This is a genomic window from Pandoraea sp. ISTKB (assembly GCF_001721285.1).
Taxonomy (GTDB): domain Bacteria; phylum Pseudomonadota; class Gammaproteobacteria; order Burkholderiales; family Burkholderiaceae; genus Pandoraea; species Pandoraea capi.
This window is the reverse complement of sequence record NZ_MAOS01000021.1, coordinates 1-57671: the sequence shown is the minus strand read 5'-3', so window position 1 is coordinate 57671 and position 57671 is coordinate 1. Positions and strand designations below refer to the sequence as shown.

Annotated in this window: 46 protein-coding genes, 3 tRNA genes and 3 rRNA genes (1 of these 52 running past the window's edge); 17 read left to right on the top strand and 35 right to left on the bottom strand. The window is 61.6% G+C overall.

The features are described 5' to 3' along the window. Both ffh and A9762_RS05135 read left to right on the top strand, forming a co-directional pair. Positions 1–558 carry the 3' end of a signal recognition particle protein gene (ffh, locus tag A9762_RS05140; RefSeq protein WP_069340961.1) on the top strand. 807 nt of this gene lie to the left of the window's left edge, so 558 of the gene's 1365 nt are visible here — the last part of the coding sequence; the start codon falls outside the window, past its left edge; it ends in the stop codon at positions 556–558. Between the two features lie 59 nt (positions 559–617). After that, on the top strand, positions 618–1166 hold the full coding sequence (locus A9762_RS05135) for a hypoxanthine-guanine phosphoribosyltransferase (RefSeq protein WP_069340960.1): 549 nt from the start codon (positions 618–620) through the stop codon (positions 1164–1166). Positions 1167–1352: 186 nt separating this feature from the next. Here A9762_RS05135 and A9762_RS05130 read toward each other — a convergent pair whose 3' ends face one another. Further along, entirely contained in the window at positions 1353–3092 is a 1740-nt protein-coding gene (locus A9762_RS05130; protein WP_069340959.1) for a proline--tRNA ligase, read from the bottom strand. Between the two features lie 238 nt (positions 3093–3330). On the opposite strand from A9762_RS05130, the gene A9762_RS05125 reads away from it, so the two are divergent. After that, on the top strand, positions 3331–4020 hold the full coding sequence (locus tag A9762_RS05125; protein WP_083253645.1) for an RNA pyrophosphohydrolase: 690 nt from the start codon (positions 3331–3333) through the stop codon (positions 4018–4020). Positions 4021–4105: 85 nt separating this feature from the next. Further along, positions 4106–4681, top strand: a complete 576-nt coding sequence (locus A9762_RS05120) for a CNP1-like family protein (protein WP_083253644.1) — start codon at positions 4106–4108, stop codon at positions 4679–4681. Positions 4682–4822: 141 nt separating this feature from the next. Here the strand turns inward: A9762_RS05120 and proB are convergent, their stop codons facing one another. The 4 genes from proB to rplU all read right to left on the bottom strand — a co-directional run bounded on the left by proB (position 4823) and on the right by rplU (position 8012). Next, positions 4823–5956 carry a glutamate 5-kinase gene (gene proB, locus A9762_RS05115; RefSeq protein ID WP_069340958.1) on the bottom strand — a complete coding sequence of 378 codons (1134 nt, stop codon included), beginning with the start codon at positions 5954–5956 and terminating at the stop codon, positions 4823–4825. A 173-nt stretch (positions 5957–6129) separates the two neighbouring features. Then, entirely contained in the window at positions 6130–7260 is a 1131-nt protein-coding gene (cgtA, locus tag A9762_RS05110; RefSeq protein WP_069340957.1) for an Obg family GTPase CgtA, read from the bottom strand. A gap of 151 nt (positions 7261–7411) precedes the next feature. Beyond that, entirely contained in the window at positions 7412–7672 is a 261-nt protein-coding gene (gene rpmA, locus A9762_RS05105; protein WP_010803931.1) for a 50S ribosomal protein L27, read from the bottom strand. A gap of 28 nt (positions 7673–7700) precedes the next feature. Beyond that, positions 7701–8012, bottom strand: coding sequence for a 50S ribosomal protein L21 (gene rplU / locus A9762_RS05100; protein WP_010803930.1), 312 nt, complete (start codon positions 8010–8012; stop codon positions 7701–7703). Positions 8013–8339: 327 nt separating this feature from the next. Here rplU and A9762_RS05095 point away from each other — a divergent pair, with 327 nt between their 5' ends. Continuing rightward, the gene (locus A9762_RS05095) at positions 8340–9269 is read left to right on the top strand and encodes a polyprenyl synthetase family protein (RefSeq protein ID WP_240493455.1); all 930 of its coding nucleotides are present in this window, start codon (positions 8340–8342) and stop codon (positions 9267–9269) included. A 19-nt stretch (positions 9270–9288) separates the two neighbouring features. Further along, positions 9289–9365: transfer RNA gene (locus tag A9762_RS05090), tRNA-Pro, on the top strand. A gap of 179 nt (positions 9366–9544) precedes the next feature. Here the strand turns inward: A9762_RS05090 and A9762_RS29150 are convergent. Next, positions 9545–9727, bottom strand: coding sequence for a hypothetical protein (locus A9762_RS29150; RefSeq protein ID WP_240493451.1), 183 nt, complete (start codon positions 9725–9727; stop codon positions 9545–9547). Here A9762_RS29150 and A9762_RS05085 point away from each other — a divergent pair. From A9762_RS05085 to yacG, 7 genes are all read left to right on the top strand, one after another. After that, entirely contained in the window at positions 9714–10919 is a 1206-nt protein-coding gene (locus A9762_RS05085; RefSeq protein ID WP_069340955.1) for an HlyC/CorC family transporter, read from the top strand. The genes A9762_RS29150 and A9762_RS05085 overlap by 14 nt on opposite strands. A gap of 141 nt (positions 10920–11060) precedes the next feature. Beyond that, positions 11061–12293, top strand: a complete 1233-nt coding sequence (locus A9762_RS05080; RefSeq protein WP_083253642.1) for a GspE/PulE family protein — start codon at positions 11061–11063, stop codon at positions 12291–12293. Between the two features lie 195 nt (positions 12294–12488). Continuing rightward, on the top strand, positions 12489–13715 hold the full coding sequence (locus tag A9762_RS05075) for a type II secretion system F family protein (RefSeq protein WP_069340954.1): 1227 nt from the start codon (positions 12489–12491) through the stop codon (positions 13713–13715). Continuing rightward, the gene (locus tag A9762_RS05070) at positions 13712–14581 is read left to right on the top strand and encodes an A24 family peptidase (protein ID WP_069340953.1); all 870 of its coding nucleotides are present in this window, start codon (positions 13712–13714) and stop codon (positions 14579–14581) included. The genes A9762_RS05075 and A9762_RS05070 overlap by 4 nt, the downstream gene beginning before the upstream one ends. Further along, positions 14578–15192: a dephospho-CoA kinase gene (gene coaE / locus A9762_RS05065; RefSeq protein ID WP_069340952.1), complete on the top strand. Its 615-nt coding sequence runs from the start codon at positions 14578–14580 to the stop codon at positions 15190–15192. The genes A9762_RS05070 and coaE overlap by 4 nt, the downstream gene beginning before the upstream one ends. An 86-nt stretch (positions 15193–15278) precedes the next feature. Then, a complete protein-coding gene (zapD, locus tag A9762_RS05060; RefSeq protein ID WP_069340951.1) occupies positions 15279–16034 on the top strand; it encodes a cell division protein ZapD in 756 nt (251 codons plus the stop codon). 4 nt (positions 16035–16038) lie between these two features. Continuing rightward, complete coding sequence (gene yacG / locus A9762_RS05055) at positions 16039–16233, top strand: DNA gyrase inhibitor YacG (RefSeq protein WP_069340950.1); 195 nt, start codon at positions 16039–16041, stop codon at positions 16231–16233. A 212-nt stretch (positions 16234–16445) separates the two neighbouring features. Here yacG and A9762_RS05050 read toward each other — a convergent pair whose 3' ends face one another. The 4 genes from A9762_RS05050 to secA form a co-directional block, all read right to left on the bottom strand. Continuing rightward, positions 16446–16880 carry an NUDIX domain-containing protein gene (locus A9762_RS05050; protein ID WP_069340949.1) on the bottom strand — a complete coding sequence of 145 codons (435 nt, stop codon included), beginning with the start codon at positions 16878–16880 and terminating at the stop codon, positions 16446–16448. Between the two features lie 87 nt (positions 16881–16967). Beyond that, entirely contained in the window at positions 16968–17852 is an 885-nt protein-coding gene (locus tag A9762_RS05045) for an ATP-binding protein (RefSeq protein WP_069340948.1), read from the bottom strand. Positions 17853–18099: 247 nt separating this feature from the next. Further along, a complete protein-coding gene (gene argJ, locus A9762_RS05040; protein ID WP_069340947.1) occupies positions 18100–19329 on the bottom strand; it encodes a bifunctional glutamate N-acetyltransferase/amino-acid acetyltransferase ArgJ in 1230 nt (409 codons plus the stop codon). A 204-nt stretch (positions 19330–19533) separates the two neighbouring features. Next, on the bottom strand, positions 19534–22344 hold the full coding sequence (gene secA / locus A9762_RS05035; RefSeq protein ID WP_069340946.1) for a preprotein translocase subunit SecA: 2811 nt from the start codon (positions 22342–22344) through the stop codon (positions 19534–19536). A 304-nt stretch (positions 22345–22648) separates the two neighbouring features. On the opposite strand from secA, the gene A9762_RS05030 reads away from it, so the two are divergent. After that, positions 22649–23116: a DciA family protein gene (locus A9762_RS05030; protein ID WP_170836184.1), complete on the top strand. Its 468-nt coding sequence runs from the start codon at positions 22649–22651 to the stop codon at positions 23114–23116. Positions 23117–23346: 230 nt separating this feature from the next. On the opposite strand, the gene lpxC is transcribed toward A9762_RS05030, so the two are convergent. The 17 genes from lpxC to coq7 all read right to left on the bottom strand — a co-directional run bounded on the left by lpxC (position 23347) and on the right by coq7 (position 43539). Beyond that, positions 23347–24261, bottom strand: coding sequence for a UDP-3-O-acyl-N-acetylglucosamine deacetylase (gene lpxC / locus A9762_RS05025; protein ID WP_069340944.1), 915 nt, complete (start codon positions 24259–24261; stop codon positions 23347–23349). A gap of 557 nt (positions 24262–24818) precedes the next feature. Then, complete coding sequence (gene ftsZ, locus A9762_RS05020) at positions 24819–26009, bottom strand: cell division protein FtsZ (protein ID WP_069340943.1); 1191 nt, start codon at positions 26007–26009, stop codon at positions 24819–24821. 128 nt (positions 26010–26137) lie between these two features. Beyond that, positions 26138–27370, bottom strand: coding sequence for a cell division protein FtsA (gene ftsA, locus A9762_RS05015; RefSeq protein ID WP_010806905.1), 1233 nt, complete (start codon positions 27368–27370; stop codon positions 26138–26140). Between the two features lie 22 nt (positions 27371–27392). Then, positions 27393–28226 carry a cell division protein FtsQ/DivIB gene (locus tag A9762_RS05010; protein WP_069340942.1) on the bottom strand — a complete coding sequence of 278 codons (834 nt, stop codon included), beginning with the start codon at positions 28224–28226 and terminating at the stop codon, positions 27393–27395. A 60-nt stretch (positions 28227–28286) separates the two neighbouring features. Continuing rightward, complete coding sequence (locus tag A9762_RS05005) at positions 28287–29270, bottom strand: D-alanine--D-alanine ligase (RefSeq protein WP_083253641.1); 984 nt, start codon at positions 29268–29270, stop codon at positions 28287–28289. A 1-nt stretch (position 29271) separates the two neighbouring features. Then, the gene (gene murC / locus A9762_RS05000; RefSeq protein ID WP_069340941.1) at positions 29272–30681 is read right to left on the bottom strand and encodes a UDP-N-acetylmuramate--L-alanine ligase; all 1410 of its coding nucleotides are present in this window, start codon (positions 30679–30681) and stop codon (positions 29272–29274) included. A gap of 1 nt (position 30682) precedes the next feature. Beyond that, positions 30683–31786 carry an undecaprenyldiphospho-muramoylpentapeptide beta-N-acetylglucosaminyltransferase gene (gene murG / locus A9762_RS04995; protein WP_083253640.1) on the bottom strand — a complete coding sequence of 368 codons (1104 nt, stop codon included), beginning with the start codon at positions 31784–31786 and terminating at the stop codon, positions 30683–30685. Next, complete coding sequence (gene ftsW, locus A9762_RS04990; RefSeq protein WP_069340940.1) at positions 31783–33051, bottom strand: putative lipid II flippase FtsW; 1269 nt, start codon at positions 33049–33051, stop codon at positions 31783–31785. Before ftsW ends, murG begins: the two co-directional genes overlap by 4 nt. Next, positions 33048–34574, bottom strand: a complete 1527-nt coding sequence (gene murD / locus A9762_RS04985; RefSeq protein ID WP_069340939.1) for a UDP-N-acetylmuramoyl-L-alanine--D-glutamate ligase — start codon at positions 34572–34574, stop codon at positions 33048–33050. The genes ftsW and murD overlap by 4 nt, the downstream gene beginning before the upstream one ends. A gap of 202 nt (positions 34575–34776) precedes the next feature. Further along, positions 34777–35946: a phospho-N-acetylmuramoyl-pentapeptide-transferase gene (gene mraY / locus A9762_RS04980; RefSeq protein WP_069340938.1), complete on the bottom strand. Its 1170-nt coding sequence runs from the start codon at positions 35944–35946 to the stop codon at positions 34777–34779. A 15-nt stretch (positions 35947–35961) separates the two neighbouring features. After that, positions 35962–37389: a UDP-N-acetylmuramoyl-tripeptide--D-alanyl-D-alanine ligase gene (gene murF / locus A9762_RS04975; RefSeq protein WP_240493449.1), complete on the bottom strand. Its 1428-nt coding sequence runs from the start codon at positions 37387–37389 to the stop codon at positions 35962–35964. After that, positions 37386–38924, bottom strand: a complete 1539-nt coding sequence (locus A9762_RS04970; RefSeq protein WP_069341023.1) for a UDP-N-acetylmuramoyl-L-alanyl-D-glutamate--2,6-diaminopimelate ligase — start codon at positions 38922–38924, stop codon at positions 37386–37388. The genes murF and A9762_RS04970 overlap by 4 nt, the downstream gene beginning before the upstream one ends. A 32-nt stretch (positions 38925–38956) precedes the next feature. Further along, positions 38957–40732: a penicillin-binding protein 2 gene (locus A9762_RS04965; protein ID WP_069340937.1), complete on the bottom strand. Its 1776-nt coding sequence runs from the start codon at positions 40730–40732 to the stop codon at positions 38957–38959. Continuing rightward, positions 40729–41073 (bottom strand): cell division protein FtsL, encoded by a 345-nt coding sequence (gene ftsL / locus A9762_RS04960; protein ID WP_044457168.1) that lies wholly within the window; start codon positions 41071–41073, stop codon positions 40729–40731. Before ftsL ends, A9762_RS04965 begins: the two co-directional genes overlap by 4 nt. Further along, positions 41070–42023 (bottom strand): 16S rRNA (cytosine(1402)-N(4))-methyltransferase RsmH, encoded by a 954-nt coding sequence (gene rsmH, locus A9762_RS04955; protein WP_069340936.1) that lies wholly within the window; start codon positions 42021–42023, stop codon positions 41070–41072. Before rsmH ends, ftsL begins: the two co-directional genes overlap by 4 nt. A 22-nt stretch (positions 42024–42045) precedes the next feature. Next, positions 42046–42474: a division/cell wall cluster transcriptional repressor MraZ gene (gene mraZ, locus A9762_RS04950; protein WP_010806918.1), complete on the bottom strand. Its 429-nt coding sequence runs from the start codon at positions 42472–42474 to the stop codon at positions 42046–42048. A gap of 417 nt (positions 42475–42891) precedes the next feature. After that, complete coding sequence (coq7, locus tag A9762_RS04945; RefSeq protein ID WP_069340935.1) at positions 42892–43539, bottom strand: 2-polyprenyl-3-methyl-6-methoxy-1,4-benzoquinone monooxygenase; 648 nt, start codon at positions 43537–43539, stop codon at positions 42892–42894. A 318-nt stretch (positions 43540–43857) separates the two neighbouring features. Between coq7 and A9762_RS04940 the strand changes: the two genes are divergently transcribed. Both A9762_RS04940 and A9762_RS04935 read left to right on the top strand, forming a co-directional pair. Then, positions 43858–45009, top strand: a complete 1152-nt coding sequence (locus tag A9762_RS04940) for a porin (protein ID WP_069340934.1) — start codon at positions 43858–43860, stop codon at positions 45007–45009. Positions 45010–45385: 376 nt separating this feature from the next. After that, on the top strand, positions 45386–45865 hold the full coding sequence (locus A9762_RS04935; protein WP_069340933.1) for a MarR family winged helix-turn-helix transcriptional regulator: 480 nt from the start codon (positions 45386–45388) through the stop codon (positions 45863–45865). Between the two features lie 319 nt (positions 45866–46184). Here A9762_RS04935 and A9762_RS04930 read toward each other — a convergent pair whose 3' ends face one another. Together A9762_RS04930 and A9762_RS04925 are read right to left on the bottom strand one after the other, a co-directional pair. Beyond that, positions 46185–47318 (bottom strand): aminopeptidase, encoded by a 1134-nt coding sequence (locus tag A9762_RS04930; RefSeq protein WP_083253639.1) that lies wholly within the window; start codon positions 47316–47318, stop codon positions 46185–46187. Between the two features lie 37 nt (positions 47319–47355). After that, entirely contained in the window at positions 47356–49431 is a 2076-nt protein-coding gene (locus A9762_RS04925) for a molybdopterin-dependent oxidoreductase (protein ID WP_069340932.1), read from the bottom strand. Between the two features lie 213 nt (positions 49432–49644). On the opposite strand from A9762_RS04925, the gene A9762_RS04920 reads away from it, so the two are divergent. Continuing rightward, positions 49645–50841: a M20 aminoacylase family protein gene (locus A9762_RS04920; RefSeq protein WP_069340931.1), complete on the top strand. Its 1197-nt coding sequence runs from the start codon at positions 49645–49647 to the stop codon at positions 50839–50841. A gap of 85 nt (positions 50842–50926) precedes the next feature. Here the strand turns inward: A9762_RS04920 and A9762_RS04915 are convergent, their stop codons facing one another. The 6 genes from A9762_RS04915 to A9762_RS04890 all read right to left on the bottom strand — a co-directional run bounded on the left by A9762_RS04915 (position 50927) and on the right by A9762_RS04890 (position 57528). Then, a complete protein-coding gene (locus A9762_RS04915) occupies positions 50927–51712 on the bottom strand; it encodes a DUF3047 domain-containing protein (protein WP_170836183.1) in 786 nt (261 codons plus the stop codon). A 606-nt stretch (positions 51713–52318) separates the two neighbouring features. Next, positions 52319–52431 (bottom strand): 5S ribosomal RNA (gene rrf / locus A9762_RS04910). 125 nt (positions 52432–52556) lie between these two features. Beyond that, positions 52557–55434 (bottom strand): 23S ribosomal RNA (locus A9762_RS04905). 292 nt (positions 55435–55726) lie between these two features. Continuing rightward, positions 55727–55802 (bottom strand) — tRNA-Ala (locus tag A9762_RS04900). A 52-nt stretch (positions 55803–55854) separates the two neighbouring features. Then, positions 55855–55931: transfer RNA gene (locus A9762_RS04895), tRNA-Ile, on the bottom strand. A gap of 64 nt (positions 55932–55995) precedes the next feature. After that, positions 55996–57528 (bottom strand): 16S ribosomal RNA (locus tag A9762_RS04890). The 16S, 23S and 5S rRNA genes sit together here with 2 tRNA genes alongside, the layout of an rRNA operon. Positions 57529–57671: the final 143 nt, after the last annotated feature.

Here is a 57671-nt window from a genome sequence, read left to right as displayed (position 1 = left end):
GGCAAGCCGATCAAGTTCGTGGGTGTCGGCGAAAAGCTCGACGGCCTCGAAGTCTTCCACCCGGATCGCATGGCGAACCGGATTCTCGGCATGGGCGACATTCTCGCGCTCGTCGAGGAAGCGCAGCGCGGTGTCGACGTTCAGGCCGCACAGAAGCTCGCCGACAAGGTCAAGAAAGGCGGCGACTTCGATCTGAACGACTTCAAGGCGCAGATCGGCCAGATGAAGAAGATGGGCGGCCTGTCGTCGCTCATGGACAAGCTGCCGGCGCAGTTCCAGGCCGCCGCCAGCCAGACGAACATGGATCAGGCCGAGAAGCAGGTGCGTCGCATGGAAGGCATCATCAACTCGATGACGCCCGCCGAGCGCGCCAAGCCCGAGCTGATCAAGGCGAGCCGCAAACGCCGCATTGCCGCCGGTGCGGGCGTTCAGGTGCAGGAAGTCAACCGCATGCTCAATCAGTACGACCAGATGCGCACCATGATGAAGAAACTCAAAGGCGGTGGCATGATGAAGATGATGCGCAGCATGAAGGGCATGATGCCCGGCATGCGCTGATATACTCCGGGCCGCATTTAGCGAATCCCCCGCACCACCGTTCCACAGGGTCGCCCCATATGAACCGCGAAGAAGCCCTCGAAGTATTCCGTAATTCCGAAGAAATCGTCTCCGCCGACGAGGTCAACCGCTCCGTCGACACGATGGCAAAGGCCATCAAGGAAGCCATTGGCGACGAATTCCCGATGGTGCTGTCGGTCATGGGCGGCGCAGCCGTCTTTACCGGCATGCTCCTGCCGCGACTCGACTTCCCGCTCGAATTCGACTACATCCACCTCTCCCGCTACAACAACACCACCACCGGCGGTGCCATGCAGTGGCGCGTCGCACCGCGTGATTCGGTGCGTGACCGCGTGGTGCTCGTGCTCGACGACATTCTGGACGAAGGCGCCACCATGGCCGCGATTCGCGACCGGATTCTGGAGATGGGCGCGTCGAAGTTCTACAGCGCCGTGCTGTGCGAGAAGATCCTGACGAAGGAAAAGCCGTCGCATCCGGATTTCTGCGGCTTCACCGTGCCGGATCGCTACGTCTTCGGCTGCGGCATGGACGCCAAGGGTTACTGGCGCAACCTGCCTGCCATCCGCGCGCTGACGACGGCTCGCTGATCGCGGCGCGACATCCCGGCAAGCGTTTCGGGATGTCGGTATTGGCGCCGGGGGGCAATCTCCCGCGCCCAAAGAAAAAGGGACCTCATCGAGGTCCCTTTTCTTTGATTACCCGGCGGCCGTCACATGCACGGTGTCGCCGTTCCGTGCACCGCCGGCCGGATCGACCGACAGCGCACGTCCTACTCAGATCGCCTTGGCGGCGCGCACCTTGCCGGTGACAACTTCTGCCACGGTCTCGGCGTCGAGCAACTGTGCTTCCGTGTCGCGACGACCCTGATACTCGATCTTGCCTTCCTTCAGGCCACGGTCGCCGATCACCACACGATGCGGCACGCCGATCAGTTCCCAGTCGGCGAACATCACGCCCGGACGCTCGCCACGATCGTCGAGAATCACGTCGATACCGGCGGCCACCAGATCTTCATACAGCTTGTCGGCGGCGGCACGCACGGCGTCGCTGCGGTCGTAGCCCATCGGGCACAGCACCACTTCGAACGGGGCAATCGCTTCCGGCCAGATGATGCCGCGATCGTCGAAGTTCTGCTCGATGGCCGCGCCGAGAATGCGCGTGATGCCAATGCCGTAGCAGCCCATTTCCATCGGCGCCGGTTTGCCCGTTTCGTCGAGGAACGTGGCGTTCATGGCGTCCGAGTACTTCGTGCCCAGCTGGAACACGTGGCCGACTTCGATACCGCGGCACAGCGCGATCTCGCCCTTGCCGTCCGGCGACGCGTCACCCGGCACGATGTCGCGCAGGTCGAAGACGATTTCCGGTTCCGGCAGATCGCGGCCCCAGTTCACCCCGGTGATGTGGAAGTCCGTCTCGTTCGCGCCCACGACGAAGTCGCTCATCTTCGCGACGGTGCGGTCGACCACGAGCTTCACCGGCTTCTTCGTGCCGATCGGGCCGAGGTAGCCCGGCGGCGTGCCGAACCATTCGACGATCTCGGCTTCGCTGGCAAAACGCATCTCAGCCAGACCCGGCACTTTGCTTGCCTTGATCTCGTTCAGATCGTGATCGCCGCGCAGCAACAGCAGCCAGACGGTCGTGCCGGCCTTCTCGTCGTCCGTCGCGAGGACGATCGACTTGACGGTGCGCGTCAGCGGAATCGAGAGCAGTTCCGCGACGGCTTCGCACTTGGCCTTGCCCGGCGTGGCGGTCTTGGTCATGGCCTCGGCAGGCGCGGCACGCTCGCCTTGCGGGGCGAGCGCTTCGGCCATTTCGACGTTGGCCGCATAGTCCGACGTCGGGCAATAAGCGATGGCGTCTTCACCGGTCTCGGCGATCACGTGGAACTCGTGCGAGCCCGAGCCACCGATGGAACCGTTATCGGCCACGACTGCGCGGAACTCCAGACCCAGGCGCGTGAAGATGCGCACATAGGCGTCGAACATCTTCTGATAGGACACTTCCAGACCCGCGCGATCCTTGTCGAACGAGTAGGCATCCTTCATGATGAATTCGCGGCCACGCATCACGCCGAAACGCGGACGGATCTCGTCGCGGAACTTCGTCTGCACCTGATAGAAGTTCACCGGCAACTGACGATAGCTCTTGATCTCGCGGCGTGCGATGTCCGTCACCACTTCCTCGTGGGTCGGTCCGACGACGAATTCACGGTCGTGACGATCCTTCAGACGCAGCAGCTCCGGGCCGTACTTCACCCAGCGGCCCGACTCCTGCCACAGTTCGGCCGGTTGCACGGCCGGCATGAGCAACTCCAGCGCACCCGCGCGGTTCATTTCTTCACGGACGATGGCTTCGACCTTGCGGATCGAGCGCAGGCCGATCGGCAGGTAATCGTAGATACCGCCGGCGACGCGGCGAATCATGCCGGCACGCATCATCAGCTTGTGGCTGACGATTTCGGCGTCGGCGGGGGCTTCCTTGAGGGTGCCGATGAAGAAACGAGAGGCTTTCATGCAGATTTCCGGGAAAAATTAGGGTCAACGGCGCACGCGGCGGTTCGGTCGGCTGCGCCAAAGCAGGGCCGGGGCGCGTAACGAGATGGTACCGAGACGGTAGCGTGACGTCTTCGCAGCCCCTGAGACTCCCGCCGGCCGTACGCGCCGCCCCGGTTACCCGAGCCGCCGCCGGCCGCCGCGCCGGTGATTATCTGTTTATAATCGAAGCAATTTTAAAGGATTCAAGGGTGGTTGTATGCTGGACCGTGAAGGCTTTCGCCCGAACGTCGGCATCATCCTCTTAAACGCACGCAATGAAGTGTTCTGGGGCAAGCGGCTGGGCGAGCACTCCTGGCAGTTCCCGCAAGGCGGCATCAAGTACGGCGAAACGCCCGAACAGGCCATGTTCCGAGAATTGCACGAGGAAACCGGGCTAAAGCCAGAACACGTCAAAATCATCGGTCGCACACGCGACTGGCTGCGTTATGAGGTGCCGGACAAGTTCATCAAACGCGAAGTGCGCGGACATTACCGGGGCCAGAAGCAGATCTGGTTCCTGCTGCGCATGGTCGGGCGCGACTGCGATATCTGCTTGCGTGCAACCGATCATCCGGAGTTCGACGCCTGGCGCTGGAACGAATACTGGGTGCCGCTCGACGCGGTGATCGAGTTCAAGCGCGAGGTCTATCAGCTCGCGCTGAACGAGCTCTCGCGATATCTGCGACGCACCGCCGCACGCGCTCAGCAGGACCGGCGCCGGTTTCCGCGGGCCGGGGCACGTGTCGGCGAAATGCCGCCGGGCGCCACGGATGCGTTGCATGAGCAGGAAGGCGGCTTCGGCAGCGGTGACTGCGGCGACGCGTCTGCGACAGCGGGCACTGCGGACACGGCAGATACCGCGGATGCGGCAGACAATGCCGACCGTCAACACCGCCGGGAGCACTGAACCGGACGGCCGCCGGCCTGTCACAACACCGGACGCGGGCATGATGCCCGCGCCCGCTTTTTTTTGATTCCTCGACCCCATTCCCATGCGTCCTTCCTTTGCCCGCCGCGCCCCGCGCCTGGTCACGCTCGTTTCCCTGGCCGCCCTCGCGCTGATCGCCGCTTGCAGCAGCATGTCGCAGCCCGTTCAGGACTTTGACGAATACATGGCGCAACAAGAGGCCGCCAAGGGCAAGTGGAAGGAGGCGGAATACAAGCTCCCGACCGAAGCGCCGAAGGATGCCGACCTGATCAGCTTCTCCACGCTGCCCAACGCCACCCTCGATTACGCCATCGACGCGAAGTCCGTCGAAGTCACCCGCGACGACGGCGTGGTCCGCTACGTCGCCGTCATCCGCAGCAAGGAAGGGGCGCGCAACGTCTCGTACGAAGGCATCCACTGCGCATCGTTCGAATCGCGCCTGTACGCCACCGGCCGCCCTGACGGCACCTGGGCGCCGGCACGTAACAGCGAATGGCGTCCGATCCGCCCGTATGGCGCAACGGCCTATCAGGGCATTCTGTTCCGCGATTTCCTCTGCCAGGACAAGACACCGTACGGCACCGCCAAGGACATCGTGCAGAACCTGCGCTATCCGACGACGCCCGCCGCCTATCGTTGATGCCTTGCAGAGCAAGCGGCGTCCGCGTGATAACGCTGATGCCGCTGCGGCCTTCGCGATGAAAAAAACGCCGGTCACGAATCTCGTGCCGGCGTTTCTTGTTTCTGGCCGTCCCGCCTCACCAAGGAGGCTGTATCGGTCTCAGCGCAGAATCAGGTTGTCGCGATGGATCAGCTCCGGCTCGTTCGCAAACCCCAGCACCTGTTCGATGTCGCTGCTTGGGTGGCGGCGAATGAGACGCGTCTCGGACGCGCTGTAATTCGACAGACCGCGCGCGACCTCGTGACCCGCTTCGTCGACACAGGCGATGACCTCGCCACGCGCGAAGGTGCCTTCCACATCGATGACGCCGATCGGCAGCAGGCTCTTGCCCTCTTCCATCAACTTCTTGCACGCGCCCGCGTCGATCACGACACGACCGCGCACTTGCAGATGATCGGCCATCCACTGCTTACGGGCCGTCAGCACCGCGGTGCGCGCTACCAACTGCGTACCGATGGCTTCGCCGCCGGCCAGACGCACGAGCACGTCGGCTTCCCGCCCCGACGCGATTACGGTATGCGCACCGCTCGTCGCCGCGCGCTTGGCCGCGAGAATCTTGGTGAGCATGCCGCCCCGGCCGATGTTGGTGCCGGCGCCGCCAGCCATGGCTTCGAGACGCTCGTCTCCCGCTTCGGCCTCGTGAACGAACTCGGCGTCAGGATGCTTGCGCGGATCGGCCGTGTAGAGTCCCGACTGATCGGTGAGAATGACCAGCGCATCGCCATCGATCAGGTTCGTGACGAGCGCGCCGAGCGTGTCGTTGTCGCCGAACTTGATTTCGTCGGTCACGACCGTGTCGTTCTCGTTGATGATCGGCACCACGCCCAGACGCAGCAGCGTGAGCAACGTCGTGCGGGCATTCAGATAGCGTTCGCGATCGGCCAGATCGGCGTGCGTGAGCAGAATCTGCGCCGTACGTACGCCGTGCTCGGCGAAACGGGTTTCGTACACCTGCGCAAGTCCCATCTGCCCCACGGCAGCGGCGGCTTGCAGTTCGTCGATGGCCTTCGGACGACGTGCCCACCCCAGACGCTGCATCCCCTCGGCAATCGCGCCCGAACTCACGAGCACGACCTGCTTTGGCGGTCGTCCGTCGCCCCCGTGCCGCAACGCGGCAATCTGCTGCGCCCAACGCGCAATGGCGACATCATCCAGCCCGCGACCGTCGTTGGTCACGAGACTGGAGCCCACTTTCACCACGAGCCGCTTGGCATCGGCGATGACCGAACGCATGGACCTGAACTCTCCGGAGGTATTGGGAAGACGGGGCTGCTGCGGGCGAGGAAGACATGGATGGCGCGGGGCGCCGGTCGTCGCTCAGTTGGCCGCTGCGGCCGGATCGCTGGCGCCTGCGCGATGGACGTTGCCCATGGCGCGACGGTGCCAGCGTTTGAGTGATACGGAGTTTACGCCTTTGGCGCGTCGTCCGTTGGGGTTTGTGGTGCTTCGACGGCAGCGGGGGCCGCACTACCGGCGCGGAAACGCGGGTCGGCAGCCGCGTCTTCAATCGCCTCTTCGACGGCGCCACGTTGCTGATACAAGTACTCCTGCACTTCCAGGCACAGCTTCTCGCAGCCTTCGCCGGTCAATGCGGAGATTTCGAACGTCGGACCCTCCCAGCCATAGCGCTTCTTGAAGTCCGCCACACGCTCGGCACGTTCTTCTTCCGGCAGCATGTCGACCTTGTTGAGCACCAGCCAGCGCGGCTTCTGGAACAACGTTTCGTCGTATTTCTGTAGCTCGAGAACGATGGCCTTGGCATCCGCCACCGGATCAACGCCCTCATCGAACGGCGCGATATCCACGATGTGCAGCAACAGGCCAGTACGCTGCAAGTGACGCAGGAACTGGTGACCGAGGCCCGCCCCTTCGGCAGCGCCTTCAATCAGGCCCGGAATGTCAGCGATCACGAAGCTACGGCCCGGCGCGGTACGCACGACACCCAGATTGGGGTGTAGCGTCGTGAACGGATAATCCGCAATCTTCGGACGCGCGTTCGACACCGAAGAGATGAACGTCGATTTGCCCGCATTGGGCATGCCGAGCAGGCCGACGTCCGCGAGCACTTTCAGCTCGAGCTGGAGCATACGGCGCTCACCGGGCTTGCCCGGCGTAGTCTGACGGGGCGCGCGGTTCGTGCTCGACTTGAAATGGATGTTACCCAGACCGCCCGCACCCCCTTGCGCAAGGACAACTTCCTGACCGTGCTCGGTCAGATCGGCGATGGTTTCGCCGGTGTCCATATCGGAGATGATGGTGCCGACCGGCATACGCAGGACGATATCGTCGCCGCCCTTGCCGTAGCAATCCGAACCGCGACCGCGCTCACCGTCCTTCGCCAGATGCTTTTTCGAATAGCGGTAGTCGATCAGGGTATTGATGTTGCGATCCGCCACGGCGAGCACGCTGCCGCCGCGACCACCGTCGCCGCCGTCCGGTCCGCCGAACGGCACGAATTTCTCACGGCGCATCGATGCCGAGCCGTTGCCGCCGTCCCCGGCGATCACCTCGATTCGTGCTGCGTCAATGAATTTCATGTGGGTCCGCCCCGCTTAACGACCGTCCGCAGACGATCCAGAATACTGTTCACTGCCCCACGCCGGGCGCGACCGATGCGCTGCACACTGGCGGGACAAACAAAAAAGGCTCCGCATGAGAGCGGAGCCTTTTGGTGGCAAAAGGCTTAGCTTACGCTGCCGGCACCACGCTAACCACTTGCTTCTTCGCTGCGCCCTTGACGGCGAACTGCACGTGGCCGTCGGCCAGTGCAAACAGCGTGTGGTCCTTACCGATGCCGACGTTTTCGCCAGCATGCATACGAGTACCGCGTTGGCGAACGATGATGCCGCCAGCCAGGATTGCCTGACCGCCGTACACCTTCACGCCGAGGCGCTTCGACTCGGAATCGCGGCCGTTACGGGACGATCCGCCTGCTTTTTTGTGTGCCATGACTTAACTCCTTACCTAGCTCGATCGATTAGCCGTTGATGCTGTCGATGCGCAGCTCGGTGTAGTTTTGGCGATGGCCTTGACGCTTTTGGTAGTGCTTGCGACGGCGCATCTTGAAAATCTTCACCTTGGGGTGACGACCCTGGGCGATAACGGTAGCCTTGACGGAAGCCCCACTGACCAACGGCGCACCGAACTTAATCGATTCGCCCTCGCCAACGGCGAGAACCTGGTCGATGGTGATTTCAGCGCCAATGTCAGCCGGTATCTGTTCTACTTTGAGCTTTTCGCCAGCAGCAACCTTATATTGCTTACCGCCGGTTTTTATGACCGCGTACATTGTTGAACCTCACTCATAAACAAGAGAATTTCCGTGCAGACCGAGGGTCCCGAAAGGACACGACTTACCGGCCGATCGCACCGCTGCGGGCCGTCATACCGAAGTATTTTCGGACCCGGCGCAACGAATGCGCGCACGAAAACGGGGAATTATACAGACTTTCTCCTTTTGCGTCAAAGACTTCCGTGACGCCAGTCATTCCGCGGCTCTGGTGCCCGAAAGTGGCCGCACCCACTATATAATTTGGGGCGAATTTTTCCTCACCCGAGCCTTGTCTTGACTGCTTCGACTTCTTCCCAGAACGTACTGGCCGCCATCGCCGACGACATGCGTGCCGTCGACCAGCTTATCCGCCACCGGCTGGCCTCCGAGGTGGTCCTGATCAATCAGATCTCGGAGTACATCATCAATTCGGGCGGCAAACGGCTGCGCCCGGCATTGCTGCTGCTGGTGTCCGGCGCGCTTGGCGTGAGCTCGCCCGCGCGCTTCGAGCTGGCCGCAGTCATCGAATTCATCCACACCTCCACGCTGCTGCACGACGATGTGGTCGACGAATCCGATCTACGTCGCGGCAAGCAGACGGCCAATGCGCTGTTCGGTAACGCGGCGTCGGTCCTGGTCGGCGACTTTCTGTATTCGCGCTCCTTCGAAATGATGGTGAGCGTGGACAACATGCGCGTGATGCAGATTCTGGCGCGCGCCACCAACGTGATCGCCGAAGGCGAGGTGCTGCAACTGCTGAACATGCACGATCCCGATGTGGACGAGGCACGTTACCTGCAAGTGATCAAATACAAGACGGCCACGCTGTTCGAAGCGGCGACGCAACTCGCCGCCGTGCTCGCGAATGCGGATGCACAGACCGAAGCTGCCGTTCGTGAATATGGTGGACGTCTGGGCACGGCCTTCCAGTTGATGGACGACTGGCTGGACTACGCCGGCGACACCGATGCCATGGGCAAGAACGCCGGCGACGATCTGCGCGAAGGCAAACCGACGCTGCCGCTGATTCACGTGCTCCAGCACGGCACCGAAGCCGAACGCGCTCTCGTGCGCGAAGCGATCGAGAATGGCGGCACCGACAAGTTCGAACCGATCCTCGCCGCGATCACGCGCACAGGCGCACTCGACTACACGCTGGCGCGCGCAAAAGAAGAGGCAGATGCAGCGGCTCAAATAATTTCTGCACTTCCCTCTTCCCATTACAAAAATAGCCTGCTAGAATTATGTTCTTACTCGATAGCGCGACGCACTTAGCGAAGTAGCAGTATCGAAGCGGGGTGTAGCTTAGCCTGGTAGAGCGCTACGTTCGGGACGTAGAGGCCGGAGGTTCGAATCCTCTCACCCCGACCAGGATTTACTTTGCTCATAGCAAAGCAAAAAACCGACGGACGTGTCCGTCGGTTTTTTTATTTCTGCCGCTATTTCCGCCGTAAGATTCCCTCGCCTCTCACTCAACGCTTGGGACTCCGGCCCATTCCCGTCATCCTGCACCATCCGACACGATGCGCTGAGGTCGATCACGCATCGAGTCAGGCATCGAAACGGGCCCCAACATCCCCTCTGCTATAGTGGCGACTCATTGCCACCGCCGCGCTTCGCGCACCGAAAAGCTTGGACGCCTTGCCCTTATGGGCGCAGATTTGCGCCGTCGCCTTCCTGATCATCTGCTCGGGATTCTTTTCCATCTCGGAGACGAGCATGATGGCGCTCAACCGCCATCGCCTGAAGCATCTGGTGCGCATGAACGTCTCCGGCGCCCGATCGACGCAAGGCCTGCTCTCCCGCACCGAAGATCTGCTCTCGACGATTCTCGTCGGCAATAACGTCATCAATACCGTCGTGCCGGTGCTCACCACGTCGATCGCGGTGCGTTACTTCGGCAACGACGCCGTCACGCTCTCCATCGCCACCGCGATGATTGCGCTGCTCATCATCATCTTCGCGGAGATCGGCCCGAAGATCGTCGGCGCAACGTATCCGGAACGCATCGCCCTGTCGGTCAGCACGCCGCTCAAACCCATCGTCGTCGCGGCGACGCCGCTCGTGTGGGTACTCAATACATTCGTGCGCGGGATGCTGCGCGTGCTGCGCATCGATACGCGTCGCGCGGCGGGTGAAGCCCGCCTGACGACGGAAGAGTTGCGCACCATCGTGCTCGAAGCCGGCAACTACATGCCGACCAAGCCGCGTAGTGTGCTGCTCAATCTGCTCGATCTCGAGAACATCGCCGTCGACGACGTGATGGTGCCACGCGCGCGCATCGAAGCACTCGACATCTCGGCGCCGCTCGACACCATCCTCATGCAACTCGAGACCTGCTATCACAACAAGTTGCCGGTGTATGACGGCGACATCGATCGCATCATCGGCATCTTGCCGGTGCGTCGTACGTTGTCCGCGCTGCGTCATCCGGACGATCTTTCCGTCGATACGTTGCGTGCGCTGCTCGTCGATCCGTACTTCATTCCGAGCGACACGCCCGCGCTGCGTCAGTTGCAGTACTTCCAGGAGAATCAGCGCCGCGTGGGGCTGGTCGTCAACGAGTACGGCGAAGTCGAAGGGCTGGTGACGACCGAGGACATCATCGAAGAACTCATCGGCGAGTTCACGACGAGCGTACCGGGCACCGGTGGCAGCCGCTCGGGCTGGACGTCCGACGGCGAGTGTCTGGTTGGCGGCGGCGTCGGTCTGCGCGACCTGAACCGCCGGCTCGGGTTGCATCTGCCGACCGACGGACCGAAGACACTCAATGGCCTCATTCTCGAAGTGCTGCGCGAGATTCCGGAAGCGGCCGTCAGCCTCGAGATCGAAGGCCTGCGTATGGAGATCGTGCAGATCGACAACCAGGCGATCAAAACGGTTCGGTTGTTCAAACCGGGGCCGCGCGCCGCCCATCACGACTGACGATTTGCGATCGCAGTGAATCGATGGCACCGCGCTCGATCACTGCGCGTCACACACCGCCATTTTTCGGGTTATTCCGATTGAGCGATGCCGGGGTTATGACGAGACTAAAGCTTCACGCAGCTCTCGCAGAACCCCGTCATGTCGCAATCCACCGCTCCACTCCCTGCCCCATCCGTTGATGGCACGTCATCGACAACGGCGCCTCCCTTCGTCTCAACAACGTCATCTTCCGGCGCGCCTCGTGCGTCTCCCAAGGGCGAGACGCCGCTGCAATGCCTTGAGCAAATTCTGAACGACGCGATTCGCGCAGGTGCGTCCGATGTCCATTTCGAACCGATGGCGCAACGCTTTCGCGTTCGGCTGCGCATCGACGGCTACCTGCAAGAACACTGCGAGGTGCCGCTCGCGTGGCGCGACATGTTGGTGTCGCGACTGAAAGTCCTCGCGAATCTGGACATCGCACAAAAGCGATTGCCGCAAGATGGACGCATGGTGTGGCGCGAAGCGGGAGAGCCGGTGGAGTGTCGCGTGAGTGCGCTGCCCACGCTCTACGGAGAAAAGCTCGTGGTGCGACTGCTTGACGGCGCCAAGGTACCGCTGGCGCTGGAAGGCCTCGGTTATACGCCGAAGCAGTATCTCGCACTGACGCAGGCCATCTCGCGGCCGCACGGCATGATTCTGCTGACGGGGCCGACCGGCAGTGGCAAGACCGTCTCGCTGTACAGTTGCCTGCGACGGCTCAACGACGCATCACGCAATATCGTGACCATCGAAGACCCGGTGGAAATCCGTCTGCCGGGCATCACGCAGGTCAATCTGAACGAACGCGCCGGACTCGACTTCGCGACCGCACTGCGCGCCTTTCTCCGCCAGGATCCGGACGTCCTCGTCGTCGGTGAAATTCGCGACGCGCTAACGGCCCAGATTGCCGTACAGGCCGCACAGACCGGGCATCTGGTTTTCGCAACCGTGCATGCGAACGACGCGCCGAGCACACTCGCACGGCTCTTCGACCTTGGCGTTGCACCGTTCAATCTCTCGTCGACGCTCCTGCTCATCAGTGCACAGCGCCTGCTCCGGCGACGATGCCCTGCCGGATGTGAACCTCGCGCAGCGGCAAGCGACATCGAGCGCGACGGCCGATCGTGCATGCGCTGTCACGGCAGCGGCTTCGCCGGGCGCATCGGCGCCTTCCAGGTGATGCCGATCAGTGCGACGCAAGCCATCAACATCGCTCAGGCGCGCAGCCCTCACGAACTGGCGGCACAGGCGCAAAGCGAGGGGATCATGACGCTGCGCGAAGCCGGGCTATGGCATGCGCAAACAGGCACCGTCAGCGAGGAGGATGTCGATGCGACGACTCCCGCCTGATGCTGCGTCACCGAATGTTTCTGCCGATGCGTTCCGGTTCGTGCGTGAACAGTTCACGCGAATGCACCCCGATGACGATCTCCGGCGAGAGGTATCGCTCCCTGCGTCACCGGATGACGTTCGTCCAAAGTGGTCGACGCGTCGCCCTTCCCAGCGTCGAACGGTCTCCTCAAGCCATCAAATCGAGCGTGCCGAATGTCTCAATTGATGCAGCCACGTCGCTGGCACTGGCAGGGACGAGACGCCGACGGGCGCGCACAACGCGGCGATGTCGTCGCACACGGCGAAGCGGCTGCCCGACTCGCGCTTCGGCAGCAGTACCCGCAGGTGACGATCACGCACCTGGGACCGGGACGCCGTCACGCGCCGGCGGCACGCACCCGGTCGTCCGACGCTACGGACTTCGTGCGGCGTCTGGCGACGCTGCTGGGTGCGGGCGTCCCGCTGACCGCTGCGCTCGACGTGCTGGCACGCGGCGCACACACGCGAGGCCTCAAGCGGCTGGCGTCCGGCATCGCACAGGACGTCGCGTTGGGCCACCCGTTGGCGCAGGCGATGGCGCGCGCCAGCCGACGCTTCAGCGGCGTCGATTGTCAGTTGATCGCCGCGGGCGAACTGAGCGGGCAGCTTGGCCCAACGTTGATGCGTCTGAGTGCCCATTACGATCACGCACAAAGCGTGCGGGACAAGCTGCAACGCGCACTCGCCTACCCGCTCACGGTACTGGTCGTGGCGGTGGCCGTCGTGATCGCGTTGCTGCAATGGGTGATCCCGGAATTCGAGCGCCTGTTCGCCAGTGCCGCCGGCGGGGGCGTGCCGCTGCCACCACTGACTCGCGCGCTGATCGATCTTTCACGCGCGTCGCTGACGAGCGGCCCGTGGATTCTGGCCTGCGCTGGCGCAGCGGGTCTGGCCATCGCTGCCATGCTTCGGAGAAGCCTGCGTATGCGACGCCAGCGAGACCGTCTGATATTGCGGTTGCCGGGGGTGGGCAACATCGTCCGGATGATGAGCGCCGCCCGATGGGCGAGAACACTGGGCACGCTGCTTGACGCCGGTGTCGCGTTGCCGGATGCCATGGATGCCGCGGCAAGCGCCTGCGGCAGCCTCGTCATGCAGGAAGCCGCACATGCGGTGCACCGTAAGGTCACCCGGGGAGCGCGTCTGGCAACGTCGCTCGAAGCCGACGGACACTGGCCGCTGGCCGTGGCACAACTGGCCGTCATCGGGGAGGAATCGGGTACACTCGGGCGCATGCTCAACCAGGCCGCCGGCCTGCTCGACGAGGAAGCTTCGCAGGCGCTGGTCAGTACCTGCGCGACACTCGAACCCATGATGATTACGTTTCTCGGCCTGCTGATCGGCGGTATGGTCCTCGCGATGTATCTGCCGATGTTCCAACTCGGATACGGTGTCGCATGAACGCGCTCGATGGCTACGCTGAATTCCTTCTCGTCGATTGGCTCGCGCAACTGGCCCCTCACTGGCGTCTCGCGCTGTTCGCCATCACCGGCATGCTTGCCGGGTTAGTGCTCGACGTCGTCGTGCGACGCGTGCCGGCGGCGATCGAACGCGCGTGGCTCGAAGAGCTTCAGGCCGCCGAGGCGTCGGAGTCCCTATCACCGGCAGCACCGGCACCTCACGCCACACTCCAGACGACACCGATTGCGCTCTCGCCCGCCGCCACCCTGTCGGGCATCAGTGCGACCGACCTGCCCATATTGCCCGCGGACGCGCCGCCACGTCGCTGGCAACTCGCGTTGCTCACCGGCGCACTCAGCGTCGCCATCTCATGGCGGTTCGGTCCGACATGGCAAAGCCTGGGTGCGCTCGGTCTTGTCTGGACGCTCATCGCGCTCGCGTACATCGATCACGACACGCAACTGCTGCCCGACATCCTGACGCTGCCGCTGCTGTGGGCCGGCCTGCTCTGCAACCTCGGCCATTGGTTCGCGGCGTTACCGGCCGCCGTCATCGGTGCGGCAGCCGGGTACATGAGCCTGTGGGCGATGTATTGGGTCTATTGGTGGATACGTCGTCGCGAAGGCATGGGTTTCGGCGACTTCAAGCTTTATGCGGCGTTGGGCGCCTGGTTCGGCTGGACGGCGCTGCCTCAGATTCTGCTCGTCGCGTGCGTCCTTGCCATCGTGGTTGCCGGCAGTGCGTGGCTGATGGGACGCCTGCGCAGCGATCAGATGTTTCCTTTCGGCGCGTTTCTCGCCGCCGCTGGTATCGTCACGCTCTTCGGCGGCGACGGCCTGATGTTCTGGATCGGAGGAACTCCATGACTTACGCCATCGGCCTGACCGGCGGCATCGGTAGCGGCAAGACGACCGTCGCCAATCTGTTTGCCACGCACGGCATCGCCATCATCGACACCGATGCCATTGCGCACAGCATCACTGCACCGGGGGGCGCGGCCATGCCCGCTATCCGGCGCGAGTTTGGCGACGCCTTCGTGGCGCCGGACGGCTCGCTCGACCGGGCACGGATGCGCGAAGCCGTCTTCACGGACGACGCCGCGAAAGCGCGTTTGGAGGCAATTACCCATCCGCTGATCCGCACGGAATGCGAGCGCGCTGCGGCCGAAGCCCAGGGGCCCTATCTGATTTTCGTAGTACCGCTGCTGGTCGAATCCGGCACCTGGCGCGAGCGTGTGCAGCGGATATTGGTCGTCGACTGCACGCAGGAGACGCAGATCGCGCGTGTCATGTCCCGAAACCGGTTCACGCGTGAGCAGGTGCAGGCGATCATGGCGCGTCAGGCATCACGCGCCCAGCGGCTTGCCGTGGCGGACGACGTGATCGACAACGACGTGCAGCACGCCCCGCTCGCGCCACAAGTCGACCGTTTGCACGCCACCTATCTCCAGCTGGCGACGCGCACGGGAGGCGAATGAGCGCCCGCTCGCGTTGCCACCCGACAGATTCCCGCATTAGAATGTCGCCATTACGCTGAAAAGCGCCAACTTTTGGGCCAACGCGCTTGATCCTGTACGAATATCCGCTCAACGAACGCATTCGCACGCTGCTTCGGCTAGAAGAGCTGTTCGGGCGCTTTGCCTTTTTCGTGGGACAGGATCAGCCGCTCGATCACCATGCGGCCCTGATCACGATGTTCGAGATTGCCGACATCGCGGGTCGCACCGATCTGAAGAACGAGCTGGTCAAGGAACTCGACCGCCAACGTCAGACGCTCCAGACCTATCGCGGCAATCCCGATATCGCCTCCGACGCGCTCGAACAATTCATCGGCGAAGTCGAGCTGGCCATCGCGAACCTCAATCAGATTCCCGGCAAACCCGGCCAGCACCTGAACGACAACGAATGGCTCGCGAGCATTCGCAGCCGCTCGGTGATCCCCGGGGGGACCTGCCGTTTCGATCTGCCGTCGTATTACGCCTGGCGTCATAACGACGCCGAGCAGCGTCGTCACGATATCGATAAGTGGATCGGCCCGCTATTCCCGATTCGCGACGCCATCGCGATCGTGCTCGGACTGGCACGCGAGTCCGGCCATGCCAGCAAGGCGATGGCACAACAGGGCAGCTACCAGCAGATGCTCACCGGGCGCGTGTATCAACTGATGCAGGTGCGTGTCGCGGCAGACCTCCGCGTGATTCCGGAAGCGAGCGCCAACAAGTACATGCTGTGGGTACGCTTCACGACGCAGGACGGTGATCTGAAGCCGCGTCCGGTCGACAGCGACGTACCGTTCCTGCTCACCCTCTGCAATCTGTAAGACCATGACGAGCGTCGTCAACTGTCCGACCTGCGGCAAGAAAGTTGCCTGGGAGCCGAAGTCCAAATTCCGTCCGTTCTGCTCGGAGCGCTGCAAGCAAATCGACATGGGCGCGTGGGCCGCAGAGAAGTACACGATCCCGGCCGAGTCGCCGGAAGATCCGTCTCAGGAATCGCCGCTCGATCCGACGCAACGCTGATCGACGCATCGAAGTCCCGGAATACCAAAGTACCGATCGAACGCTTTACGCGATGACGGGCTGACAGACGGCGACGGCGCCGATCAATCCGTCGTCAGTGACATCAAGCTCGGATCCAGTCGAGCCGGAAAAACAAAAATGCCGCTTCGGTAGACATCGAAGCGGCATTTTTCATGCGCTCGCCAAACGGCAGCGCTTGCGGTGCGCGCTCGTCAGGGGCGCGCGGCCAACTCCTCAGCAAGCCACGTCAACGGGGGCAGCGCCGCCGGCAGCAACGGCTCGACGCTCACCGGCGGGTGCTCCCACGCCAGCGCCTGACCTTCCTTGCCATGCGGCTCGCCCTGCCATGCCGTCACCTTGCAGAAATGCAGACGGACGTAGGCGTGCGGATAGTCGTGCTCCAGCACACGCCACGGTGCGCAGCGCTCGACCGTCACGCCCAGCTCCTCGTGCAGCTCGCGCGCCAGCGCCGCCGCCACCGACTCACCGGCCTCCAGCTTCCCGCCCGGAAACTCCCAGTAACCGGCATACGGCTTGCCCGCAGGGCGCTGGCCGAGCAGCACCGCGCCGTCCGGGCGCACCATCACACCCACGGCCACTTCCGTGACGGGACGCCCATCCGGCGCCATTCGATTCGAGTCTGTCATATCACTACACACCTACGGAATTTCCCACTCGAACGGATAGCACCCGGGCCGCAACATCACACCCCGAACGCCACACCGTCCCTATCGTTACGACGCCTGCGACGACGCCCCACGCTGCTTGCCGGCCCAGTCGCGAGCAAACTGGAACGCGACCCGGCCCGAGCGCGAACCCCGCTCCAACGCCCAGATCAGCGCTTCCTGACGCGCACTTTCCGTCTGGTCCGCCGGCACGCCGAAGTGCTGCAACCAGTGGCTGACGATCGTCAGGTAATCGTCCTGCTTGAACGGATAGAAACTCACCCACAGCCCGAAGCGCTCGGACAGGGAGATCTTCTCTTCGATCACTTCGCCCGGATGAATCTCACCGTCTTCGGTGTGGCGATAGCTCTCGTTGTCCTTCATGTACTCGGGCAACAGGTGACGACGGTTGGACGTCGCATAGATCAGCACGTTGTCCGACTGCGCGGCCACCGAACCGTCAAGCGCGACCTTCAGCGCCTTGTAACCCGACTCGCCGTCCTCGAACGACAGATCGTCGCAGAACACGACGAAGCGCTCCGGGCGCTGCGAGATCAGATCGACGATGTCGCCCAGATCGGTCAGATCGTCCTTGTCGACTTCGATGAGACGCAGCCCTTCCGACGCGTACTGATTCAGGCACGCCTTGATCAGCGACGACTTGCCGGTACCGCGCGCGCCGGTGAGCAGCACGTTGTTGGCCGGCTCGCCACGCACGAACTGACGCGTGTTCTGCTCGATCAGCGCCTTCTGACGCTCGATGTTCTGAAGATCGCCCAGCGTGATGTTGGAGACGTGCGCGACCGGTTGCAGGAAACCGCGCCCCTGCTTCTTGCGCCAGCGGAACGCCGTCGCGACGCTCCAGTCGATCTCGGGGGTAGCCGGGGGCAGCATCGCCTCCAGCCGGGCCAGCACGCCTTCAGCGCGCGTCAGGAACTGTTCCAGTTTGTCCATTGCTTCGAAATCCCCGCGCCGCTATCGGGCGCTCGTGTCGATGCTTCGAGGTGTTGTCGTTTCCCTTCGCTGTGCGCCCCGGTGCTTTTGCCACCAGCTGGCGATGCGCCCGATATCGATATACCTGTGCCATCGGGCACCCACGTCTACCGGCGCAGGGTGGATGCCGGTCAGACATCCGTCGCTGCGCCGACGGCCCTTCGCATCCGGTGGGATGCTCACACGATCCGGGCCGTCGCGTCGGGTCTCAGGAACGGTAATCCGCGTTGATGCTCACGTAGTCGTGCGAGAGATCGCACGTCCACAGCGTTGCTGCCGCGTCGCCGCGACCCAGCACCACGCGTACCGTAATTTCGCTTTGCTTCATCACGCGCTGACCGTCTTCCTCACGATAGTCGGCATTGCGGCCGCCAGCGCGGGCGACCAGCACGTCGTCCAGATAGAGGTCGATCTTGCTGACGTCGAGATCGTTCACGCCCGCATAGCCGATGGCGGCCAGAATGCGGCCCAGATTCGGATCGGACGCGAAAAACGCCGTCTTCACCAGCGGTGAATGGCCGATGGCGTACGCGATCTGGCGGCACTCGGCCACGTCACGGCCACCTTCGACCGTCACGGTGATGAACTTGGTCGCGCCTTCGCCATCGCGCACGATCAGCTGCGCCAACTCCTGCGAGATCGACAGCAACGCATCGCGGAAAGCGGCGAACGCCGGAGTGTCGGTGCTCGCGATTTCCGGCAGTTCCGTCTGGCCCGTGGCGGCCACGATGAACGAGTCGTTGGTCGACGTATCGCCATCGATGGTGATGGCATTGAACGAGCGATCCGCAACGTACTTCACCAGTGCGTCGAGCACCGGCTGCGCCACGCGGGCATTGGTGCCGACGAAGCCGAGCATGGTCGCCATGTTCGGCTTGATCATGCCCGCACCCTTGCTGATGCCGGTGAGCACGATCGTCTGACCATCGATCACGATCTGACGCGAGGCCGCCTTCGGCAGCGTGTCGGTCGTCATGATCGACTGCGCGGCTTCGAACCAATGGGCGGGCGCCAGATTGCCAATGGCCTGCGGCAGACCGGCGACCAGGCGATCGACCGGCAGCGGTTCGAGAATCACGCCCGTCGAGAACGGCAGGATCTGGTTGGACGAGACGGACAGCAGCTTGGCCAGCGCGTCGCACGTCGCGCGCGTGGCGAGCATGCCGGGTTCGCCGGTGCCGGCGTTGGCGTTACCCGTGTTGACGACGAGTGCGCGAATGCCGGCCTTGGCCGCCAGATGCTCCTTGCACACCGTGACCGGCGCGGCGCAGAAGCGGTTCGTCGTGAACACGCCCGACACCGTGCTGCCGGCGGCCAGTCGCATGACCAGCACATCCTTGCGGTTCGGTTTGCGGATATTGGCTTCGGCCCAGCCCAGTTCCACGCCCGGAACGGCGTGCAGTTGGGAGGCTTCGATCGAGGGGAAATTGACGGCCATGAGGGTTCGCCCGCGAGAGGTAAGGGTTGCAGCTCCCGCCCTGGCGATGTCGGCACGACAGCCCGCCGGGGCGGCGGTTGATCGGTGCGGCCGGTTCGACGGGATTGCGAAATGTCGTGAAACGCTGCAAAACGCTTCGAAAACCGGCGCTATAAACGACGCGGCGCCGATCATAAGTCGGCGCCGCATCGATCACTTCACATCTTAAGACAGTTTGCCGTGGCAGTGCTTGAATTTCTTGCCACTGCCGCATGGGCACGGGTCGTTACGTCCGACCTTCGGCAGGAAGTCGCCGCCTGCGGCCGCCCCTGCGGCACCGGCAGTTGCCCCAGCCTGCGCGAGCGCCGCGACCACCGGGCGACCGGCGTCCTCGTCGACCTCACCTTCGCCGCCCACGGTTTCCAGCTCATCGTGCTTGAACTCGATGTTGACCAGACCACCGGCGTTGTCGTCGAGCGATTCCGTCGCCTGCTCCAGCTCTTCCTGCGACTGGATACGCACGTTCATGATGACGCGCGTGACTTCCAGCTTGATGGTCTCGAGCAACTGCGCGAACAGTTCGAACGCTTCGCGCTTGTACTCCTGCTTCGGATTCTTCTGGGCGTAGCCGCGCAGATGAATACCCTGACGCAGGTGATCCAGCGCCGCCAGATGCTCGCGCCAGTTCGAATCCACGCTTTGCAGCATGACCGAGCGCTCGAAACCGGAGAACGACTCGCGTCCGACCAGTTCGACCTTCGCGTTGTACGACGCTTCGGCCGCGTCCATCACTTCCTTGAGGATGTCCTCGTCGTCGATCTCTTCCGAGCCTTCGATGCGCGATTGCAGCGGCAGGTCGAGCTGCCACTCTTCGCGCAGCGTCGTCTCCAGCCCCTTCAGATCCCACTGCTCTTCCACCGTACCGGCCGGCACGTAGTTGCGCACGACATCTTCGAACACGCTTTGACGCATGCCCGCGATCGTTTCCGAAACGTCCTGGGCTTCGAGCAGTTCGTTACGTTGCTGATAGATCACCTTACGCTGATCGTTGGCAACGTCGTCGTACTCCAGCAGTTGCTTACGCACGTCGAAGTTACGGGCTTCGACCTTGCGCTGCGCCGACTCGATCGAGCGCGTGACGATACCGGCTTCGATGGCTTCGCCTTCCGGCATCTTCAGACGATCCATGATCGCGCGCACGCGGTCGCCCGCGAAAATGCGCAGCAGCGGATCTTCCAGCGACAGATAGAAGCGCGACGAACCCGGATCGCCCTGACGGCCCGAACGGCCGCGCAACTGGTTGTCGATACGACGCGACTCGTGGCGCTCGGTGCCGATGATGTGCAGACCGCCAGCGGTCTTCACCTGCTCGTGCAGCCCTTGCCATTCATCCTGCAATTGCTTGATGCGGGCTTCCTTGTCGGCCTCGGCCAGCGACTCGTCGGCTTCGATGAAGCTCGATTGCTTCTCGACGTTGCCGCCCAGCACGATGTCGGTACCGCGACCGGCCATGTTGGTCGCGATGGTGATCACGCCCGGACGACCGGCCTGCGCCACGATCTCGGCTTCGCGCTGGTGCTGCTTGGCGTTGAGCACCTGGTGCGGCAGCTTTTCGCGCGTGAGCAGTTGCGAGAGATATTCCGACGTTTCGATCGAGGTCGTGCCCACCAGCACCGGCTGGCCACGCTCCACGCATTCGCGGATGTCCTTGATGACGGCGTCGTACTTTTCCTTGGCCGTCTTGTAGATCTGGTCCTGACGGTCGATACGCTTGGGCACACGGTTCGTCGGGATCACCACCGTCTCGAGACGGTAGATTTCGTTGAATTCGAACGCTTCGGTATCTGCCGTACCCGTCATGCCCGAGAGCTTGGCGTACATACGGAAGTAGTTCTGGAACGTGATCGAGGCGAGCGTCTGGTTCTCGTGCTGGATCTTGACGTGTTCCTTCGCTTCCACGGCCTGATGCAGGCCTTCGGACCAGCGACGGCCGGCCATCAGACGACCGGTGAATTCGTCGACGATCACGATCTCGTCGTTCTGCACCACGTAGTGCTGGTCCTTGTGGAACAGCGTGTGCGCGCGCAGTGCGGCGTACACGTGGTGCATCAGCGTGATGTTCTGCGGTGCGTAGAGGCTGTCGCCTTCGGCGATCATGCCCCACTCGGCGAGCAGTTGCTCGGCCTTCTCGTGGCCGCGTTCGGTCAGGAAGACCTGACGGCCCTTCTCGTCGAGCGTGTAGTCGCCCGGCACTTCGACACCCGTCCCGTCGGCCTTCTCTTCACCGATCTGACGCTCCAGCATCGCCGGCAGGCGATCCATCTTCACGTACAGCTCGGTGTGATCTTCGGCCTGTCCCGAGATGATCAGCGGCGTACGCGCTTCGTCGATCAGGATCGAGTCCACTTCGTCGACGATGGCGTAATTGAGCGTGCGTTGTACCCGCTGATCGGTCTCGTAGACCATGTTGTCACGCAGGTAGTCGAAGCCGAACTCGTTGTTCGTACCGTACGTGATGTCCGCGGCGTATGCAGACTGCTTCTGGTCATGCGGCATCTGCGACAGGTTGATACCCACCGACAGGCCGAGGAAGTTGTACAGCCGCGCCATCCACTCGGCGTCGCGCTGCGCCAGGTAATCGTTGACGGTCACGACGTGCACGCCCTTGCCCGAGAGCGCGTTCAGATAGGCGGGCAGCGTGGCGACGAGCGTCTTGCCCTCGCCCGTGCGCATTTCGGCGATCTTGCCGTAGTGCAGCACCATACCGCCGATGAGCTGAACGTCGAAGTGGCGCATCTTGAGCACGCGCTTGCCCGCCTCACGGCAGACGGCAAAGGCTTCGACGAGCAACGAATCCACGCTCGCCCCCTGGGCGATACGTTGCTTGAATTCCTCGGTCTTGCCACGCAGTTGCTCATCGCTCAGCTGGGCGATCTGCGGCTCGAGGGCGTTGATCGCCGCGACGGTTTTCTGGTACTGCTTGATGAGCCGCTGGTTGCGGCTGCCAAATACTTTTTTAAGAAGACCGGGAATCATCGGATCACTGGTTAGGGCGGCAAATGTCGTTCGCAATCGCGCGGTCGGTCGACGGACGAATCCCTCACCCCGGAGCCGAGCCCCATGAGTGACGATCCGCCCGCGGCGTCTGTGCGCTGCGGGTCACCGTGTTTGGCACTCTGGCCGCACGCCGGTTCGATACCTGTACTGAAAAAAGGATTCTAGCATGCTGTCGTGGCACGCCCCGGCGGTGCCCGACCTCGACAAACCGGTGTTTTCGGAAGCCGGTGGGAGGCGACGCCCGATCGCGGGGTAAAATATGCGGCGACATCTGTCTCATCATATGAAACGACCCAAAGCGCCCCGCGTTGCCCGCCCTCTGACCGACCTGCTGTCCGCATCCGACGGTGCCGGTTCGCTGCTGGTCGCCGCCGAACAACTCGGACGGCTGGAGCGCGACGTCCATGCGCTGTTGCCCGCCGCACTTTCCAGCAGTGTCAGGCTTGCGCCGCCGCGCGAAGGGGCGCTGGTCTTTCTCGTGTCAAACAATGCGCTCGCCGCCCGCCTGCGTCAGCAGACCCCATCGCTGATCGAGGGGCTCGCCACGCGCGGATGGCTCATCCGGACCATCAGGATTCGCGTGAGCATTGCCGCGCCTGAACCGCAAAAGCCGCCCAAGGAGGCGCATCTGTCGCGACAGGGGCTCGTGAGCCTGCGTGATCTGCGCGATTCGCTGGAGCCATCCCCGCTTCGCGACGCCCTCGCCCGTCTCGTCGCCCGCCACTCTTACGGCGGTACGCGCAAGCCCTGATCCCCGGATCGCGCCATCCATTGCTGACGCCCGGTCTCATCCGGCGGATCTCATCGAAGACGATGACCGACACTATCCAATAACGTCGATTTAGCGCCGATATCGCCGCACAGTTTTTGCGGACGCCGATATCTCTCGTGCGTCAAATAAAAAAGCGCCGGATGACCGGCGCTTTCTTTTTGTTACATCCGCGTCGCCTTCGATCAGGCGCTCCGCAGCATTTGCGTAACTTACGCGAACTGCGTCTGCGGTTCGAACTGGAAGCCGCGCGGTGCGTCTTCCGCACGCTCGAACGTCACGATCTCGTAGGCGTCCTGCGCGAGAAGCTCGCGCAGCAGCTGGTTGTTCAGACCGTGCCCCGACTTGTAAGCCGTGTAGGACGCCAGCAGCGAGTGCCCGATGACGTACAGATCGCCGATGGCGTCGAGCATCTTGTGCTTCACGAACTCGTCGTCGTAGCGCAGGCCGTCGTTATTCAGGATGCGGTACTCGTCGAGCACGATCGCATTGTCCATGCTGCCGCCGCGTGCCAGCCCCAGCTCACGCAGCATTTCGACTTCGTGAGCGAAACCGAACGTACGCGCCCGCGCAATTTCCTTCGCGTAGGACGTATCGGCGAAATCGATCTCGAGCGCCTGACCCGTGCGATCGACTGCCGGATGACGGAAGTCGATGGTGAACTTGAGCTTGAAGCCGTCGTACGGCTCGAGACGCGCCAGCTTGTCGCCGTCGCGAATCTCGACAGGCTTCGTCACACGGATGAATTTCTTGGCCGCAGGTTGCTCTTCGATACCTGCCGACTGGATCAGGAAGACGAACGTCGCCGCGCTGCCGTCCATGATCGGAATCTCTTCGGCCGTCACGTCGACATACAGATTGTCGATGCCCAGCCCTGCGCATGCCGACATCAGGTGTTCCACCGTGGACACCCGCGCACCATCCTTCTGCAACACCGACGCGAGACGCGTGTCGCCGATCGCCATCGCCGACGCCGGAATCTCCACAGGAGGATTCAGATCGGTACGGCAGAAGACGATGCCCGTATCGGGCGGCGCCGGACGCAGTGACAACTCGACCTTGCGACCGGAGTGCAAGCCGATGCCGACTGTCTTGGCGATGGATTTGAGTGTGCGCTGCTTAAGCATGCTATTTATTAAAACTATCAGACGCTAGGGATCATAGATCGAATTATATCAGATCGGCGCCTTCATCGCTGTGCCACAAACACAACGCTTCGTTACTAAACATTCCGGATGTTGCCCCATCGGTCTGTCTCCGCCTATACCGCGATACGAAATAACCTATTCGCGAAAAAAGCATTTTCCATCTTAGACGTCAGGCCAGAGACCTGCGCGTCGAATCTTGTTCGGGGCACCCCGGCCGCCGCGACGGAGGCAAGCCGCAGCGGTCGGGGGGACAGATCCGCGAGACCGGGTCCGGGATCACGAACGCTTACCCGTAGCGTCCGTCATCTGTGATGCATCGATACCTCTTGCGACTCTGGTTGTCGCAGCCACAAGGCATCTACGCACATCACAACCTTGCCGTATCGTCGTTCCGGACTCGTACCGAGGCGCGCCTTCCCCACGCCACAAGGCATGGTAGGGGGAGCGACGGCGAATCCTCACGACGACCTGCGTAGGTCTCGCGATTCCCAAGGTGCAGCGGCGCCGAGCACTGGCACTCGGCCCGCGCAACCCTGTCAGTCGGCTTGCTTGCGCAGGAAGGCCGGAATGTCGTACGTGTCGACACCCTTTTCCTGCAGCGCGGCTACGTGCGAAGCTGCGGTCTCGCGCGTGCTGCGCCAAACTGCCGGCGTATCGAGCGCGCCGTAGTCCGTACCGGTGGCCTGACCGACGTTCGGCACGTGACCGGTCGCGATCGGCATGTTGTCGGTACCGGTCTTGAGCAGCGTCATCGGTGCAGCCGCCTTCTTGGCCGCAGCACGACCGAGGCCCGTTGCCACCACAGTCACGCGCAGTGCATCGCCCATCTTGTCGTCGTAGACGGTACCGAAAATCACGGTCGCGTCTTCGGCGGCGTAGCTCTTGATGGTGTTCATCACTTCACGCGTTTCCGACAGACGCAGCGAACGCGATGCCGTGATGTTGACCAGCACGCCACGCGCGCCCGACAGGTCCACGCCTTCGAGCAGCGGGCTTGCCACGGCTTGCTCTGCGGCCAGACGCGCACGATCGACACCAGCCACCGTGGCCGTACCCATCATCGCCTTGCCTTGCTCGCCCATCACCGTCTTCACGTCTTCAAAGTCGACGTTCACGAGACCGTCGACGTTGATGATTTCGGCGATGCCGGCCACGGCGTTGTGCAGCACGTCATCAGCGCATTGGAAGCACTTGTCCATTTCCGCATCGTCGCCCATGACTTCGAACAGCTTGTCATTGAGCACGACGATCAGCGAATCGACGTTGTCTTCCAGTTCCTGCGCGCCCGTCTCGGCCACACGCATACGCTTGCCGCCTTCGAACTCGAACGGCTTCGACACCACGCCGACGGTCAGAATGCCCATTTCCTTGGCGATCTGCGCCACGATCGGGGCTGCGCCCGTGCCCGTACCGCCACCCATGCCGGCGGTGATGAACACCATGTGCGCGCCACGCAGGGCGTCGGTCACGCGCTCACGCGCTTCATCAGCGGCAGCACGGCCCATTTCCGGCTTCGCGCCAGCACCCAGACCGGTCTTGCCGAGCTGGATGTTCACGCTGGCCTGCGAGCGGGCCAGTGCCTGAGCGTCGGTGTTCATGGCGATGAATTCCACGCCTTGCACACCACGGTTGATCATGTGCTGGACAGCATTGCCGCCAGCGCCACCAACACCCACCACCTTGATGATGGTGCCGTTGGTTTCCGTTTCCAACATTTCAAAGTTCATAGCGCCTCCAGTGAATTAAAAGCAGATCCGGTACTGCGGGTCACATGCGGCTCGGGTAAGCCGCGCATGTTTTCAACACCAGATCCACACCCCTCAAAAACTCATCAAAACGACTTTTCAAAACCACGTCAGAAATTGCTGAAGAACCAGTCGCGCATACGCGTCCAGACCTGATTCGCCTGCCCCGACTGCACCGCGACCTTGCGACCGCGCATGCGCTGGGAACGTCCTTCGAGCAGCAGACCCATCGCCGTGGCGTAGCGCGGGCTGCGCACCACATCGGCAAGACCGCCTGCGTACTCCGGCACACCGATGCGCACCGGCTTGAGGAAGATGTCCTCACCCAGCTCGACCATGCCCGGCATCATTGCCGCGCCGCCGGTGAGCACGATGCCCGAGGACAGCAACTCTTCATATCCCGACTCGCGCACCACCTGCTGCACGAGCGAGAACAACTCTTCGACGCGCGGCTCGATCACCGCCGCCAGCGCCTGACGCGACAGCGTGCGCGGACCGCGCTCGCCGAGTCCCGGCACTTCGATCATTTCGTCCGGATCGGCCAGCGACTGCTTGGCGATACCGTGCTGAATCTTGATGTCTTCCGCGTCCGGCGTCGGCGTGCGAACCGCCATGGCGATGTCGCTCGTGATCTGGTCGCCTGCGATCGGAATCACCGCCGTGTGACGGATCGCCCCTTCGCTGAAGATCGCGATATCGGTCGTGCCACCGCCGATGTCGATCAGCACCACGCCCAGTTCCTTCTCGTCTTCCGTGAGTACCGAGATGCTCGACGCGAGCGGTTGCAGGATCAGATCGTTCACTTCGAGGCCACAACGGCGCACGCACTTCACGATGTTCTGCGCAGCCGACACGGCGCCGGTCACGATATGCACCTTCACTTCGAGACGGATGCCGCTCATGCCGATCGGCTCGCGCACATCTTCCTGACCGTCGATGATGAATTCCTGCGTGAGGATATGCAGCACCTGCTGGTCGGTCGGGATGTTGATCGCTTTGGCCGTCTCGATGACGCGCGCCACGTCGGCCTGCGTCACTTCCTTGTCCTTGATCGCCACCATGCCGCTCGAATTGAAGCTGCGGATATGGCTGCCGGCGATCCCGGTGAAGACGTTGGTGATCTTGCAGTCAGCCATCAGCTCGGCTTCTTCGAGCGCACGCTGAATGGACTGCACCGTGGCCTCGATGTTCACCACGACGCCCTTTTTCAGGCCGCGCGATTCACTCTGGCCGAGGCCAATCACTTCATAGCGGCCTTCAGGGCGCAGCTCGGCCACCACCGCCACGACTTTCGACGTGCCGATATCGAGGGCGACCAACAGATCCTTGTAATCTTTGCTCATAGCGTGTGTAAGTCCTGAAGTCTCACTGGCTTCGCTTTACCGGCGCGGCAGGTTTCGCTGCCGGCTTCTGCGAATCCCGCTTTTGCACGGGTGTCGCGGCAAGCTTCTTGGCCTGTTCTTCGCTCAAGAAACGCATGCCCGCAGCACGCACTGCAAAACCGTTCGGGTACCGCAGATCGGCATACTCGATCTGATTCCCCCAGCGCGCCGCTACCTGCGGATACGCCTGTACGAAGCGTCGGCTGCGCGTGGCGAGGGTCTCGGGGTTTCGTTCCCGTCCCAGCGCCAGTTGCACGCCCCCTGCGAGTCGCACGCCCCAGGCGTAACGATTCGACAGCGTGACCGCCTCGGGTTTCATATTCAGCGGCGCGAACCACTTCACGAAGTCGTAGTACCGCGCCGTTACATCCTTTTCGCTGCCCGGCGGCCCCGCGAACTCCGGCAGCTTGCCGTCGTCCTCGGCTTCCGCCAGATTGGCGGCGAACAGCTCGCCGTCCACACTCACCAGACGGCCGTCGTTCCACGTGGCCAGCGGCTTGTATTCCTCGATCGTCACGGCGAGCTGGTTCGGCCAGACCCGCCGCACGCTCGCATGACGCACCCAGGGCACCGCCTCGAACGCCGCTCGCGTGGCATCCAGATCGATCGTGAAGAAGTTGCCCTTCAGTCGCGAGACCGCATTCGCGCGCAAGGTCGGACCGTTGATGTGCGACACATCCCCATCGATCTGAATGGCCTTGAGCGTGAAGATCGGACGCTGAATCAGCCAATGACCGCCCGCCGCGAGCGCCGCCAGCACGACGAGTGCGACGAGCGCACTCGCGATGGCGTTGAGCAGGCGTACGTTGTGCCACATGGCGATTTGCTTTCCGTATCAGGGCGTTCTTCAACGCGTTCAATGTTGTGCTCGGTTTATTTACTCGGGCTTCCACTGCGCGTTCGGATGCAGATCGAGCGTCGCAGTTGCCAGAATTTCAACCACCAGGTCTTCGTACGACAGGCGCGCCGCGCGTGCCGAAATCGGCACCAGCGAGTGACCGGTCATGCCCGGCGACGTATTGATCTCCAACAGGTACGGCTTGTTGTCGCGCTTGCGCAGCATCACGTCGGCGCGGGCCCAGCCACGGCAACCCAGCACGAGATAGGCGCGCAACACGAGGCGCTGCACTTCCTCCTGCAGGGATACCGACAACGGCGGCGGGCATTCGTAACGCGTGTCGTCCTTGAAATACTTGTTCTGGTAGTCGTAGTTCGCGTCGGGCGCGACGATACGGATCACCGGCAACGAACGGGCGGCATTCGCGCCCTTGGTGCCCATACCGAGCACCGGCACGGTCAGTTCGTCGCCATCGATGAATTCTTCGGCGAGCACGTCCGGATCGAGTGCCACCGCCTTCTCGAACGCCGCTTTCAGTTGCGACGCTTCCGTGACCTTCGTCAAACCGATGGTCGAGCCTTCGCGCGACGGCTTGACGATGAGCGGCAGACCGAGATCGCGCGCGACGGCGTCGAAATCGCTGTCGGCGTGCAGCATCGTGAAGCGCGGCGTCGGCAGCCCTTCGTTGATCCAGATGCGCTTGGTCATCTCCTTGTCCATCGCCAGCGCGGAAGCCAACACGCCACTGCCGGTGTAAGGAATGCCCAGATGCTCCAGCGCGCCTTGCATCGTGCCGTCTTCGCCATAACGGCCATGCAGCGCGATGAACACGCGATCGAACTTCTGCGCGGCAAGCGCCGCGAGGTCGTGCATGCCGGTATCGAACGCGTGTGCGTCCACGCCGCGCGAGCGCAGCGCATCGAGCACACCGTTGCCCGAAATCAGCGAGATCTGACGCTCGGCCGAGCGCCCGCCCATCAGGACGCCAACCTTGCCGAAACGTTTCGGATCGAAAGCACTCACGTCAAACTCCTTGCTGAACTTGCAACTTGCCGGGCACCGCGCCGATGGAGCCGGCACCCATGGTGATCACGACGTCACCCGCACGGGCGACTTGCAGAATGGCGTCGGGCAATTGCGCAACGTCTTCCACGAAAACCGGTTCGACCTTGCCGGCCACACGCAGTGCGCGCGCCAGCGCACGACCGTCGGCCGCCACGATGGGCGCCTCACCCGCCGAATAGACTTCGCCGAGCACCACGGCGTCCGCATCCGAGAGCACTTTCACGAAGTCCTCGAAGCAGTCGCGCGTGCGCGTGTAACGATGCGGCTGGAAAGCCAGCACGATGCGACGTCCCGGGAACGCGCCACGTGCCGCTGCGAGCGTTGCCGCCATTTCGACCGGGTGATGCCCGTAGTCGTCGATCAGCGTGAACGTGCCCGCACCGCTTGCTTTGGGCAGGGCGATCTCGCCATACCGCTGAAAACGTCGGCCTACGCCGTTAAATTCCGCCAGCGCCTGCGCGATCGCGGCGTCCGGCACTTCGAGTTCGGTCGCAATCGCAATCGCGGCCAGCGCGTTGCGCACGTTGTGCTCGCCCGGCAGATTGAGCGTGATGTCGAGCGGCGCGGCGCCCGCGCCGAACTGGCGCAGCACCGTGAAGCGCATCTGACCGGCGTCGGCGCGCACGTCGATGGCACGCACCTGTGCGTCTTCCGACAGGCCGTAACGCACGATCGGCTTCGAGACGAACGGCAGAATCTCGCGCACGTTCGGATCGTCCACGCACAACACGGCGATCCCGTAGAACGGCAGACGCTGCGTGAACGCCACGAACGACTGCTTCAGGCGGGCGAAGTCATGCCCGTACGTATCCATGTGATCCGCATCGATGTTCGTAATGACTTCGATGACCGGATTCAGGTTCAGGAACGAGGCATCCGATTCGTCGGCCTCGACCACGATGAAATCGCCTGTGCCCAGTTTGGCGTTCGCACCGGCACTGTTCAGACGGCCACCGATCACGAACGTCGGATCCAGCCCGCCCTGTGCCAGCACGCTGGCGACGAGGCTCGTCGTGGTCGTCTTGCCGTGCGTTCCCGCAATCGCCACGCCCTGCTTCAGACGCATGAGTTCCGCGAGCATCAGCGCACGGGGCACGATCGGAATCTGACGGGCACGGCCCGCGAGCACTTCCGGGTTATCTGCCGTGATGGCGGTGGACACGACGATGGCGTCCGCGCCTTCGATGTTTTCTGCGGCATGGCCGCGTGCGATGCGCGCGCCAAGGCTGGCGAGGCGCTGCGTCACCGCGTTGTCGCCGAGATCGGAGCCGCTAACCTGATATCCCAGGTTGAGCAACACCTCGGCAATGCCGCTCATGCCCGAGCCGCCAATGCCGACGAAGTGAATATGTTTGACGATGTGTTTCATTTCAATCCTTGGCCAGAGCCGCGCACACGCGCGCCACTTGTTCGGTGGCGTCCGGCTTGGCGAGCGCCCTGGCTTTCTCTCCCATCGCGAGCAGCGATTCGCGCGTCTGACGGCGCAGCCACTCGGCCAGGGTCTCGACCGACAGCTCGCGCTGATCGATCAGCGTTGCCGCGCCCTTGTCGGCGAGGAAACGCGCATTCGTCGTCTGGTGGTCGTCGACCGCATGCGGGAACGGCACGAACAGCGCCGCCACACCCGCCGCAGCCACTTCGGCCACCGTCATCGCACCCGCCCGGCAGATCACCAGATCCGCCCCGGCATAAGCCGCGACCATGTTGTCGATGAACGGCACCGCTTCGACCGTCACCCCCGCTGCGGCGTAATTCGCCTGCAACGTCTGAATATGTTTGACGCCCGCCTGATGCGTGACCTGCGGACGCTCCTCGCGGGGCAGCTTGGCCAGCGCCTTCGGCACGATCTCGTTGAGTACCGTGGCGCCCAGGCTTCCGCCGACGACCAGAATGCGCAGCGGACCGGTGCGCGCGTTGTAGCGCTCGGCCGGCGACGCCATCTCGTCGAAGTCCGCACGAATCGGATTGCCGACCCACTCGCCCCCTGCAATGGTGTCGGGGAACGCCAGCAGCACCTTGTCCGCCACGCGGGCGAGCACCTTGTTCGCCATGCCCGCGACCGAGTTCTGCTCGTGCAGCACCAGCGGACGCCCCAGCAGCGACGCCATCATCCCCGCCGGGAACGTGATGTAGCCGCCCATGCCGAGCACCACGTTCGGCTTGGCACGACGCACGGCGCCGAGGCTCTGCCAGAACGCGCGCAGCAGATTGAGCGGCAGCAGCAGCTTCGTGAGCAGCCCCTTGCCACGCAGCCCGCCGAACTTCACGAACTCCATCGGAATGTCGTACTTCGGCACGAGCGTCGCTTCCATGCCGGTCGGATTGCCGAGCCAGACCACGCGCCAACCCTGCACACGCAGGAAGTTGGCGACCGCGAGCCCCGGGAAGACGTGACCGCCCGTGCCGCCGGCCATGACCAGCAGCGTGCGTGTCTTCGTTTCCGGTGCCGGCATCGCGGTGGCGCGCTCGGTCATACTTTTCCTCCCCGCATCAGCACGCGGTTTTCGTAATCCACCCGCAGCAGGATCGCCACGGCCACACAGTTGAGCAAGATGCCCGAGCCGCCGTAGCTCACCAGCGGCAACGTCAGCCCCTTGGTCGGCAGCAGGCCCAGATTCACGCCCATGTTGATGAAGGTCTGCGCCCCGAGCCACACGCCGACGCCTTTGGCCAGCAGCCCGGCGAACGTGCGTTCGAGCGCCAGTGCCTGACGTCCGATTTCGAACGCGCGACGCACCAGCCAGTAGAACAGCAGGATGACGACCAGCACGCCGACGAAGCCAAACTCTTCACCGATCACCGCGAGGATGAAGTCGGTATGCGCTTCGGGCAGGTAATGCAGTTTTTCGATGCTGCCGCCGAGTCCGACACCGGTCCACTCGCCGCGTCCGAACGCAATGAGCGAGTGCGTCAACTGATAGGCCTTGCCCAGCGCGTAGTCTTCACGCCACGGATCGAGGTACGCGAAAATCCGCTCGCGTCGCCACGGTGACAGCCAGATCAGCATCGCGAACGTGCCGACTGCCGTGAGCGCCAGCCCGCCGAAGAGTCGACCGTTCACGCCACCGAGGAACAGAATGCCCATCGCGATGGCTGCTACGACCATGAACGCGCCCATGTCCGGTTCGAGCAGCAGCAACATGCCGACGAACACCACGGCAATCCCCATCGGCAGGAAGCCCTTGCCGAAGCTCTGCATGAATTCCTGCTTGCGCACCGTGTAGTTCGCGGCGTACAGCGTAACCGCGAGCTTCATGATTTCCGACGGCTGCAGGTTGAGCACGCCAAACGGAATCCAGCGCTTCGAGCCGTTCACGCCTTTGCCCACGTGCGGGATCAGCACGATCACCAGTAGCAGCAGCGCCAGCAGGAAGAGCTTGGGCGCGAGCCGGTCCATCGTCTTGACCGGAATCCGGAACGTGATGATGGCCGCGACCAGACCGATCGTCAGCGACACGATGTGACGGCCGAGGAAGTGGTACGTCGAATAGCCGCTGTACTTGGGCGAGTCCGGCAGTGCGACCGACGCCGAATACACCATGATCAGTCCGAGCGACAGCAACGAGATCACCACCCACACGAGGGCGTGATCGTATTCGAGCATGCGCGAGCGCGTCGGCTTGATGCTGCCGAGCGTGCGGCTCGCAGCCGTCGTCGCGGCGCCCGGCGTGGTGGCCGTGCCGGCGCCGGCGAAACCGGCCTGACGCTTCTTGCTGAAGAACGACTTGATACGGTTCATAGCATCACCCCCGCGTCGGCGGCCAGATCAACCACGGTGTCGCGAAACACTTGTGCGCGATGTTCGTAGTTGCGGAACATGTCGAAGCTCGCGCAGGCCGGCGAGAGCAGCACGGCGTCGCCGGGCTGCGCCAGACGTGCGGCTTCGCGCGTGGCCTCTTCGAGTGTCGGGGCATCGATCAGATCGACGCCCGAATCCGTCAGCGCCTCACGCAGCAACGGCGCGTCGCGGCCGATCAGCAGCACGGCGCGCGCATGATGGGCGACGGGATTGGCCAACGGCGAGAAATCCTGCCCCTTGCCGTCGCCACCGACGATCAGGACCAGCTTCTTCTCCAGCCCGGTGATCGCCGCGACCGTGGCCCCGACGTTCGTACCCTTGCTGTCGTCGTAAAACTCGACTTCGTTGATCGTGGCGATGAGTTGCACGCGGTGCGGCTCGCCCGGGTATTCGCGCAGACCGTGCAGCAGCTTGGCGAGCGGCAGATCGATCGCGCGGGCGAGCGCGAGCGCCGCCAGCGCATTCACTGCGTTATGCTGGCCGCGAATGCGCAGCGCGTCGGCCGGCATCAGACGCTTGCCCAGCACCTCGACCGTCGCTTCCGGCGTACCTGCCTTGCGACGCTTCGGGGCGGGCGGCGCGTCGTCGCGCGTGTAGCCCTCGACCAGCCACGACATGCCGCCTTCCATCTCGAGGCCGAAGTCGCCGACGGCGTCGGGCTTGCCCGTGCCGAAGGTCACGACATTGGCCTCGGGCGAAGCGAAGGCGATCACGCGCGCATCGTCGCGATTGAGCACACGCACCGTGTTCTCACCGAAAATGCGCGCCTTGGCGTTGGCATAGGCGTCCATGTCGCCATGCCAGTCCAGATGGTCTTGCGTGATATTGAGAATCGCTGCGGCGTCGGGCGCGAGAGAATGCGCCGTCTCCAACTGGAAGCTGGAGAGTTCGAGCACCCAGACGTCGGGCAGTGTGGCGTCGGCAATGCACTCGCTCAGACGGTCGAGCGCCGACGGGCTGATATTGCCCGCCACGGCCGTGCGTTTGCCGGCACGGCGACACAGCAGGCCCGTCAGGCTGGTGGTCGTGGTCTTGCCGTTGGTGCCGGTAATCGCGAGCACCTTCGGCGCGTAGCCGCTGGTCGTCTGCATGTGACGCAGCGCCTGCGCGAAGAACTCGATCTCCCCCCACACCGGAATGCCACGCTCGGCGGCAACGGCGAGCAGCGCCGACACATCGGGCGCGAGCGGCGACAACCCCGGGCTGATACCGATGAGTTCGATATCGGCGAGCAACGTGTCGATCTGATCGGCGAGCGGGCCACCGACGAACTCGGCCTGCGGCGCGTCGACGCGCAACGTCACGAGGTTCGGAGGTGTATCCGACGAAGCAAAACGCGTGTCGGCCGCCCGGACTCGGCAGCCGTAACGCGCGCACCAACGCGCCATCGCCAGGCCGGACTCTCCCAGACCCAGGATCAGGACACGCGGTTGCCAGGATTCACCAAACTTCTCGCCGAACACGTCGCTCTTTCCTTTTTATCGATTCAAACAACCTACGAATGCATCGCTTCAATGACACCGATCTACTGCTATCGGCGCGAGCGGCCCTACCTTTAGTCCAACTTTGCGCGAAAGCGACTTCGCGGTTGCGCGATGTCGCTCTCTGTCCATCTCTATCGACTTGCCGTTTGCCAGAACCTCGGCACCCCGGCACCTCGACATGTCAACGCAGTTTCAGCGTCGACAATCCGATCAGCACCAGCATCAGCGTGATGATCCAGAAGCGGACCACCACCTGCGTTTCCTTCCATCCCGACAATTCGAAGTGGTGATGCAGCGGCGCCATCTTGAAAATGCGCCTTCCTTCACCGAATCGCTTCTTCGTGTACTTGAACCACGTCACTTGCAGCATCACCGAAATGGTCTCTGCGACGAACACGCCGCCCATCACGAACAGCACGACTTCCTGACGCACGATGACGGCCACGGTACCGAGCGCGCCGCCAAGCGCCAGCGCGCCCACGTCGCCCATGAAGACCTGTGCCGGATGCGTGTTGAACCACAGGAACGCCAACCCCGCGCCCGACATCGCCGAACAGAACACGAGCAACTCGCCCGCACCCGATATGTGAGGAAACAGCAGGTACTTCGAGTACACGACGTTGCCCATCACGTAGGCGAACACGCCGAGCGCCGCGCCCACGAGCACGACCGGCATGATCACCAGGCCGTCGAGGCCGTCGGTGAGGTTAACGGCGTTGGACGAGCCTACGATGACAAAGTAGGTCAGCGCGATGAAGCCGAACACGCCCAGCGGGTAGGTCATCGTCTTGAAGAACGGCACGATGAAGTCCGCTTTCGGCGGCAGATCGAGCGGGAAACCGTTGCGCACCCAACTGATGAACAGCTCGAAAACCTTCAGGTTGCTCGTCTCGGACACCGAGAACGCCAGATAAATCGCGGCGAACAAACCGATGATCGACTGCCAGAAATACTTTTCGCGCGACGACATGCCGCGCGGGTCCTTGTAGACGACCTTCCGGTAATCGTCGATCCAGCCGATGATGCCGAAGCCCAGCGTCACCAGCAGCACAATCCAGATGAAACGGTTGCTCAGATCCGCCCAGAGCAGCGTCGCGACGGTAATGCCGATGAGAATCAGCACGCCGCCCATCGTGGGCGTACCCGACTTCACGAGGTGAGTCTGCGGGCCGTCGGTACGCACGGCCTGGCCCACCTTCATTTCGGCGAGCTTGCGAATGACCATCGGCCCGAACGAGAGCCCGATCACCAGCGCCGTGAGGCTTGCCATCACGGCCCGAAACGTCAGGTAGTTGAACACGCGCAAATAGCTCGCATCCGCTTGCAGCCATTGCGCCAACGTCAGCAACATTCCATCAATCCTTTATCACTTGGCCGGGGCGTCGCCGCCCCCGCTTTCCGTCGTCGCGCGCAACTGTTCCAGCACGCGCTCCATCCGCATGAAGCGGCTTCCCTTCACCAACACCGTGGCCGGTGCACTCAACGTGGCGTTCAACCTGCCCACGAGCGGCGCGACATCGGTCACATCCGAAAAATGTTCGCCGCCGTCGCCGAACGCAGCGACGCTGGCCGGCGTCTGTTCACCCAACGCCAGCAGACGATCGATACCGCGCTGTGCGGCGTATTCGCCCACCTCGCGATGGAATGCCGGACCGTTGTCGCCGACTTCGCCCATATCGCCAAGCACCAGAACGCGCGGCGCAGGGGTTTGAGCGAGTACGTCGATCGCGGCCCGTACAGAATCGGGGTTCGCATTATAGGTGTCGTCGATCAACGTGACACCTGCGAGCGGTCCCTTCGAGAGCGTCGACACTTGCAGACGGCCTTTGACGGCCGAAAACGCCTCAAGTGCCCGCACGATCGAACCGATGTCGACATGCGCGCCCAATGCGCACGCAATCGCGGCCAGCGCATTACGTGCGTTGTGTTCGCCGAGCAGCGGCAACGTGAGCGAAAACTCGCCCGCCGGCGACGACACGCGCAGCACGCGCGTTGCCACGTCGTAGCGTCCCGAGACCGCAGCGCGCGCGTCGAGCGCGAAGTCCAGCACGCGACGCTTGCCCGCCACCTCACGCCACATCGGCGCGAATTCGCTTTCCGCCGGGAACACTGCCACGCCGTCGGCACTCAGCGCCGCCAGCACGGCCGAATGTTCCTCGGCCACCGCCGCCACGCTCACCATGAATTCCTGATGTTCGCGCTGTGCGTTATTGATGACGGCCACCGTCGGCTGGGCGATCTTCGCGAGATACGCGGTTTCGCCCGGGTGGTTCATGCCGAGTTCGAGCACGGCCAGCTTGTCGCCGTCCTTCAGACGGAACAGCGTAAGCGGCAGGCCGATATCGTTGTTGAAGTTGCCCGCGGTTGCCAGACGCGCATCCGCGCCCACCGCCTCGGCGAAAATCGCCGAGATCATTTCCTTGACGGTCGTCTTGCCGTTGCTGCCGGTCACTGCCACCACGGGAATCGCGAAGCGACGGCGCCATGCGCCCGCCAGTTGGCCCAGCGCGATGCGGGTATCCGGCACGATCAGCGCCGGCGACTCGAAGCCTTCCGGCACACGGGTGGCCACCACGGCGGCAGCGCCCGCGCGCGCCACGTCGGCCAGGAAGTCGTGCGCATCGAAGCGCTCGCCCTTGAGCGCCACGAACAGATCGCCCGGCTGCACCGAGCGGCTATCGGTCACGATGCGCGTGAACGCCGTCGACGGCGCACCGACCACTTGCGAGTCGGCCACGGCTGCGTTGGCGTCGCCGAGGTGCCACATCGGCGTCATCATCGACGTCTGCGTCATTCGCCACCTCCGCGTACCGTAGTCGCGCGCGCTGCAAGTGCCAGACGCGCGTGTTCCTGATCGGAGAACGGCCGCTTCTTACCCATGATTTCCTGTGTACTTTCGTGACCCTTGCCCGCGATGAGCACGACGTCGGCCGGTTGCGCACCGCGCACCGCCTGAAGGATCGCGCTGGCGCGGTCTTCGATGCGACGCGCCGCATCGGGCTGCGTCAGACCGGCGGCGATCTGCGCCATGATCTCGGCCGGCACCTCGGTGCGCGGGTTGTCGCTGGTGAGCACGATCGCGTCTGCCAGACGCTCGGCCACCGCGCCCATCTGCGGACGCTTGCCCGCATCCCGATCGCCACCGCAACCGAACACGCAGACGAGCTTGCCGCCACGCGCCTCGGTCACCGGCCGCAGCGCGGCGAGCGTCTTGTCGAGTGCATCGGGCGTATGCGCGTAGTCGATCACGACCAGCGGCTGCCCCGGCTGTCCGATCTGTTCCATCCGACCGGAGACGGGCGCGAGCGTTGCGAGTCCGGCGATCGCGGCATCCTGCGCCACACCGGCGGCCAGCGCCGCACCCAGCACCGCCAGCGCGTTGCTGATGTTGAACTCACCGATCAACGGCACCGTAACTTGCTGACTCTGGTCGTCGATGTGCAACGTGAAGCGCGTACCGGCAGTGGTGGCCCGAATCTCTTCGGCGCGCAACACGCGGTTGTCATGCTTCGACGTGGCGGCGCCGTGAATGCCGTACTCGAAGACCGGCGTCTTCCCGGCCAGACGTGCGAGCAGGCGCTGTCCCATCGCGTCGTCACGATTGATGACGGCAGCCTTCAGCCCCGGCCAATCGAACAGACGCGTTTTCGCGGCCTCGTACTCGGCCATCGTGCCGTGGTAGTCGAGGTGGTCCTGCGTCAGATTGGTGAACACGGCGACGTCGAACGCCACCCCGTTGACGCGGCCCTGATACAAACCGTGCGACGACACTTCCATCGCGACCGCCGCAGCGCCTTGCGCGCGCAGATCGTCGAGGCTGCGTTGCAACTGAACGGCATCCGGCGTCGTGAAGCCCGTCACCGTGAGATGGCCGGGGAAACCGCTGCCCAGCGTGCCGATCACGGCACTACGGATGTTCGTCTTCGTCAGCAATTGCGCCAGCCACTGGCTGCACGACGTCTTGCCGTTGGTGCCCGTCACGCCCAGCATCGTCATGCCGACGCTCGGCTCGCCGTACCACAGCGCCGCCAGCGGACCGGCAAGCCAGTCGAGACGCGGCACGCCGAATTGCGGCACGTTGGCGAGGCTGGTCAGTTGCGCCGGCCACGTGAAGTCGTCGCTCTGCCAGAGCACGGCCGCGGCGCCGCGTTCGACGGCATCGGCAATGAAACCGCGGCTGTCGGCACCTTTGACGGCGTACGCCACGAACACGTCGCCCGGCGTCACGCGACGGCTATCCGCATGCAGCGTGGCTCCTGCCGGCACCGTGCGGCGCAGCCAGTCCCACGCCTGCGCGAGCGTGGCGCGGTCGGTGGCATCGGCGATCATGGAGATCGTCTCGGGATTGCCCGGCGTCGGGGTCACGGTGCCCATGGCTCGCTCTCCTCCACCTTGTCGCTCACGACGAGCTTGGTCACCGGCGAATCCGGCATTACGTTCAACGCACGCAGCGTGCCGCCCACGATCGAAGCGAACGCCGGACCGGCGGCCACGCCACCGTAGTGCGAGCCGCGGCCCGGTTCATCGAGTGTCACGGCGACGATGATGCGCGGCTCGGACATCGGCGCCATGCCGACGAACGATGCGCGGTACTTGCTCTTGTCGTACCCCTTGCCCGACTGCTTGTACGCCGTGCCGGTCTTGCCGCCGACGCGATAGCCGATGACCTGGGCGCGCGTGGCAGTGCCGCCCGGCGACGTCACCATCTCCAGCATCTTGCGCACTTCACGCGCCGTTGCCGGCGAGATCACCGGCGTGCCCTTCACCACACTGCCATCCGTCTTGTAGATTGAGATGGGCAACAACTCGCCGTCATGAGCAAAGACCGTGTAAGCCCGCGCCAGTTGGATCAGCGACGCCGACAGACCGTAGCCGTATCCCATCGTGGCTTGCTCGATCGGGCGCCAGCTCTTGGCCGGACGCAGACGTCCCGCCACCGCGCCCGGGAACCCGAGCTTCGGGGCCTGACCGAGGCCGACGCTGGTGAACATGTCCCACATTTCCTGCGGCTTCATCTGCAACGCGATCTTGGCGGTACCGATGTTGCTCGACTTCTGAATGACGCCGGCCACGGTCAGCAGGCCGTAGTCGTGGGTATCCGTGATGTTCGCGCCGAAGAAGTTGGCGCGGCCCGTGGTCATCACCGTCGACGTCGGCTTCACGTAGCCGTTTTCGATCGCCGCGGCGATGGTGATCGGCTTCATGATCGAGCCGGGCTCGAAGGTATCGGTGATGACGCGGTTGCGCAGTTGCGCGCCCGTCAGATTGGTACGGTTGTTGGGGTTGTAGGTCGGCAGATTGACGAGCGCGAGCACTTCACCCGTGCGCACGTCGAGCACCACGGCGCTACCGGCTTTGGCACCGGTACGCTCAATGGCGTCCTTGAGTTCGCTGTAAGCGAGGAACTGGATCTTGCTGTCGATCGAGAGCGTGATGTCGTGGCCGTCGCGCGGCTGGGCCAGAATGTCGAGATCCTCGACCACACGGCCGAGGCGATCCTTGATCACCCGGCGGCTGCCCGGCGTTGCGGCCAGATCCTTCTGCATCGACAACTCGACGCCTTCCTGACCGATGTCCTCGACGTTCGTGAAACCGACCACGTGCGCCGCGATCTCGCCTTCCGGATAGAAGCGCTTGTACTCCTTGCGCTGATACACGCCCGGAATGTCGAGGTCGGCCACCTGCTTCGCCACGTCCGGCAGGACCTGACGCTTCACGTAGACGAAGCTCTTTTCCTGATTGAACTTGCGACGCAGATCCGGCTCGCTCATCTCGAGCAGACGCGAGAGCTTGCGCACCTGCTCGGCCGACACGTCGTCGGGCACGTCTTCCGGAATCGCCCAGATCGCCTTGACGGGCAGACTGGTGGCAAGCACCTGTCCGTTACGGTCGAACACTTTGCCGCGCGTGGCGGACATCTCCAGTGTGCGTTCGTAACGGCTCTCGCCCTGACGTTGATAGAAGGCGTTGCCCGGCCCCTGAATCCAGAAGGCACGCGCGACCAGCGACGCGAATGCGCCGAAGATCACGAAGACGAGCATCTTCGAGCGCCACATCGGCAGACGCACGGACAGGACCGGGCTGGCAGAGAACTGCACATCCTTGGTCTTGGCCTTGGCGTCCTTGCGGCGAATCATCGCTTGCCTCCACTCGCAGGGGCGGATGCGGCGCTCGCGGTCGGCACCGGCACATCCACCATCGCACCCGAGCCACCAGCCGGCGCGGACAGATACTGCGTGCGGCCCGGCGAGACGGCCTGCATCTTCAGGTCGCTGCGGGCCACGCTCTCGATCCGGGCGCTCTTGCTCTGTGCGCTTTGCTCGTACTGGAGACGATCCCAGTCCTGAAGCAACTGATGCTCGAGCGCCTGCTCGCGGTTCAGTTCGACGAACGTGCCGCGGGCGCGGTACTGCGCATTGATCAGGGAGAGCGCGCAGCCGATGAGCAGCGCGAGCAGAAGAATGTTGAGCCGGCTCATGACGACACCCGCTCCATGACCCGCATGATCGCCGAGCGCGAACGCGGGTTTGCCTCCACCTCGGCGGCGGAGGGCTTGATCTTGCGACCGGCCTTGAACGGCGGCACCGGGATCTCGTGGGCGCGCAAAGGCACGCGACGATCCACCGCCGGCGCGCTCGAGCGCGCTTGCATGAAGCGCTTCACGATACGGTCTTCCAGCGAATGAAAGCTGATCGCCACGAGTCTGCCTCCCGTTTCGAGGACATCGGCCGCCACATCCAGTGCTATCTGCAGGTCCGCAAGCTCTTGATTGACGTGAATCCGTAGAGCCTGAAAGGTACGTGTTGCCGGGTCCTTGCCCTTCTCACGGGTCTTGACGGCGCCAGCCACGATCGCGGCAAGCTCGCGTGTACTGACGAGAGGCCCGAGGCGGTCGGCGTCTGCCCGGCGAGCAACAAGCGCCTTTGCAATCTGAAAAGCAAACCGTTCTTCCCCATAGTCCTTGATGACCTCCGTCATTTCTTCCAGCGTTGCCCGGGCCAGCCAGTCGGCAGCCGACTCGCCGCGCGTGGGATCCATGCGCATGTCGAGCGGGCCGTCGAAACGAAAACTGAATCCGCGTGCGGGGTCGTCGAACTGCGGCGACGAGACACCCAGGTCCAGCAAAACACCCGACACCTTCTCGATACCGCGCCGGGCCATCGCCTCGCGCAACGTCGCGAAGCTGTCGTGCTCAATCGAAAATCGCGGATCGGCAATTTTTGCCGCCTCCGCGATCGCTTGAGGGTCCTTGTCGAACGCGATCAGCCTGCCCTTGTCGCCCAGCCGCTCGAGCAGCCTGCGACTGTGCCCGCCGCGGCCGAATGTGCCGTCGACGTATACGCCATCGTCGCGCCACAGCAAGGCATCCACGGCCTCCTCTAGCAGGACCGTGCGGTGCTGCATTACCGTTTCCACCGCGTGCGCCATGCTCGTCGGACCACCTGATCTGTCAAAAAGTGAAGTTCTTCAGTGCCTCCGGCATGCCTTGCGCCATCGCCGCCTGTTCCTTGGCGGCATAGGTTGCGGCATCCCAGAGTTCAAAATGACTGCCCATGCCCAGCAGCATGACTTCCTTGTCCATGCCCGCAGCCGCGCGCAATTCGGGCGCCACCAGGACACGGCCTGCCGAATCCATCTCGACGTCGGCTGCGTTGCCCAGAAAGATGCGTCGCCACCAGTGCGCGTCCATCGGCAGTGCGGCGATCTTGCCGCGAAAGATCTCCCATTCGGGACGCGGAAACAGCAGCAGACATCCGTCGGGGTGCTTGGTGATCGTCACCTTGCCTTCAGCGTCGCCCTGAAGCACGTCACGATGCCGGGCCGGAATCGACATCCGTCCCTTTGCATCCAGTGAAAGTGCCGAGGCTCCCTGAAACACGTGCGCTCCCGTGAGGTTTCGTCCGCCTGCCTGTCATGCCGAAAGAGAAAGATTTTGTGCCGTACGCCACACAAAAATACACTTTCTCACACTATTTCCCACTTTAGAGGAGAGTGTATGGCCGGTCAAGCGTTTCACCCGTTTTTAGGGGGCAATTTGGTAGACAGAACAATGACTTAGCTCACTTTCCTAAAGCAGGAAAACGGAATTTTGTCAGGAAAATTAATGACATAAGTGCGATAGTGAAAGTGGAACCTCATATTTCGGGCGTCGCCTCGCAGGAGGCCCGCCATCACTATCGATACCGGGTAGTGCGCGCTCACGCCGTGCCAAACCCGTACACACAGGGCTGGCACGAGCTACGCGAAGGGAAGTCGATTCAGAGGTGGGGGTCGTTCGGGGGGCCTGATTAACGCTCTATATATAGTAGGCGGTCGTGGTCATGACCTTGGCCGCAGCGCGCATGACGCGCTGCACCGGCGCGGGAAGTTCGATACCTCCGGCGTCGCGGGCGGCTTGACCATGCTCGATCTCGTCGAGACGCATCTGATCGACGATGGCGCGCGAGCGCAGATCGTGCGGGGGCAGATCGTCGAGATGGCTATCGAGATGATGCTCCACCTGACGCTCCGTCTCCGACATGAAGCCGAGACTGACCTTATCGCCGCATTTGCCTGCTACGAAACCGATGGCGAACGCGCCGGCATACCACAGCGGATTGAGCAGGCTCGGGCGCGACCCCAGCTCCGACAGACGGTGCGCCGTCCACGCGAGGTGATCTTCCTCCTCCTTGCCCGCATGCTCGAACGCCGTGCGTAGCTCCGGGCGCTTCGTCGCCAGCTTCTGTGCCTGATACAACGCCTGCGCACACACCTCACCGACGTGGTTGACCCGCATCAGCCCGGCAACGTGACGACGCTCTTCCGGCGTCAACGCATCGTCGCCAACGGAAGCTTCACTATTTATAGAGGGAGCCGCTACGGGCGTCGGACGGGAGGCTTGGGTGACACCTGCGATGGCACGCAGGCCACGGTCAAGTTCGGAAATCAGACTGTCGGAGAACATCGTACTTTCAACTCGCTTGAATCTTTCACTATGTGGAACGCTGGACGATTCTTTCGCGTCCGCCGCCGATGATACGCCCCTTTATCCGGCGTGCCTTGCGCGGGCGCAAACGCGCGAAATCCCCGCCAGACGCCGGTTTCCGGGATGTTGCGTAAACGAAACAAAACCCGTCGCAAACCCGCGTAAAACCGGCCTTTTCCTTTGCCGCCTAAAGTGAATTTGTTACATTACGTCCAACTTCTCGCGAAGTTGATTAGCAAGGACGTTATCACTAGTGACCTTGTTAAACAAATCTCACAATCCTTTGGAGATCACTCAATGAAAAAGTCGCTTCTCGCTCTGGGTGTGCTCGGCGCATTCGCTGGCGCTGCTCACGCTCAAAGCAGCGTGACCCTGTACGGTATCATCGACGCTGGCCTGCAATACGTCAGCAAGACGGGCGGTAACCTGGCCGGTACGGCCAACACGTCGAAGAACTTCCAGTTCGCCAACGGCAACCTGCAAGGTTCGCGTTGGGGCCTGAAGGGTGCTGAAGACCTCGGTGGCGGCCTGAAGGCGATCTTCGTCTTGGAAAACGGCTTCAACCTGGGTTCGGGCACGCTGGGCCAAAACGGTCGCATGTTCGGTCGTCAAGCCTACGTTGGTCTGAGCAGCGCAACGGCTGGTACGCTGACCATCGGTCGTCAGTACGACTCCGTGGTTGACTTCGTTGGTCCGTTCGCAACGGGTAGCCAGTGGGCGACGTTCGCCGGCGCTCACCCGTTCGATAACGACAACCTGAACAACTCGTTCCGCGTCAACAACGCTGTCAAGTACACGACCGTTAACTACAACGGCTTCAGCGCTGGCGGTATGTACGGCTTCTCGAACTCGGCCAACAACGGCACGACGGGTACGGGCTTCGCCAACAACCGCGCTTACTCGTTCGGTCTGGGCTACGCAAACGGCCCGGTGTCGTTCGGTGCTGGCTACCTGTACATGGGTTCGCCGTCGAGCAACGCCAGCGGCGTGATCAACAGCACGGGTGATGCAACGACGGCCATGACGGCTGGCGGCGCAAGCGACAAGGCATGGATCGCATCGGCAGGCGGTTCGTACGCCTTCGGTCCGGCCACGCTGGGTCTGGTCTACTCGCACAGCGTCTACCAGTACATCGGTGGCGGCAGCTGGAAGTTCGACAACGCCGAACTGAACGCCAAGTACATGCTGACCCCGGCTCTGCAACTGGGCGCTTCGTACACGTACACGTGGTCGACGTTCAACGCACTGGGCACGAACGTGTCGCCGAAGTACCACCAAGTCAACCTGGGCGTCGACTACTTCCTGTCGAAGCGCACGGACACGTACCTGGTTGGTCTGTGGCAACACGCCAACAACGACGCTCCTGGCGGCGCATCGTTGAACGGCCTGGGCTTCTCGCAAAGCACCAACCAGTTCGCCGTTACGGCTGGTATCCGTCACAAGTTCTAAGCTGACTGCTTCTGTCACTTAGGCTTTGACAAAAGGGCACCTTCGGGTGCCCTTTTTTTATTGACTGAGCCCTCTCTCTGCGGCCTGATGCCTCGTGCCCGATGAGTCGAAGCCGTCAACATCAGCGCAACGGCACGCGATTGGGGAGCGCGGCTCACCAACTACCGATGGCGCCATTGGCGTAGCAATGGGTCGGAGGTACCGATCTGAAAATGCGGCCCCCATCGGCATAGCGGACGGATGAACATGAATGTTCGCGCACGCTTCTGCACCTATGCTTTTCTCCGCCACCATTACCCAGTAACTTCTCCAGCTTGACCGCGCGTTTATTTCAAACCTAAAATTTCCATACTGTAAATTTTTTCCCCTGCCGACCATGAGCCTCGCAGACTCCGATTCTCTCGATCTTGAAACGCGAGCCCACGACCGTGAGCACGATGCGCTGCGTCTCTGGCTGCGGCTACTCACCTGCGCCAACATGATCGAGACGGATATCCGCTCTCGCCTACGTCAGGAGTTTGATTGCACGTTGCCGCGTTTCGATCTGCTCGCACAATTGGATCGCCACCCGGAAGGGCTGAAGATGGGGGAATTGAGCAAGCGGATGATGGTGACCGGCGGCAATGTGACGGGTATTACGGATCAGTTGGAGAAGGAAGGCTGGGTGACCCGCGAGACGGTCGTCAATGATCGACGCGCCTTTCTGATCAAATTGACGCCACGAGGCAAGAAAGCTTTCTCCAACATGGCGCGGGCGCATGAAGGATGGATTGAGGGGCGCCTGGGACAACTGCCTGAGGCGCAACGCCAACAGCTCTACGCACTTCTCGGCGACCTGAAGTCGGTGATTGCCTGACGACATCCGGGATCTGTGCATCGGCGTCGAGCTGCTCAGCTAACGATGGATACGGTGCGCATTAGACGCGCACCATGAAGCTGCCGGATGACACGAGGATGTTGACGTTGTCAGATGCAAAGCGGCAAGTCATAGCCAGAGAGCATGGGCAATAGGTCGCTTCGGCTGTCATTGACGCTCGTTTTCACGGCGAGGCAACGCATATCCCCCCTCCAGCGCAACGTCAATCCTGGTTGATATCGCCCCCACATCGCTGCCATTTAACCGCGATATCACATCGCTCGGCCGGTTACCTTGGAGCCCGGCGCCGCGCCACCCGCTACCGCCCCGCTCGCATCGGCGCATCCAGCATCTGCCTCGCCATCGCGGCCTCCGGGGTTGCATCGAGTGCAACGAGAGCGGCGTGCCGTTCCGCTTCGGGACGCTTCGACATCGCCTTTACCGCCGCATAAAACTTCGGCAGGTTATCGTGCTCCTGCACGAGCAGCGCCATGAACGCCGGCACCCACTGGTTATACGTTGCGAATGATCCGATCTTGGCATTGTTCAGATCCGTGGCGAACCAACGGTCGAAGCCCTGATACCCGCCCCAAGAGACTTTCAGCGCGTCGTAGTCGGTGCGCATGTGAGCAAATAGCGCTTCTTTGCGCTCCGCTTTCCCGGCATCCGGCAGTGTGCTGGCGTACACCTCCTCAAGGCGTTTTCGATAGCTGTCGACCAGCTTGCGGAACTCCCGACGATGCGAATCGTATCGCTCATACTCCATCGCAGCATCGGGATGCGTTGCGAGCCAGCGATGCACACCAACCGTCTCCACCGTCACCGCAAACGACTCGTTGAATGCGGTATCGCCACGAACAAACAGGATCTGGTGCGCCAGCTCGTGGAAAATCATGCGCGCGACTTCGGCTCGGGGAAGATAGATAAACGTGTTCAGCAGCGGATCGTCGAAATAGCCGAGCGTCGAGTAGGCGGGAATGCCCGCGACGAACGTCTCCCAACCATCGCGGTGCAGCTCCGCGGCATAAGCCTCGGCGGATTCGCGCGAATAGTAGCCGCGATACTCGACACACCCGACAACCAGCAAGCATGACTCATGAAGCTTCAACGACAATGCGGGCGCCGCGAACACGTTGTACACCACGAATGGCCGCTTGAGGTCAGCGTAGCTCCGGTAGCTCCCATTGTCGGGCTCTCCCAACGCCGATACCGCGTAGCCGCGAATCTGCTCCGCCTCGATCAGTCGCGAACGCAAGCGCGAATCGATGGCCGGATCGGCAAGCAATTCGGACACCGGCTGCGCGTCGTGCAGCACGGTGAAGTGTCCGTTGATCGACTGCGCGTAATAGCCAACCTGCCCGCACCCCGAAAGCGCGATCACGACGCCAGCGGCAACGACGCGACCAGCGACTCGCCGCGCGAACGTGAGGAGCATCGCAAGCGAGAACGGCATCGTAGGCTCCTCAGCGATGAGAGATTCCAGCCAAGCCTCAGGCCGGCACAACCTCGACCAGACAGTCGTAAAACGTGGGCGCGCGCCCAAGGTCGGTCAGTTGCTGACTCGTGACCTCATTGGCATTTTTTCCATCCGGTGCCAACTTCTTCCACCAGATCGACAGACCGACCACGACGCCTTCGCGCGCCTTCTCCGTCACGCGCGCTTTTGCGTTCAATGTGCCCCGATCGTTGAAAATACGCACGCCAACACCGTCTTCGATACCTCGCATAGCGGCATCCGCAGGGTGGATGTCCAGCGTCGGCTCCCCAACCGATGAACGCAGACTATCGACATTCACGAAGCTTGAATTCAGGAAATTCCGCGCGGGCGGCGAGATCATAGCGAGCGGATAGCGTGATGCCAGCTCGGGATTGCTGGCAACCGACTCGTACGGCGGCACCCAATCCGGCAGCGGATCGAGGCCCTCCTGCAACATGCGCTCGGAGTAAAACTCGCACTTACCGGACGGCGTATAGAACTCACCGTTGGCAAACGGTGCTTCCGGCAAGTCGTAGCGTACCCAGCCGTCACGCTTGAGTGTCTCCCAGTCACTACCGGCCATGCGGGCATCGCTCCAACGAATCGATTGCGCGGCGAGTTGATCGTCGGTGTCGGAGAAGCACGCTTCCGTCCACCCCATCCGCCTGGCCAGCAAACGGAATATCTCCGAATTGGGCTTCGCTTCACCGAGCGGAGCGATCGCCGGATTGTTGGCCAGCAGATAGGTATGACCGTAGGCTTTGTGAATATCCAGATGTTCGAGCTGCGTCGTGGCGGGCAGTACGAAGTCGGCGTAATCCGCAGTGTCCGTCTGGAAATGCTCCAAAACGACGGTGAAGAGATCCTCGCGACCAAACCCTGCGGCGACCTTGCCCGACTCGGGGGCGACGGCCACCGGGTTGCTGTTGTAGACCATCAGCGCCTCGATCTTCGGCCCGAAGGTTTCATCGCCTGCGTGGCAAAGCGCGTCGCCAATCGCACTCATGTTGACGACACGTGCCGCCTTATCCTGTCGTGGCCGCAGATCAGGACGCGCCTGCGCCACAGCATCGACGGGCGCATACCCAGACGACGACATCAACAGCCCGCCCGCCGGGTCTCTCCAGGCACCGACCAGTGCGGGCAGACAGGCCACCGCGCGCGTTGCCTGGCCGCCGCCCTTGGCGCGCTGCATGCCATAGTTCAGACGGATCGCAGCGGGTTTCGCACTCGCATACTCGCGCGCGAGTGTCGTAATCGTCTCTGCACTGATGCCGCAAATCTCGGCAACGCGATCAGGCGTATAGCGACGCACACGATCCTTCAGCTCGGTGTAACCGATCGTATGTCGCGCAATGTATTCGTGATCGACCAGATCCTCTGCAATGAGGACGTGCATCATGCCCAAGGCAAGCGCGGCATCCGTACCAGGCAACAAGGCAATGTGCTGGTGACACTTCTCTGCCGTCAGCGATCGATAGGGATCGATGGCAATCAGCTTGGCACCACGGCGCTTGGCTTCCTGCGCAGTGGCCCAGAAATGCACACTCGACGTAATCGGATTACTGCCCCAGATCAGAATCAGATTGCTATCGGCGAAATGTTCGACGTGCATCCCGACGCCGGCGCCGTAGGTGTATCGCAACCCCGCAGCACCGGCACTCGCGCAAATCGTACGATCGAGGTCTGACGCCCCCACCTTGTTGAAAAACCGTGCCGCCATCGATTCGCCCTGAACGAATCCCATCGTGCCGGCGTAGCTGTACGGCAAGATCGCCTCGGGTTCGCGCGCAGCAATGGCGCTCAACCGCTTGGCGATCTCGTCCAGCGCCTCATCCCAGCTCACACGGACGAATTGCCCGCTACCTTTCGGTCCGACACGCTTGAGCGGATGCAGCAAGCGATCCGGGTGATAAGTACGTTCGGTATAACGAGAGACTTTCGTGCACAGGACACCCTTGGTCGTCGGATGGTCAGGATCACCCTGTACCTTGATCGCAACGCCATTTTCCACCGTCACATGCAGTGCGCACGTGTCCGGGCAGTCATGCGGGCACGCGGCCCGAACGACGTGGGTATTGGTCGTCATCAAACTACTCCTCTCTCTACCGAATTTCAGCATCTGGCAACAGTGCGACGCTGGCGATATTGTATTACGTTCGTTCGCGGACTGCCCCGCCGCACGGGGACTTCGGACATTTTTCAGCCTCATCCGACGGGGCGCTCGGACAATTCCGAGCAAGATGCCAGACCTGCCATTAGGGGGTAAGATGAGCCATTGCGCTCAGCAGGAAACCCCGTCATGAAGCTCATTCCAGAAATCGACGCCGCACGCGGCGAAATCCAGACCATCCGACGCGATATTCACGCACACCCGGAACTTTGCTTCGAAGAGAAGCGCACGTCAGACGTAGTCGCTGAAACGCTCACGCAATGGGGCATTCCCATCCATCGCGGCCTCGGAAAGACCGGCGTTGTCGGCATCATCAAGAACGGCAACAGTGACCGCGCAATTGGCTTGCGCGCTGATATGGATGCCTTGCCGATCCACGAAGCCAACACGTTCGAGCACGCGTCGAAACATGAAGGCAAGATGCACGCTTGCGGCCACGATGGGCACACCGCGATGTTGCTTGCTGCGGCGCAATATCTTCAAAAGCATCGGAATTTCGACGGCACCGTTTATCTGATTTTCCAGCCCGCCGAAGAAGGCGGTGGCGGCGCGCGCGAAATGATCAGAGACGGTTTGTTCGAGCGCTTCCCGATGGAGGCCGTGTTCGGCATGCACAACTGGCCGGGCGTTCCGACCGGAACGTTCGCTGTGACGCCGGGGCCGATGATGGCTTCGAGTAACGAATTCAAGATTACGATTCGCGGCAAGGGTACGCACGCGGGCATTCCGAATGCAGGGATCGACCCGGTTATTGCCGCCGTTCAGGTCGCTCAGGCGCTTCAGAGCATCATTACGCGCAATAAGCGTCCCATCGACGCCGCCGTGCTTTCCATTACACAGATCCATGCAGGCGACACCACGAACGTGGTCCCGGACATCGCATGGCTGGGTGGCACGATTCGCACGTTTTCCATCGAGGTCCTGGACCTGATCGAACGCCGGCTTCGTGAGGTCTCCGAGTTCGTCGCGAAAGGGCTGGGTTGTTCGGCGGAGATCGAGTTCCATCGTAACTATCCGCCGACCATCAATGAACCCGCGATGGCCGCACTTTGCGCCGATGTGATGCGTCAGGTCGTGGGCGATGAGAATGTGAACGACAAGGTCGAGCCGACGATGGGCGCCGAAGACTTCTCGTTCATGCTGCTGGAGAAGCCCGGCGCCTATGTCTTCATTGGTAACGGCGACGGAACGCACCGGGACACCGGTCATGGCCTCGGCCCCTGCAATCTTCACAACGCCAGCTACGATTTCAACGACGATTTGCTGCCGCTTGGAGGGACTTACTGGGCGAAACTGGTCGAAACCTACTTCGCACGCCATAAGTAAGCGCTGTTGATCCGAAGCATTGGCATCAAGAAAAAAGCCGGCAAATCATAATTGCCGGCTTTTTCGTTTTAGAAGACGTATGACCTTATTTAGCGGCGGTTGTCGTCGGAATGCCGTCAGTCTCAAGGTGAATGTCGCCGTACCAGGCAGTGAACCTGGATTGTGTGTTGTCGCCATCGCTCATGATGGCGATACCGATCAAACGTCCCGGTGGCTCGCCGAACGCCTTCTCATAGTCCTTGGCAACATCTCTGGAATACGTTTGCCACGTTCCGAGATTACCGTCGCCTCGTTCGACGACGATGGAGCGAATCCTGCCTGTATATGGATTTGGAATCACCTCGTTGGCAGCGAGCGCATCACCGCCCCAGGTGTACATCAAGGTTGCAAAGGGTAATTCGCGTCCGCTCACCATACGCGCCAGCTCACGGTGCATGTGATCTTGCATGGTGAGTTTGCCTGGGTCGCCGTCGAACGCGAGGGCGATGCGTACGGGGGCATCGTCAAAACGTTTCGTCCGAATGTCTGCGTTGACCGGCATTGCATCCGCACGCCAGCGCCAGCTCAGCTTCGCTCCCGGATATACGGGAATATCCAGCTTCTGAGCAATACCGGATGCTGACGCGTCTACCGTTGCCCGGATCACTGCAATGCCATTGCTATCGGTGGTTTGCTCGTAGTGAGTCAGCCGCTTATTTCGCGTGACGAGATAGGTTTCCCAATGCGGGGGAAGTCCGTCCGAATTCACCTCGGCTGAAAGCGGAGCGATTTCCTCTCGATGCGCCGGCACCAACGCCGTTGACTCGCCAGCGGTAGGTGCCCGCTGCGAAGCACATCCAGCAACAACCAAGCTGATAACGACGGCACCCATGCATGCCATCCCGACACGCCAGCTCACTTGGCGCTTCCCCCGATACCGAATTCCCACCCGTTTTGCTCCTCGAACTGCCACTAACCCCGTGGTCGAATCCTAAGCGAGAAGTCAGTGTCCATCCACCCGGAATTTCACTCCGTGATGAGATTGCAACAGCGTAGCAATCTGGACGGTGGTCAATGCTGCGCAATGAGCACTAAGCTTCGTGAAACAAAAAACAGGAGGGGAATTGAAGACATCGGCCCGCAGTGGACGCAGTGTGCCTAATCGGGCACAAACCGCATGACAACAAAATGCGTAGTCCTCTTTCGGAAGTTGTGTGGCAACGCCTATGGGACCAGCCAGCAGTCAGTGCACGCCAAGCGCTGAAGTCATCGCGTCACACAAGCGTGCGTCACATAACCGCTGGAAAGTGATTGGGACACAAGGGGCGCCGAGCCCGGCATCATCTTCGAGCCATCGGCTGAACAGCGGAAGCGGTGTATCAATGGCATTTGACAGTGAACCGACTGCCGCCAAGCATCGATTCAGCACATTGGTGCAAAGCGATGGCCCAAAGCAAAAACCCCTTGTAGCTTGAGTTACAAGGGGTTTTTAAGGGGAGCCTGACGATTACCTACTTTCACACGGGTATCCGCACTATCATCGGCGTGGAGTCGTTTCACGGTCCTGTTCGGGATGGGAAGGGGTGGTTCCAACTCGCTATGGTCATCAGGCATAACTTGTATGTCTTGCTGACGTTAGGTCAACAAAACCAATTCGGAAGAAGCGTAGTACAACAATGTGGGTTGTGAGTGTATCGGCACAGCGATACTCACACCAGGAAAAACACACTGGTTATAGGATCAAGCCTTACGGGCAATTAGTATCAGTTAGCTTAACGCATTACTGCGCTTCCACACCTGACCTATCAACGTCCTGGTCTTGAACGACCCTTCAAAGGAATCGAGTTCCTAGGGAAGTCTCATCTTAAGGCGAGTTTCCCGCTTAGATGCTTTCAGCGGTTATCTCTTCCGAACATAGCTACCCGGCGATGCCACTGGCGTGACAACCGGTACACCAGAGGTTCGTCCACTCCGGTCCTCTCGTACTAGGAGCAGCCCCCTTCAAACTTCCAACGCCCACGGCAGATAGGGACCAAACTGTCTCACGACGTTTTAAACCCAGCTCACGTACCTCTTTAAATGGCGAACAGCCATACCCTTGGGACCGGCTACAGCCCCAGGATGAGATGAGCCGACATCGAGGTGCCAAACACCGCCGTCGATATGAACTCTTGGGCGGTATCAGCCTGTTATCCCCAGAGTACCTTTTATCCGTTGAGCGATGGCCCTTCCATACAGAACCACCGGATCACTATGACCTGCTTTCGCACCTGCTCGACTTGTCAGTCTCGCAGTTAAGCACGCTTTTGCCATTGCACTATCAGCACGATTTCCGACCGTACCTAGCGTACCTTCGTACTCCTCCGTTACACTTTGGGAGGAGACCGCCCCAGTCAAACTGCCTACCATGCACTGTCCCCGATCCGGATTACGGACCTAGGTTAGAACCTCAAACAAGCCAGGGTGGTATTTCAAGGACGGCTCCACAGAAACTAGCGTTCCTGCTTCAAAGCCTCCCACCTATCCTACACAGACCGGTTCAAAGTCCAATGCAAAGCTACAGTAAAGGTTCATGGGGTCTTTCCGTCTAGCCGCGGGTAGATTGCATCATCACAAACACTTCAACTTCGCTGAGTCTCGGGAGGAGACAGTGTGGCCATCGTTACGCCATTCGTGCAGGTCGGAACTTACCCGACAAGGAATTTCGCTACCTTAGGACCGTTATAGTTACGGCCGCCGTTTACCGGGACTTCAATCAAGAGCTTGCACCCCATCATTTAATCTTCCGGCACCGGGCAGGCGTCACACCCTATACGTCCACTTTCGTGTTTGCAGAGTGCTGTGTTTTTATTAAACAGTCGCAGCCACCAGTTTATTGCAACCCCTTCACCCTCCTGGCGCAGGCCAGTCAAGCTACAAGGGCGTACCTTATCCCGAAGTTACGGTACCAATTTGCCGAGTTCCTTCTCCCGAGTTCTCTCAAGCGCCTTAGAATACTCATCTCGCCCACCTGTGTCGGTTTGCGGTACGGTCTCGTATGACTGAAGCTTAGAGGCTTTTCTTGGAACCACTTCCAATTGCTTCGCGAACAAGTTCGCTCGCCCCACAGCCTTGAATTACGCGCCCGGATTTGCCTAAGCGCCTTCTCCACTGCAGGGACCGGGACTTCCAACACCCGGACAACCTTCCGCGATCCGTCCCCCCATCGCATCATACGACGGTGCAGGAATATTAACCTGCTTCCCATCAGCTACGCATCTCTGCCTCGCCTTAGGGGCCGACTCACCCTACGCCGATGAACGTTGCGTAGGAAACCTTGGGCTTACGGCGAGGGGGCCTTTCACCCCCTTTATCGCTACTCATGTCAGCATTCGCACTTCTGATACCTCCAGCATCCTTTACAAGACACCTTCACAGGCTTACAGAACGCTCTCCTACCATGCGAGCAAGCTCGCATCCGCAGCTTCGGTATATTGCTTAGCCCCGTTACATCTTCCGCGCAGGACGACTCGATCAGTGAGCTATTACGCTTTCTTTAAAGGGTGGCTGCTTCTAAGCCAACCTCCTGACTGTTTTAGCCTTCCCACTTCGTTTCCCACTTAGCAATATTTAGGGACCTTAGCTGGCGGTCTGGGTTGTTTCCCTCTTGACACCGGACGTTAGCACCCGATGTCTGTCTCCCGTGATTGCACTCTTCGGTATTCGGAGTTTGCTATGGCGAGGTAATCCGCAATGGACCCCTCAACCATGACAGTGCTCTACCCCCGAAGGTGATACACGAGGCACTACCTAAATAGTTTTCGGAGAGAACCAGCTATTTCCAAGTTTGTTTAGCCTTTCACCCCTATCCACAGCTCATCCCCTAACTTTTCAACGTTAGTGGGTTCGGTCCTCCAGTACGTGTTACCGCACCTTCAACCTGGCCATGGATAGATCACTTGGTTTCGGGTCTACACCCAGCGACTGAACGCCCTATTCGGACTCGCTTTCGCTACGCCTTCCCTATTCGGTTAAGCTCGCCACTGAATGTAAGTCGCTGACCCATTATACAAAAGGTACGCCGTCACCCCTTTCGAGGCTCCGACTGTTTGTATGCATGCGGTTTCAGGATCTATTTCACTCCCCTCCCGGGGTTCTTTTCGCCTTTCCCTCACGGTACTGGTTCACTATCGGTCGATTACGAGTATTTAGCCTTGGAGGATGGTCCCCCCATCTTCAGACAGGATTTCACGTGTCCCGCCCTACTTTTCTCAAGCTTAGTTCCACACCAGGGTTTTCTCATACGGGGCTATCACCCACTATGGCCGGACTTTCCATTCCGTTTTGATAACACCGGTGCTAAATCTTGAAGGCTGGTCCCATTTCGCTCGCCACTACTTTGGGAATCTCGGTTGATTTCTTTTCCTGCAGCTACTTAGATGTTTCAGTTCGCCGCGTTCGCTTCGCTAGACCTATGTATTCAGTCTAGGATGACCTAAAAGGCCGGGTTTCCCCATTCGGACATTTGTGGATCAATGCTTATTTGCCAGCTCCCCACAACTTTTCGCAGGCTATCGCGTCCTTCATCGCCTGTAATCGCCAAGGCATCCACCACATGCACTTATTCGCTTGACCCTATAACGAGTGCGTCTCTCGACACATCCTTTATAGGTTGAGTATTAGCGTTGTGCCGTATTCCAAGTCATCTTTCGATCACTTAAATACTGGTTGATACAATCACAACCCGTACAATTTCCACGCGCCATCTCTAACGCGCTTCCGTTGTACTACTTCTTCTTCCAAATTGTTAAAGAACAAATACTGCATGACATTGCTGTCATTCAAAAGCATTCACATTCAGGGATTTACTTCAGAAGTACCACTGAGATAACTTGCTTTTGACTGACATCGATGCGATCTAAGGTTTTGGTGGAGGATGACGGGATCGAACCGACGACCCCCTGCTTGCAAAGCAGGTGCTCTCCCAGCTGAGCTAATCCCCCAATCAAGCCGACTTACCACCACTTGAGTCTATTTACCCAGTAGCTAAAAGCTTGGTGGGTCTAGATGGACTCGAACCATCGACCCCCGCCTTATCAAGACGGTGCTCTAACCAACTGAGCTATAGACCCGACTTAGATCTACGCAGTCAACAACCGATAAGCGTGAACACTCAACTTCCAGTGCATGCTCTAGAAAGGAGGTGATCCAGCCGCAGGTTCCCCTACGGCTACCTTGTTACGACTTCACCCCAGTCATGAATCCTGCCGTGGTAAGCGCCCTCCTTACGGTTAGGCTACCTACTTCTGGCAAAACCCACTCCCATGGTGTGACGGGCGGTGTGTACAAGACCCGGGAACGTATTCACCGCGACATGCTGATCCGCGATTACTAGCGATTCCAGCTTCACGCAGTCGAGTTGCAGACTGCGATCCGGACTACGATCGGTTTTCTGGGGTTAGCTCCACCTCGCGGTTTGGCAGCCCTCTGTACCGACCATTGTATGACGTGTGAAGCCCTACCCATAAGGGCCATGAGGACTTGACGTCATCCCCACCTTCCTCCGGTTTGTCACCGGCAGTCTCCTTAGAGTGCTCTTGCGTAGCAACTAAGGACAAGGGTTGCGCTCGTTGCGGGACTTAACCCAACATCTCACGACACGAGCTGACGACAGCCATGCAGCACCTGTGTTACGGTTCTCTTTCGAGCACATCCGCCTCTCAGCAGACTTCCGTACATGTCAAGGGTAGGTAAGGTTTTTCGCGTTGCATCGAATTAATCCACATCATCCACCGCTTGTGCGGGTCCCCGTCAATTCCTTTGAGTTTTAATCTTGCGACCGTACTCCCCAGGCGGTCAACTTCACGCGTTAGCTACGTTACTAAGGAAATGAATCCCCAACAACTAGTTGACATCGTTTAGGGCGTGGACTACCAGGGTATCTAATCCTGTTTGCTCCCCACGCTTTCGTGCATGAGCGTCAGTATTGGCCCAGGGGGCTGCCTTCGCCATCGGTATTCCTCCACATCTCTACGCATTTCACTGCTACACGTGGAATTCTACCCCCCTCTGCCATACTCTAGCCTTGCAGTCACGAATGCAGTTCCCAGGTTGAGCCCGGGGATTTCACATCCGTCTTACAAAACCGCCTGCGCACGCTTTACGCCCAGTAATTCCGATTAACGCTTGCACCCTACGTATTACCGCGGCTGCTGGCACGTAGTTAGCCGGTGCTTATTCTTCCGGTACCGTCATCCCCCCGAGGTATTAACCCAGAGGATTTCTTTCCGGACAAAAGTGCTTTACAACCCGAAGGCCTTCTTCACACACGCGGCATTGCTGGATCAGGCTTTCGCCCATTGTCCAAAATTCCCCACTGCTGCCTCCCGTAGGAGTCTGGGCCGTGTCTCAGTCCCAGTGTGGCTGGTCGTCCTCTCAGACCAGCTACAGATCGTCGCCTTGGTGAGCTTTTACCTCACCAACTAGCTAATCTGATATCGGCCGCTCTTGTAGCGCGAGGCCCGAAGGTCCCCCGCTTTCCTCCTCAGAGCGTATGCGGTATTAATCCGGCTTTCGCCGAGCTATCCCCCACTACAAGGTACGTTCCGATATATTACTCACCCGTTCGCCACTCGCCACCAGGTGCAAGCACCCGTGCTGCCGTTCGACTTGCATGTGTAAGGCATGCCGCCAGCGTTCAATCTGAGCCAGGATCAAACTCTTCAGTTTAAACCTGTTACTGTTTTCGGTTTTTCGCGATAAATCGCTAGAACCGGTCGCTCTCAAAGTATGCTGACAAGTTAATTACTTAACTTACCTATTACTATGTGAGCCTCAATAAATTTAAAGCTTATCTGCCGAAGCAGACGCAC

What these genes read in the sequence shown, in the direction of transcription:
- A9762_RS05135 (WP_069340960.1), top strand. Translation starts at nt 618, where the DNA reads ATGAACCGCGAAGAAGCCCTCGAAGTATTCCGTAATTCCGAAGAAATC.
- A9762_RS05130 (WP_069340959.1), bottom strand. Translation starts at nt 3,092, where the DNA reads ATGAAAGCCTCTCGTTTCTTCATCGGCACCCTCAAGGAAGCCCCCGCC.
- A9762_RS05125 (WP_083253645.1), top strand. Translation starts at nt 3,331, where the DNA reads ATGCTGGACCGTGAAGGCTTTCGCCCGAACGTCGGCATCATCCTCTTA.
- A9762_RS05120 (WP_083253644.1), top strand. Translation starts at nt 4,106, where the DNA reads ATGCGTCCTTCCTTTGCCCGCCGCGCCCCGCGCCTGGTCACGCTCGTT.
- proB (WP_069340958.1), bottom strand. Translation starts at nt 5,956, where the DNA reads ATGCGTTCGGTCATCGCCGATGCCAAGCGGCTCGTGGTGAAAGTGGGC.
- cgtA (WP_069340957.1), bottom strand. Translation starts at nt 7,260, where the DNA reads ATGAAATTCATTGACGCAGCACGAATCGAGGTGATCGCCGGGGACGGC.
- rpmA (WP_010803931.1), bottom strand. Translation starts at nt 7,672, where the DNA reads ATGGCACACAAAAAAGCAGGCGGATCGTCCCGTAACGGCCGCGATTCC.
- rplU (WP_010803930.1), bottom strand. Translation starts at nt 8,012, where the DNA reads ATGTACGCGGTCATAAAAACCGGCGGTAAGCAATATAAGGTTGCTGCT.
- A9762_RS05095 (WP_240493455.1), top strand. Translation starts at nt 8,340, where the DNA reads ATGCGTGCCGTCGACCAGCTTATCCGCCACCGGCTGGCCTCCGAGGTG.
- A9762_RS05085 (WP_069340955.1), top strand. Translation starts at nt 9,714, where the DNA reads ATGATGGCGCTCAACCGCCATCGCCTGAAGCATCTGGTGCGCATGAAC.
- A9762_RS05080 (WP_083253642.1), top strand. Translation starts at nt 11,061, where the DNA reads ATGTCGCAATCCACCGCTCCACTCCCTGCCCCATCCGTTGATGGCACG.
- A9762_RS05075 (WP_069340954.1), top strand. Translation starts at nt 12,489, where the DNA reads ATGTCTCAATTGATGCAGCCACGTCGCTGGCACTGGCAGGGACGAGAC.
- A9762_RS05070 (WP_069340953.1), top strand. Translation starts at nt 13,712, where the DNA reads ATGAACGCGCTCGATGGCTACGCTGAATTCCTTCTCGTCGATTGGCTC.
- coaE (WP_069340952.1), top strand. Translation starts at nt 14,578, where the DNA reads ATGACTTACGCCATCGGCCTGACCGGCGGCATCGGTAGCGGCAAGACG.
- yacG (WP_069340950.1), top strand. Translation starts at nt 16,039, where the DNA reads ATGACGAGCGTCGTCAACTGTCCGACCTGCGGCAAGAAAGTTGCCTGG.
- A9762_RS05050 (WP_069340949.1), bottom strand. Translation starts at nt 16,880, where the DNA reads ATGACAGACTCGAATCGAATGGCGCCGGATGGGCGTCCCGTCACGGAA.
- A9762_RS05045 (WP_069340948.1), bottom strand. Translation starts at nt 17,852, where the DNA reads ATGGACAAACTGGAACAGTTCCTGACGCGCGCTGAAGGCGTGCTGGCC.
- argJ (WP_069340947.1), bottom strand. Translation starts at nt 19,329, where the DNA reads ATGGCCGTCAATTTCCCCTCGATCGAAGCCTCCCAACTGCACGCCGTT.
- secA (WP_069340946.1), bottom strand. Translation starts at nt 22,344, where the DNA reads ATGATTCCCGGTCTTCTTAAAAAAGTATTTGGCAGCCGCAACCAGCGG.
- A9762_RS05030 (WP_170836184.1), top strand. Translation starts at nt 22,649, where the DNA reads ATGAAACGACCCAAAGCGCCCCGCGTTGCCCGCCCTCTGACCGACCTG.
- lpxC (WP_069340944.1), bottom strand. Translation starts at nt 24,261, where the DNA reads ATGCTTAAGCAGCGCACACTCAAATCCATCGCCAAGACAGTCGGCATC.
- ftsZ (WP_069340943.1), bottom strand. Translation starts at nt 26,009, where the DNA reads ATGAACTTTGAAATGTTGGAAACGGAAACCAACGGCACCATCATCAAG.
- ftsA (WP_010806905.1), bottom strand. Translation starts at nt 27,370, where the DNA reads ATGAGCAAAGATTACAAGGATCTGTTGGTCGCCCTCGATATCGGCACG.
- A9762_RS05010 (WP_069340942.1), bottom strand. Translation starts at nt 28,226, where the DNA reads ATGTGGCACAACGTACGCCTGCTCAACGCCATCGCGAGTGCGCTCGTC.
- murC (WP_069340941.1), bottom strand. Translation starts at nt 30,681, where the DNA reads ATGAAACACATCGTCAAACATATTCACTTCGTCGGCATTGGCGGCTCG.
- murG (WP_083253640.1), bottom strand. Translation starts at nt 31,786, where the DNA reads ATGACCGAGCGCGCCACCGCGATGCCGGCACCGGAAACGAAGACACGC.
- ftsW (WP_069340940.1), bottom strand. Translation starts at nt 33,051, where the DNA reads ATGAACCGTATCAAGTCGTTCTTCAGCAAGAAGCGTCAGGCCGGTTTC.
- mraY (WP_069340938.1), bottom strand. Translation starts at nt 35,946, where the DNA reads ATGTTGCTGACGTTGGCGCAATGGCTGCAAGCGGATGCGAGCTATTTG.
- murF (WP_240493449.1), bottom strand. Translation starts at nt 37,389, where the DNA reads ATGACGCAGACGTCGATGATGACGCCGATGTGGCACCTCGGCGACGCC.
- A9762_RS04970 (WP_069341023.1), bottom strand. Translation starts at nt 38,924, where the DNA reads ATGATCGCCGATGCCACCGACCGCGCCACGCTCGCGCAGGCGTGGGAC.
- A9762_RS04965 (WP_069340937.1), bottom strand. Translation starts at nt 40,732, where the DNA reads ATGATTCGCCGCAAGGACGCCAAGGCCAAGACCAAGGATGTGCAGTTC.
- ftsL (WP_044457168.1), bottom strand. Translation starts at nt 41,073, where the DNA reads ATGAGCCGGCTCAACATTCTTCTGCTCGCGCTGCTCATCGGCTGCGCG.
- rsmH (WP_069340936.1), bottom strand. Translation starts at nt 42,023, where the DNA reads ATGGCGCACGCGGTGGAAACGGTAATGCAGCACCGCACGGTCCTGCTA.
- coq7 (WP_069340935.1), bottom strand. Translation starts at nt 43,539, where the DNA reads ATGTTCTCCGACAGTCTGATTTCCGAACTTGACCGTGGCCTGCGTGCC.
- A9762_RS04940 (WP_069340934.1), top strand. Translation starts at nt 43,858, where the DNA reads ATGAAAAAGTCGCTTCTCGCTCTGGGTGTGCTCGGCGCATTCGCTGGC.
- A9762_RS04935 (WP_069340933.1), top strand. Translation starts at nt 45,386, where the DNA reads ATGAGCCTCGCAGACTCCGATTCTCTCGATCTTGAAACGCGAGCCCAC.
- A9762_RS04930 (WP_083253639.1), bottom strand. Translation starts at nt 47,318, where the DNA reads ATGCCGTTCTCGCTTGCGATGCTCCTCACGTTCGCGCGGCGAGTCGCT.
- A9762_RS04925 (WP_069340932.1), bottom strand. Translation starts at nt 49,431, where the DNA reads ATGACGACCAATACCCACGTCGTTCGGGCCGCGTGCCCGCATGACTGC.
- A9762_RS04920 (WP_069340931.1), top strand. Translation starts at nt 49,645, where the DNA reads ATGAAGCTCATTCCAGAAATCGACGCCGCACGCGGCGAAATCCAGACC.
- A9762_RS04915 (WP_170836183.1), bottom strand. Translation starts at nt 51,712, where the DNA reads ATGGGTGCCGTCGTTATCAGCTTGGTTGTTGCTGGATGTGCTTCGCAG.